This window comes from Acinetobacter sp. P1(2025), assembly GCF_051390655.1.
GTDB classification, from domain to species: Bacteria; Pseudomonadota; Gammaproteobacteria; order Pseudomonadales; family Moraxellaceae; genus Acinetobacter; species Acinetobacter junii.
In genome coordinates, this window is the sequence record NZ_JBPKBJ010000031.1 from 1 (window position 1) to 41,408 (window position 41,408).

41 protein-coding genes and 1 tRNA gene are annotated in these 41,408 nt (G+C 38.6%); 26 read left to right on the forward strand and 16 right to left on the reverse strand.

Going from position 1 to position 41,408, the window contains the following annotated elements:
- Positions 1-136 precede the first annotated feature (136 nt).
- The 7 genes from ACSC97_RS09415 to rplM form a co-directional block, all read right to left on the reverse strand.
- Entirely contained in the window at positions 137-1,105 is a 969-nt protein-coding gene (locus ACSC97_RS09415; protein WP_436660602.1) for a hypothetical protein, read from the reverse strand.
- Between the two features lie 150 nt (positions 1,106-1,255).
- Positions 1,256-1,615, reverse strand: a complete 360-nt coding sequence (locus tag ACSC97_RS09420; protein ID WP_436660604.1) for a roadblock/LC7 domain-containing protein — start codon at positions 1,613-1,615, stop codon at positions 1,256-1,258.
- Positions 1,616-1,999: 384 nt separating this feature from the next.
- Complete coding sequence (locus ACSC97_RS09425; RefSeq protein ID WP_436660605.1) at positions 2,000-2,662, reverse strand: hypothetical protein; 663 nt, start codon at positions 2,660-2,662, stop codon at positions 2,000-2,002.
- Positions 2,663-2,680: 18 nt separating this feature from the next.
- A complete protein-coding gene (locus ACSC97_RS09430; RefSeq protein ID WP_234856869.1) occupies positions 2,681-3,106 on the reverse strand; it encodes a ClpXP protease specificity-enhancing factor in 426 nt (141 codons plus the stop codon).
- A 14-nt stretch (positions 3,107-3,120) separates the two neighbouring features.
- Positions 3,121-3,777, reverse strand: a complete 657-nt coding sequence (locus ACSC97_RS09435) for a glutathione S-transferase N-terminal domain-containing protein (RefSeq protein WP_042891240.1) — start codon at positions 3,775-3,777, stop codon at positions 3,121-3,123.
- A 132-nt stretch (positions 3,778-3,909) separates the two neighbouring features.
- Complete coding sequence (gene rpsI, locus ACSC97_RS09440; RefSeq protein WP_004675485.1) at positions 3,910-4,296, reverse strand: 30S ribosomal protein S9; 387 nt, start codon at positions 4,294-4,296, stop codon at positions 3,910-3,912.
- Between the two features lie 12 nt (positions 4,297-4,308).
- Positions 4,309-4,737, reverse strand: a complete 429-nt coding sequence (rplM, locus tag ACSC97_RS09445) for a 50S ribosomal protein L13 (RefSeq protein ID WP_004950297.1) — start codon at positions 4,735-4,737, stop codon at positions 4,309-4,311.
- Positions 4,738-4,998: 261 nt separating this feature from the next.
- Between rplM and ACSC97_RS09450 the strand changes: the two genes are divergently transcribed.
- The 17 genes from ACSC97_RS09450 (at position 4,999) to ACSC97_RS09530 (ending at position 20,880) form a co-directional block, all read left to right on the forward strand.
- Complete coding sequence (locus ACSC97_RS09450; protein ID WP_436660608.1) at positions 4,999-5,667, forward strand: hypothetical protein; 669 nt, start codon at positions 4,999-5,001, stop codon at positions 5,665-5,667.
- Positions 5,668-5,819: 152 nt separating this feature from the next.
- Complete coding sequence (pdxA, locus tag ACSC97_RS09455; RefSeq protein ID WP_234856873.1) at positions 5,820-6,788, forward strand: 4-hydroxythreonine-4-phosphate dehydrogenase PdxA; 969 nt, start codon at positions 5,820-5,822, stop codon at positions 6,786-6,788.
- A gap of 32 nt (positions 6,789-6,820) precedes the next feature.
- Entirely contained in the window at positions 6,821-7,633 is an 813-nt protein-coding gene (rsmA, locus tag ACSC97_RS09460) for a 16S rRNA (adenine(1518)-N(6)/adenine(1519)-N(6))-dimethyltransferase RsmA (RefSeq protein ID WP_004950303.1), read from the forward strand.
- A complete protein-coding gene (locus ACSC97_RS09465; RefSeq protein ID WP_436660611.1) occupies positions 7,633-8,472 on the forward strand; it encodes a symmetrical bis(5'-nucleosyl)-tetraphosphatase in 840 nt (279 codons plus the stop codon). Before rsmA ends, ACSC97_RS09465 begins: the two co-directional genes overlap by 1 nt.
- Positions 8,473-8,596: 124 nt before the next feature.
- Positions 8,597-9,913: a glycosyltransferase family 4 protein gene (locus ACSC97_RS09470; protein ID WP_436660613.1), complete on the forward strand. Its 1,317-nt coding sequence runs from the start codon at positions 8,597-8,599 to the stop codon at positions 9,911-9,913.
- A 27-nt stretch (positions 9,914-9,940) separates the two neighbouring features.
- Positions 9,941-10,492, forward strand: a complete 552-nt coding sequence (locus ACSC97_RS09475; protein WP_039047057.1) for a phosphatase PAP2 family protein — start codon at positions 9,941-9,943, stop codon at positions 10,490-10,492.
- Positions 10,493-10,574: 82 nt separating this feature from the next.
- A complete protein-coding gene (gene iscX, locus ACSC97_RS09480; RefSeq protein WP_004652532.1) occupies positions 10,575-10,775 on the forward strand; it encodes a Fe-S cluster assembly protein IscX in 201 nt (66 codons plus the stop codon).
- Between the two features lie 107 nt (positions 10,776-10,882).
- On the forward strand, positions 10,883-11,314 hold the full coding sequence (gene ndk / locus ACSC97_RS09485; protein ID WP_003654870.1) for a nucleoside-diphosphate kinase: 432 nt from the start codon (positions 10,883-10,885) through the stop codon (positions 11,312-11,314).
- A 121-nt stretch (positions 11,315-11,435) separates the two neighbouring features.
- Positions 11,436-12,671, forward strand: coding sequence for a 23S rRNA (adenine(2503)-C(2))-methyltransferase RlmN (gene rlmN, locus ACSC97_RS09490; protein WP_436660616.1), 1,236 nt, complete (start codon positions 11,436-11,438; stop codon positions 12,669-12,671).
- 16 nt (positions 12,672-12,687) lie between these two features.
- Positions 12,688-13,488: a type IV pilus biogenesis/stability protein PilW gene (pilW, locus tag ACSC97_RS09495; protein WP_004908991.1), complete on the forward strand. Its 801-nt coding sequence runs from the start codon at positions 12,688-12,690 to the stop codon at positions 13,486-13,488.
- The gene (locus tag ACSC97_RS09500; protein ID WP_436660619.1) at positions 13,479-14,270 is read left to right on the forward strand and encodes a RodZ domain-containing protein; all 792 of its coding nucleotides are present in this window, start codon (positions 13,479-13,481) and stop codon (positions 14,268-14,270) included. Before pilW ends, ACSC97_RS09500 begins: the two co-directional genes overlap by 10 nt.
- 24 nt (positions 14,271-14,294) lie before the next feature.
- Complete coding sequence (ispG, locus tag ACSC97_RS09505; RefSeq protein ID WP_004908985.1) at positions 14,295-15,410, forward strand: flavodoxin-dependent (E)-4-hydroxy-3-methylbut-2-enyl-diphosphate synthase; 1,116 nt, start codon at positions 14,295-14,297, stop codon at positions 15,408-15,410.
- Positions 15,407-16,699: a histidine--tRNA ligase gene (gene hisS / locus ACSC97_RS09510; RefSeq protein WP_436660621.1), complete on the forward strand. Its 1,293-nt coding sequence runs from the start codon at positions 15,407-15,409 to the stop codon at positions 16,697-16,699. The genes ispG and hisS overlap by 4 nt, the downstream gene beginning before the upstream one ends.
- Positions 16,700-16,730: 31 nt before the next feature.
- On the forward strand, positions 16,731-17,429 hold the full coding sequence (locus tag ACSC97_RS09515; RefSeq protein ID WP_436660623.1) for a YfgM family protein: 699 nt from the start codon (positions 16,731-16,733) through the stop codon (positions 17,427-17,429).
- A complete protein-coding gene (gene bamB / locus ACSC97_RS09520; protein WP_436660625.1) occupies positions 17,429-18,571 on the forward strand; it encodes an outer membrane protein assembly factor BamB in 1,143 nt (380 codons plus the stop codon). The genes ACSC97_RS09515 and bamB overlap by 1 nt, the downstream gene beginning before the upstream one ends.
- Before the next feature lie 177 nt (positions 18,572-18,748).
- Positions 18,749-20,158, forward strand: a complete 1,410-nt coding sequence (gene der / locus ACSC97_RS09525; RefSeq protein ID WP_004908978.1) for a ribosome biogenesis GTPase Der — start codon at positions 18,749-18,751, stop codon at positions 20,156-20,158.
- Positions 20,159-20,223: 65 nt separating this feature from the next.
- Positions 20,224-20,880, forward strand: coding sequence for a 4'-phosphopantetheinyl transferase family protein (locus ACSC97_RS09530; protein ID WP_436660628.1), 657 nt, complete (start codon positions 20,224-20,226; stop codon positions 20,878-20,880).
- A 77-nt stretch (positions 20,881-20,957) separates the two neighbouring features.
- Here ACSC97_RS09530 and secF read toward each other — a convergent pair whose 3' ends face one another.
- The 7 genes from secF to queA form a co-directional block, all read right to left on the reverse strand.
- Complete coding sequence (gene secF, locus ACSC97_RS09535; RefSeq protein ID WP_004908975.1) at positions 20,958-21,926, reverse strand: protein translocase subunit SecF; 969 nt, start codon at positions 21,924-21,926, stop codon at positions 20,958-20,960.
- Positions 21,927-21,936: 10 nt separating this feature from the next.
- The gene (gene secD, locus ACSC97_RS09540; protein ID WP_151958805.1) at positions 21,937-23,838 is read right to left on the reverse strand and encodes a protein translocase subunit SecD; all 1,902 of its coding nucleotides are present in this window, start codon (positions 23,836-23,838) and stop codon (positions 21,937-21,939) included.
- A 51-nt stretch (positions 23,839-23,889) separates the two neighbouring features.
- Positions 23,890-24,219, reverse strand: coding sequence for a preprotein translocase subunit YajC (yajC, locus tag ACSC97_RS09545; protein WP_004908970.1), 330 nt, complete (start codon positions 24,217-24,219; stop codon positions 23,890-23,892).
- Between the two features lie 111 nt (positions 24,220-24,330).
- Positions 24,331-25,461: a tRNA guanosine(34) transglycosylase Tgt gene (gene tgt, locus ACSC97_RS09550; protein WP_004908968.1), complete on the reverse strand. Its 1,131-nt coding sequence runs from the start codon at positions 25,459-25,461 to the stop codon at positions 24,331-24,333.
- A gap of 162 nt (positions 25,462-25,623) precedes the next feature.
- Complete coding sequence (locus ACSC97_RS09555) at positions 25,624-26,193, reverse strand: LemA family protein (protein WP_099949192.1); 570 nt, start codon at positions 26,191-26,193, stop codon at positions 25,624-25,626.
- A gap of 77 nt (positions 26,194-26,270) precedes the next feature.
- On the reverse strand, positions 26,271-27,299 hold the full coding sequence (locus ACSC97_RS09560; RefSeq protein WP_436660632.1) for a hypothetical protein: 1,029 nt from the start codon (positions 27,297-27,299) through the stop codon (positions 26,271-26,273).
- A gap of 13 nt (positions 27,300-27,312) precedes the next feature.
- Positions 27,313-28,350 (reverse strand): tRNA preQ1(34) S-adenosylmethionine ribosyltransferase-isomerase QueA, encoded by a 1,038-nt coding sequence (gene queA, locus ACSC97_RS09565; protein ID WP_286686669.1) that lies wholly within the window; start codon positions 28,348-28,350, stop codon positions 27,313-27,315.
- A gap of 180 nt (positions 28,351-28,530) precedes the next feature.
- Here queA and ACSC97_RS09570 point away from each other — a divergent pair.
- The 9 genes from ACSC97_RS09570 to ACSC97_RS09610 all read left to right on the forward strand — a co-directional run bounded on the left by ACSC97_RS09570 (position 28,531) and on the right by ACSC97_RS09610 (position 39,279).
- Positions 28,531-28,617, forward strand: a tRNA-Leu gene (locus tag ACSC97_RS09570).
- Positions 28,618-29,226: 609 nt separating this feature from the next.
- A complete protein-coding gene (locus tag ACSC97_RS09575) occupies positions 29,227-30,498 on the forward strand; it encodes a sensor histidine kinase (protein ID WP_004908952.1) in 1,272 nt (423 codons plus the stop codon).
- Positions 30,499-30,570: 72 nt separating this feature from the next.
- Positions 30,571-33,318: a bifunctional [glutamate--ammonia ligase]-adenylyl-L-tyrosine phosphorylase/[glutamate--ammonia-ligase] adenylyltransferase gene (gene glnE, locus ACSC97_RS09580; RefSeq protein ID WP_004964099.1), complete on the forward strand. Its 2,748-nt coding sequence runs from the start codon at positions 30,571-30,573 to the stop codon at positions 33,316-33,318.
- A 26-nt stretch (positions 33,319-33,344) separates the two neighbouring features.
- On the forward strand, positions 33,345-34,271 hold the full coding sequence (locus ACSC97_RS09585; protein WP_004950342.1) for a branched-chain amino acid transaminase: 927 nt from the start codon (positions 33,345-33,347) through the stop codon (positions 34,269-34,271).
- A gap of 142 nt (positions 34,272-34,413) precedes the next feature.
- Entirely contained in the window at positions 34,414-35,574 is a 1,161-nt protein-coding gene (locus ACSC97_RS09590) for a nucleotide sugar dehydrogenase (RefSeq protein WP_436660635.1), read from the forward strand.
- Between the two features lie 166 nt (positions 35,575-35,740).
- Positions 35,741-36,496 (forward strand): hypothetical protein, encoded by a 756-nt coding sequence (locus ACSC97_RS09595; protein WP_004950347.1) that lies wholly within the window; start codon positions 35,741-35,743, stop codon positions 36,494-36,496.
- Positions 36,497-36,523: 27 nt separating this feature from the next.
- On the forward strand, positions 36,524-37,519 hold the full coding sequence (locus ACSC97_RS09600) for a capsular polysaccharide biosynthesis protein (RefSeq protein ID WP_436660638.1): 996 nt from the start codon (positions 36,524-36,526) through the stop codon (positions 37,517-37,519).
- A 14-nt stretch (positions 37,520-37,533) separates the two neighbouring features.
- A complete protein-coding gene (locus ACSC97_RS09605) occupies positions 37,534-38,292 on the forward strand; it encodes a glycosyltransferase family 25 protein (protein ID WP_280094927.1) in 759 nt (252 codons plus the stop codon).
- Positions 38,293-38,367: 75 nt separating this feature from the next.
- Positions 38,368-39,279, forward strand: coding sequence for a glycosyltransferase family 32 protein (locus ACSC97_RS09610; RefSeq protein WP_039047050.1), 912 nt, complete (start codon positions 38,368-38,370; stop codon positions 39,277-39,279).
- An 18-nt stretch (positions 39,280-39,297) separates the two neighbouring features.
- On the opposite strand, the gene ACSC97_RS09615 is transcribed toward ACSC97_RS09610, so the two are convergent.
- Positions 39,298-40,194, reverse strand: a complete 897-nt coding sequence (locus ACSC97_RS09615) for an LPS biosynthesis protein (RefSeq protein ID WP_016540680.1) — start codon at positions 40,192-40,194, stop codon at positions 39,298-39,300.
- Between the two features lie 78 nt (positions 40,195-40,272).
- The gene (locus ACSC97_RS09620; protein WP_016540679.1) at positions 40,273-41,175 is read right to left on the reverse strand and encodes a hypothetical protein; all 903 of its coding nucleotides are present in this window, start codon (positions 41,173-41,175) and stop codon (positions 40,273-40,275) included.
- Positions 41,176-41,408 lie beyond the last annotated feature (233 nt).

Sequence of the window (41,408 nt, forward strand, 5' to 3'; positions counted from 1 at the left end):
CATATAAATGGGTAGAGTACAGGTTGCTGTAGAAGCATGTTTAATTCGTCTAATCACAGATACTTTATAAAGCATTTTAATACTTTTTTGAATCTGTCAATGCGTAAGTCCTATTGTTGAAGAATCATAGAATTCCTTATAGCCCAAATCGGCGTCGGATTTTGCCGAAAAACTTATTTAAAAAGCCTTGTTCGTTAGGGGCTTTGGTTTCCTCTAATTTTAAATAATGACTTTCTGACGCTGGGATAACTCCGCCATTATTTGAAATAATGCATGCGGAAATAAATTGTTGAACCGTTTGAATAGGGAGTTTGAGTTGCGTAGCAACCTGTGAAAGTTGTGCTCCTTGTATAAAACATGCTGAAAGTAAAAGTGCAATTTTTCGATCTCTGCTTTGATGTGGTTGAGGCCAATACTCAATTTTGTAATATTCGTTTTCTTTAGGCGATAGCTTTTGAAATTCAGAAGAATGCCAAAAAAGATTCCATAACCAGTCTTGTAAGTCATATTCGACTTTACGAGAAACCTTAGTAAAATCAGATGTAGTAGCAAATTTATAGTTAAAACTAAGATTTGTTTGTGTATTTAGTCGAGTTGGCTCTAACCATGCAATTTGGCTACGTGTATCAATGATGGCTAAAGTGCCATGATCATCAAAGATGTGTAATCTTGCATTTTCTGGATTAAACATTTCAGCAAGAAATTTTTCATTTATTGCATCATGTTCTATCTTCAATTCATTTGTAGTTTGTTGTGGTTGGTGACTAGCCAAATAACTTAATAATCGATGTTGAATCCAGTTTTTTAATGCATCTCCTTGCTGAAATGGCAGATAAAGTGTGTTGTTTTCTTCTATCGTTGATGAATCGTGATGTCCTTTAGATACTTTTAAGCAGGGTAATTGTTTTTCTTTAATAATTCGTTGGATACCTTCAGTATCAAAAAAATTTTCATTTATTAGTAGCAAGTCTATATTTGGATCGGCGATGTTTATCCAATTAATGCCAAATTCATTCGGTATTGTTTTTCTAAGTTCTATTTTTAATTCGTCTGAAACTTTTAAACTTATACCTGAAATTGCGATATTAATGCAATGTCCATTCATAGTATCACTTTAATGTTTTATAAAAAATTGGACTGCACAAAATTAGTCATAATTAATGACTAATAATAGACCTCTCATATATTTTTATATTTTAATGGAATATAAAAATATACAAGAAGTCTAGTATATAATGTAACTAGATAATACTAATTAAGCAAAATCTAATTCTTTTTCAAACGTTTTAAGTTCGTGACGAGCCATAGCAAGGTTTGACTTGCTGCGGTCTAAAACAAGATAAACGAACAAATTGCCATTGCTTTCTAGAGGACGAATAAGGTGATAAGCCTTACCTAAAGTAATCAAAATATCTTCGATATCATCGTTAAGTTTCAATGAGTTAGCTACACGACGCTTTGCGCGGATTACTTCTGTATTACCAGCTGCTGCTAGTTCTAAATCAATTGATCCCCCACCTTGAGTTGCTAGTGCTAAACCGCTTTCTGTATCTACTAACGCTGCTGCAACGAACCCATCAATATTTGTTAAGCTTTCTAGTGAAATTTTAGCCATGATATTATCTCTACTAATACATCTTGTTTATGAATTTATATTCCCTACTTTTGTTTTAGATTATTCTTCAAAAGCAGTTAATATCATTATAGGAATCTATATAATTAAATCAATTGGGCTTTAAAATAATTTAATTCACAAGATGGCTGTAAATTGACAATTTTTGTCAAGCTATCAAAATAAAATAATAATTGAGGATTATATTTTAGTTTTATTGTGAGTTATTTCACATAAATAAATAGGTTTAAGTAGTTTTTTTGATTGTAAATAAATGTAAATAGAATGTTAATTAGACAAGCTTAAAGATTTTTTAAGAAAAATGAGTATGCTTATAAAGTATTGATTCGGCAGGTAATAAATACCTGCTGAATTTTTCTGACGTGTTTAGTTGATCATTAATTGACTGTATGAACAATACATAAATAGCAAAATGACCAATGCAACAAATGGTGAAACAATGTACGCCCATTTTGGCGAGTCAATCATGTTTGTTTCATTTTCTTCAGTAATGTCATTATGATGCGGTTGTGCTTGATTTACCATTTGATTGAACTCCTGCATGGTTGCTTCTAATGAAATATCTATTTGCTCAACTGGTTTTGAGCCAATTAACTCATTTAATTGAGCACTTGACCAAACCCAATCATCTGCCTGGCCAGAAAGATGTTCGATTTGTCCTAATAACAATTCTGACATCCCAATTTGACCAAAATGACCTGTTTGATCGAGTTGATTTAATTCATTGAGTTGAAGAACAAGAATCTCTGAAATACTTGTTTCTAAGTCATTAGGAGCTAGTGCTGACTGATTATGCTGTGAGGTCGTAAGGTGTCTAGCTATTTCTTGTATATACAAAGGATCTGATGTTTTGATTTCTTGATATAATTTCTTAGCGTTTTGCTTCCACAGACTAACTAGGCGAGCAAGTGCAAGAGCATTGATCTCCTGAATGAATACAGCCTTTTCTTTTACCGAATACTGATTTAAGAGTTGAGGTTTTTGAAATTTTATTTGTTCAGCAAAATATTGGACTAGGTCAAACGCCATATTCGATTTCCTTTTATTTTAATCTAAAATTCTAAGGGACGGTTTTTTCTTACTTGGTTCAGCAACTTCTGTTGATGGAGCTGCTTCAGCAATATTGTTTGTTTCTACAGCATCATATTCGCTTGGGTCAAAAAATAACCCCTGACCATTTTCTCTCGCATAAATGCCCAAGACAGCTTGAATGGGAACGTAAATGTCTTTTGCTACACCACCAAAACGCGCTGAGAAAGTAATGGCCTCATTACTCATATGTAATTGATGAATAGCATGTGGCGCCAAATTCAAAACAATTTGACCATCTTTCACAAATTGTAAGGGCACTTCGGTATGAGGTTGGGTTGCGTCTACGAGTAGATATGGTGTGAGTTGGTTATCACAGATCCATTCATAAATTGCGCGTGCAAGATATGGGCGTGTAGGGCTGAAATTCAATTGCTCTGACATAACTTATAAGCTTATTAAATCGTTGAAATTAACTCATTGTAGCTGTTTTTTTCTTGTGCTGTCATTGATTTGATAAATGCTGGTCTGTTGAAGACGCGGTGACAGTAAAGAAAAATAGGTCGGCAGTGCTGTTGGGGTAATTCAACCCCCATGTTTTTAAGTCGTAAAAAAATAGGGGCTAAGATACAGTCCAAAATCGAAAATGTTTCAGACATAAAAAAAGGGAAATGTTGAAATAAAGGCGTTAGCGAAATAAGCGTATCTCTTAGCTCTTTTTGTGCTTTTTGCTTAAGTTCTAAATTTAATGTGTCTGCGTGCTTTAGCATGTGATCAGCAAGTTTGAACCAGTCTTGTTCGAAACGCCATATATATTGACGTTGTTCGGCTCTTGCCATCGGTGCGTCAGCATACAGCTTATTTTGACGATATCGATCATCTAGATATTCTGAAATTACGGTAGCTGAAAATAGTTTTAGATTTTGTTCAATCAGCATTGGTAATTGATTGTAGGGGTTAAGATCAGCGAGATCTTCATCTTCATGATCAGTGATAATTAGATGATATTTGATTTGCTTTTCAGCTAATAAGAAACGAATCCAATGTGAGCGGAAATCATCTGCATGACTATACAACGTAATGCCTTGAACAGGCGTATTTTCAACCGATGACATATCACAAAACTAATTATATAAACGTTTTAGCATACTAAAAAAATCATACAAAAGCATCTTTGAATTCTTTTGTTTAATCTAAAATAAAAAACCTCGGAAAAATCCGAGGTTTTTGTCCAATTCGTAAAACGATTAACGTTTAGAGAATTGAGGACGTTTACGAGCTTTACGTAAACCAAGTTTCTTACGTTCAACTTCACGAGCATCACGAGTAACGAAACCAGCTTGACGAAGAGCAGGTTTTAAAGTTTCGTCAGCAGCGATCAATGCACGAGTAATACCGTGACGGATAGCGCCAGCTTGACCACCAATACCACCACCTTTAACAGTGATGTAAAGGTCATATTTTTCAGTTGCTTCTAAAAGCTCTAAAGGCTGACGCACAACCATACGAGCAGTTTCACGACCGAAATATTGCTCTAAAGTACGATTGTTGATTACGAGTTTACCTGTACCAGCTGATAAGAAAACACGTGCAGTTGCGGTCTTACGGCGACCTGTACCATAGTTAGTAGCCATGTGCTGTATCCCTTAGATGTCCAAAACTTGTGGCTGTTGAGCTGTGTGAGGATGCTCAGCACCAGCATACACTTTCATTTTCTTGATCATAGCATAACCAAGAGGACCTTTTGGCAACATACCTTTTACAGCGCGTTGGAAAATTTCTTCTGGTTTGTGAGCAACTAACTTTTCAAAGTTAGTTTCACGGATACCACCAGGGAAACCAGTGTGGCGATAATATTTCTTATCTAGAGGCTTGTTACCAGTTACTTGAACTTGTTCAGCATTGATAACAACGATGTAATCACCAGTGTCAACGTGAGGAGTATAAGAAGTTTTGTGCTTACCGCGTAAACGACGAGCGATTTCAGTCGCAAGGCGACCTAAAGTTTTGCCAGAAGCATCAACAACGTACCAGTCGTGTTGAACTTCAGCTGGCTTAGCGCTGAGAGTTTTCATTAACCACTACCTATTATAGTTGGTTTGAGCAAGGAATCGCCCAAACAAAAGGAGACCGAATTCTACATGAATAAATTGATCACCACAACAATAATCCTTTGGAAATGTCATATTTTGTGAATATTCGACCAGTTTTGTAATGTTCTTAAAATTAAGTGTCAGAAACGAATTTTAGCTTGTTAGGTACTCAAAACTGCCCTATTATTTTTATACCAAATATTTAAAAAATAGAAGTACTTATATGTTTTTTGGGGGAATTTGATGGACTCGTCGTTTTTTTTAAAAATTGCCATAGCTGTCTTGCTTTTACAGTTAAGCATAACCCAAACACATGCTCGGAAGCTCTATAAATGGGTGGATAGAAATAGTATTACAAATTATTCAGAATTTCAGCCGAAGGAAGGATCGACACGCAAACTTGAGGTTTTGGAAAGCCGTGGTAACGAACATGTTGATCCGATGATGGCTGTCACAGCTGAAATGAAACCTATCGAAATTCCAGTTGATCCGATGAATCTTCAGGGAACATCGAGTTCAGCTGCTGCAACTCAAACAGTGAAACCTTCGACTCAAACTGTTGTGAAACAAGGAGTGCTTGCTGCTCAGCCTTATACAACTCCAATGAGCAGCACAGTTGTATCAAATGTAATTGAGAAGAAAGAATTACAGACTGAGCTTGTTCAACAAACTAGCGATAAAAAAGAAACTACGATTAATCCTGTGGCTGATAAAGCTGCAAGCACTGTAGTTGTGACTGAGAAAACTGCGAATACAACGATCACTATTGAGAAAAAGGAAAAGCCGCAAGCAATCGTGGTTGCTCAACCTGAGAAAAAAGATAAGCCTAAAATTAATCCATGGACGAGAACACCAACTTTCTCACCTTCTAACTTAGTGCCATCTAATTTGCCAAAAGTAAAAGTGCCTTGAGCAAGATAAATTCAATTTGTGAATACTTTTTAAAATTTTGCTCAAATTATTTTTGATATTTCACTGAGTACCAAAAATAAAGCAAATGCACTCAATCAAAATTTAATAGCGGTATATAATAGTTAGAATTGAAATCAAGTTAGGTCTGTAAGATGCTGCCGTTATATGTCACGTCAGGTGAGCCAGCTGGCATCGGTCCTGATATTTGTCTTAATTTGGCAAATAGAGAAGATCTGCGTCCCGTTGTCGTTTTAGCTGATATAGATATGTTGAAACAGCGGATAGAACAACTCGGGCTTGAGGTTGAATTAGTTCTATACTCAGGCCAGACTGAACCGAGTTTGAATGGTCAATTATACGTCGAGCATATTGCTCTTGCTAAACCTGTTATTTTAGGCTGTTTAGATGCCGAGAATGCTTCTTATGTATTAGAACAACTTCATCGTTCAGCTGATTATGCCTTGTCTGGAAAAAGCGTAGGTGTTGCGACAGCTCCTGTACAAAAGTCGATTATCAATGATGCAGGCATTGTCTTTAGTGGACATACTGAATATTACCAAGAGTTTGCTCACGTTGATCGTGTTGTGATGATGCTAGCAACTAAAACTTTACGTGTAGCATTGGCGACAACGCATTTACCATTACGTAATGTTCCAGACGCCATTACTCAAGAGCGATTACATCAAGTCATTGATATCTTGATTCATGATTTAAAAACAAAATTTAAAATTAACCAACCACGTATTTTGGTATGTGGGTTGAATCCGCATGCAGGTGAAGATGGTTATTTAGGACGTGAAGAGATTGATGTGATCAATCCTGTTTTGGAAGAGTATCGTGCTCAAGGTGTCCAAATGAGTCTGAGCTTACCAGCAGATACTTTATTTACCTCTGAAAATTTAAAAGATGCGGATGCAGTTTTAGCCATGTATCACGATCAAGGTTTACCTGTGCTAAAATCACAGGGCTTTGGTGAAGCAGTCAATATTACTTTAGGCTTGCCATTTATTCGAACTTCGGTTGATCATGGTACAGCACTTTCTCTTGCTGGTACTGGGCAAGCAAAAGCGTCTAGCTTGCATGTCGCAGTTGATTTAGCACTTGATCTCGCTCGTGATTGATTAACGAGCCAATTATTCGCATTGGAATTATTATGTATCAAATTAATGCCCTAAACCCTAAAGATGAAGGGCATCAGGCTCGAAAACGTTTTGGTCAAAACTTTTTACATGATCAACGTGTGATTGCCAAAATTGTACGCTCAGTGAATCCTCGTGCGGGCGATAATATAGTTGAAATTGGTCCAGGTTTAGCGGCTTTGACTTCACCCTTGATCGGTGAGTGCGATGCTTTAACCGTAGTCGAACTTGACCGAGATTTGGCAGCAGGTTTGCCTGGTCGAGTACCACATCCAGAGCGACTCACTATTGTTGAAGCAGATGCTTTGAAATATGACTTTACCCAATTATTCCAAGAAGGGCGTCCGCTCCGCGTAGTAGGGAATTTACCGTACAATATTTCAACGCCATTGCTTTTTCATCTCTTAGAGTTTGGCGATAAAGTCAAAGACATGCATTTCATGCTGCAGAAAGAAGTAGTGGATCGTATTACTGCCGAGCCAAACACCAAAGAATATGGACGTTTATCTGTAATGATTCAGTATTACTGTAAACCAACGTTCTTATTTGAAGTGCCACCAGGTTCCTTTAACCCACCACCTAAAGTGACTTCAGCCGTGTTTCGTTTGGAGCCTTATGAGACGAAGCCAATTATTGCAAAAAATGAAAAAGCTTTGGCTCGCTTAGTTGGGCACGTCTTTACACAACGTCGTAAAACATTGCGTAATAGTTTGAAAGGTATGTTGGCTGAAGACGGCTTTGAAAAAGCTGGTGTAGATCCGATGGCTCGTCCTGAAACATTAAGTTTGGCTGACTTTGTGGCTTTATCTGACCAAATGGTGTCTTGATGTCTAAACGCTATAACTATGTGATTGGTGATGTGCAGGGTTGCTTTGAAGCATTAAAAGCACTTTTAAAAGAGATCCGTTTCGATCCTGATCAGGATTTTCTTTGGTTTGCTGGTGATTTGGTCGCGCGTGGTGAAAACTCGGTCGGTGTATTGCGTTTCGTCAAAAAACTTGCTGATCGTGGTGCTGCTGCTACTGTATTAGGTAATCATGATCTGACCTTGATCGCCTGTGCACGTGGGTTTAAGAAAATCAAAGACAAAGATCGGACTCAAGATGTAATTGATGCGATTGATGGTGATGAACTCATCGATTGGTTGCGTAAACAGCCATTAAGTGTGTCGCCTAATTCCACTACGCTTATTACCCATGCTGGGATTCCCCATATTTGGTCAGCTGAAAAAACCGTGGAGCTTGCTCAAGAGGTGCAACACGCTGTCGGACATGAAGATCTGGGCGTTTTGGATGCTTTTCTGCGAGAAATGTATGGAGAGCAACCTGATTTGTGGACTGATGAATTATCGGGTGCTGAGCGTTTACGATGTATTACCAATTATCTGACTCGTATGCGTTTAACGGATATTGATGGACGTTTAGAGTTTAAATTTAAAGATGCTTTAGATGTTCCAATGCCTGAAGGGTTTAAGCCTTGGTTTGAATATGAGAGTTTGGCTGCGAAAACACACCATATTATTTTTGGGCATTGGGCAGCTTTACAGGGAAAAACAATTAACGCCAACATTCAGAATGTAGATGGTGGTTGTGTTTGGGGGCAGCAGTTGCTTGCATATCGTTTAGAAGATCAGCAGATCTTTGCGATAGATAATCCAATACAATAGTTTTTCTATATTTTATAAAATGCCCAGTATTTATCCGATATTGGGCATTTGTTGTTATAGCTTGTCAAAAAACTGTCATATCCTGATCATTAAAGTGTCAAAAAATATTTATAAGCTTTAAAACATGAAAATAACGACACAAATGGATGGCGATATGCAAAGTACATACGCGACATCTCTTTTAGAGCAAGAACAGTTTCCTGAAAGCTTTAAGTTTTACTTTAAAAGGAAGCAACTTAAAAACAAACAAGATGAATTGTCTGAACTTCGAGATTTAGTTCGCCCACGTTTAAGAATCGCAATCGTTACTGAAACTTGGCCACCAGAAATTAATGGTGTCGCGATGTCGATGATGCAATTGTGTCAAGGATTACAAAGATTAGGGCATAAAATTTTATTGGTACGCCCGATCCAAAAAGAAGTATGTACAGAATTTCACCCTGATCAAGAGTGCTTAGTGCTGTCACAACCTGTACCCAAATACCCAAGTGTTCAGTTCGGTTGGCCACAATATCTTAAAGTTTCCAAAGCTTTTGAAAATTTCGCGCCAGATGTTGTGCATATCGTGACAGAGGGGCCATTAGGTTTAACAGCCTTACAAGCTGCGAAAAGTAAAAAAATTGCAGTCTCAAGTGGATTTCATTCAGCTTTCCATGATTTTAGTCGTTTTTTTGATTTGGCTTTTTTAGTCAAACCCATCCAGCGATATCTAACATGGTTTCATAACAGTACTGACGTAACCTGTGTCCCTAGCCAATTTACTGAACAAGCATTACGCAGTTTTGGTGTGACATGTCCGTTGGTCGTGGTTGGTCGTGGAGTGGATGTAGAAAAATTTTCGCCCAAGCATCGCTCTCAAAAACTACGTCAAAGTTGGGGGGCTGATACAGATACTCGCGTGATGCTATATGTGGGTCGTTTATCTCCTGAAAAAGAAGTAGATGTTCTCATTAAGAGCTTTCATGCATTACAAGCTCAGCAAGGTTGCAATATTAAGTTTGTGATCGTTGGCGATGGTCCTGATCGTTTCCGTCTAACAAAATTAGCAAACTCAAAAAATATTATTTTTACTGGTAATTTGAGTGGACAAGATCTTGCCGCTGCTTACGCGAGTGCGGACGTTTTTACCTTCGCTAGTCAGGCAGATACGTTTGGGAATGTAGTTTTAGAAGCGATAGCAAGTGGTCTAGCCGTTGTTGCTTATGATTATGTTTGTGCTCATCAGCACGTCAAACATGGTCAGACCGGGTGGCTAACACCTTTGGGTAACACAACTGAATTTGTTGAATTAATCTGTAATTTACCTGCGATAACGCAATTGAGAGCAATGGGACAACTGGCAAGTGAAAGTGTTCAGTCGAATAGTTGGCAGTATCCCGTACAACAATTAGAACAAGCACTGTATCAGGTCGCAAAGGAGTCTCCCATGACCGTGACTTAAGCAATTCTCATTAAGAGGAGAAAAAATATGAAATTTGAAAATGCAAAAATAAAAATGCTCGATCTCGATTTAAAAGGCTGTGTTTACCTTAACCATCTATCACAGTCACAACGTATTGCACTATTTTTTAAAACGATTAGTCGTTTGGGAGATGGACCATTTTGGTATATCATGTTGTTGTCTGTTTGGACAATGCAGGGTGTGGCATACGGTCTGAATATACTCTATCTCGTTGTGATGGGTTCTATAGGGACACTCATTTATAAATTCTTGAAAAATAAAACGACCCGTCCTCGACCTTATCAAGTGCATCAGGTGATTGTACTAGGTGAGCGACCTTTAGATCATTTTAGCTTTCCTTCGGGGCACACTTTGCACGCAGTGATGGTGACAATCACATTAGGTTATATACAACCACTTTTACTCATTCTGATGTTGCCGTTTACCATACTGGTCGCTTTATCTCGTATGGTGCTTGGTCTGCATTATCCGAGTGATGTGATTGTTGGTGCGATCATTGGTGCATCGGTAGCTAGCACCATTATCTTACTCGCGCCAAGTTTTAACGTGATTTTGTGATGTTTTTGATGGTCATCACTATCTCTTAAAACACATCATTTGTTAAAGTACGTTCAATAATCACATTCTATTAGGTTAACTCATGGGTTTACGTTGGACAGATACGATTGATATTGCGATTGAACTCACTGAAGCACATCCAGATGTGGATCCACAATGGATTCGTTTTACTGATTTACATGCATGGGTTTGCGCATTACCAGACTTTAGCGATGATCCAAATAAGTCGACAGAGGGTTTGCTTGAAGCCATTCAAATGGCTTGGTTAGACGAAGTTCGTTAAAAATTTATCAGAAATCTCAGAACTTTTAGATATTCAAGCTGATTATTAACGATTACATCGGTATAATGCGGCAAATTTTTTTAGTTTACACATAATAGGAGTCAATCATGGCGATTGAACGTACTTTATCTATCGTAAAACCAGATGCAGTTTCTAAAAACCACATCGGTGACATTTTTGCTCGTTTCGAAAAAGCGGGTTTGAAAATCGTTGCGACTAAAATGAAACACCTTTCTCAAGCTGATGCTGAAGGTTTTTATGCAGAGCACAAAGAACGTGGTTTCTTTGGTGATTTAGTTGCTTTCATGACTTCTGGTCCAGTTGTTGTATCAGTTCTTGAAGGTGAAAATGCAGTTCTTGCTCACCGCGAAATCTTAGGTGCTACAAACCCTAAAGAAGCTGCTCCAGGTACGATTCGTGCTGACTTCGCTGTAAGCATTGATGAAAATGCTGCTCACGGTTCTGACTCAGTAGCTTCTGCTGAGCGTGAAATCGCTTACTTCTTTGCTGATAACGAGATTTGCCCACGCACTCGTTAATCCAAAGTATTCAAGCCAGATAAGTGGTATACTACTTATCTGGTTTTTTGTTTTTTATAGATTGAATTGTGTGGATAATGCACAATATTTTCTAGTGCTGATATCGTTTAGGTAAATATACATGAGTTCTGCAGTGGTCGTTTCATCAGAAAATTTGGATGAAAAACAACAGTCTGTTTCTACATCTGTCGTCCAAGCTGCCGATAAAAAAGTAAACTTACTTGGCATGTCACGTACAGAATTAGAGACCTTTTTTGAAGAATTAGGTGAAAAGAAGTTTCGCGCTGGTCAAGTGATGAAATGGATTCATCAATATTTTGTTACTGATTTTGCTGAGATGACCAATATCTCCGGCAAACTTCGCGAAAAATTAGAAAAAATTTGTGAAATCAAAGCTCCTGAAGTTGTACACCGTAATTATTCTAAAGACGGCACTCGTAAATGGGTTTTCCGTGTAGGAGATGGTGCGGGGTCTTTAGTTGAGACTGTACTCATTCCAGCAGAAGATAAAACGGGTGCGCGTAAAACACTTTGTATTTCATCTCAGGTTGGATGTGCGCTTGATTGTTCATTCTGTTCAACGGGTAAACAAGGTTTCCAACGTGACTTAACACCTGCTGAAATTATTGGTCAGCTTTGGATGGCAAATTATTCTTATATGGAAGATGTGCCTGTAGCTGAGCGCGAAAGAACTGTAACTAATGTCGTAATGATGGGTATGGGTGAGCCATTACTGAATTATGATGCGGTGTTGAGTTCTATGCAGTTGATGCTAGATGATTTCGCATATGGGATGTCTAAACGTCGTGTAACTTTATCGACCTCGGGTGTAGTACCGAAGATTGACCAACTCGCACAAGATATTGATGTTGCTTTGGCAATTTCTTTACATGCGCCAAATGATGAGTTGCGTAACGAGTTAGTACCAATTAATAAAAAATACCCATTGGCACAGTTAATCGCTGCTTGTCAGCGCTATTTAGCCAAAGATGGTAATGAAAGCGCACGTCGTCATGTCACGATTGAATATGTCATGCTTGAAGGTGTCAATGATCAGCCTGAGCATGCTCAACAATTATTAAAATTATTAAAAAATCTACCAAGTAAAATCAACCTGATTCCATTTAATCCATTTCCGCATGCGCCATACGGCCGTTCAAGCAGAAATCGTATTATTGCATTCCAAAAAACTTTGTCTGATGCAGGATTTGTGTGTACGATTCGTCAGACACGTGGTGATGATATTGATGCAGCATGTGGTCAATTGGTTGGGCAAGTTGCAGACCGAACTCGCCGTGCAGAACAATGGAAAAAGAAAGTGGCGCAACGACAAGAAATATTGCGTACACAAGGATAATCTTAGGGGAAAAGCGTTGAATACAACTCGACTAAAAACGATTTTAGCTACTACTGTTGTGTTTACTGTATTAGGTTTGACTGCCTGCCAATCAACAACGTTAAGAAAAGATCCAGAAAAGGCAGTACAAGTCCGAACTCAACTCGCTGCTGAATATATTCGAACACGTGATTTAGATTCAGCGAAACGTTCCCTTGATCAAGCTTTAAAAATTGATCCACGTGATGCTACTGCCAATATGATGATGGGTGTTTTGTTGCAACAAGAAGGCAGCAAACCAAACATGGAGAAAGCAGAAGCTTATTTTAAGCGAGCAATCTCTTCAGAACCCGATAATGCCCAAGCTCGTAATAATTACGGTACATATTTGTATCAAATGCAACGTTATAATGAGGCGATTGAGCAATTTACCGTTGCAGGTGCGACGTTAGGTTACGAACAGCGTTACCAATCGTTGGAAAACTTGGGTCGAATCTATTTAAAACTGGGTGATGTTGCGAATGCTGAAAAATCATTCAAGCAAGCCTTACAAGCAAATCGAAATTCGACAATTTCAATGTTAGAGTTGTCCGAAATTTTCTATTTGCAACAAAATAATAGAGATGCATCGCAACTTTATGAACAATACGTTCGTAATGTCGGGCAGAAAAATCAAGGTGCTCGTGCACTTTGGATCGGTATACGCATTGCTCGAGCGAATGCGGATCAATTAGGAATGCAAGTATTAGTGAATCAAATGCGTGCTTTATTTCCTGATAGTCCAGAATATCAACGTTATTTGCAATTACAGTACAGTACTGAGGCCGTATGGAAATAAATCCAAATTCACATCAGCCAACTGGCTCAACCTCACCTTCGTCTACGTTAGGAAATATTCAACGACCAGGTGAGTATTTGCGTCAAATTCGTATTGCACAAAAGAAAGAACTTGAAGAGATTGCAAACGTTTTGAATATGCCTGTTAAAACGTTAACGGCATTAGAGCAAGATGATTATAAATCATTGCCAGAAGCAACTTTCATCAAAGGTTACTATCGTGCGTATGCCAAATGCTTAAATGCAGATGCCAGTGTGATCATTCAACGCTTTGATGAAATCTACGCAAACGATACAGGCTTAAAAGCAAATCATGCTTTGAATAACTCTCCAATTAAAATTATGGGGAAACTTTCAGGCTCTAAAAGTGTACGTAATCGTAAATGGCTAAAACGTTTATCGATTTTAGTTGCTGTACTTGTTTTGGGGTGGTTGGCTGTAATGGCTGTACAGAACTGGACCTCAAGTCAAAAAGATGAAGTTGATGTACCAAAAGTGACGAATTCAGATGTCGAAATTCTTCCAATGGGCAATACCGTAACTACTTCAGGTGATCAGTTGGTGCTTAGTTTTAGTCGTCCAACATCAGTTCATATTGTTGATGCGACTGGTAAAGTGTTGGCAACAGGTCGTCAATCATCTACATTGACACTCAGTGGTGAGTCACCATTCCAAATACGTTTGGATGATGCAACTGCTGTGTCATTGAGTTTAAACCAAGAGCAAATCTCCTTATCTCCATACACCGTTAATGGAAAAGCAGAATTCCGTTTGTCTCGTTAATGCCAAATAGAGTAGAGCTATACGATGATTGTGAACCCAATTAAGCGCCGCCCGACACGAAAAATTCGTGTTGGTTCGGTGTATGTCGGTGGTGATGCGCCGATTAGTGTTCAAAGTATGACAAATACAGAAACTTGTGATGTCGATGCCACAGTTGCACAAATTCAGCGTTGTGTAGATGCAGGTGCCGATATCATGCGTGTTTCAGTGCCATCTATGGAGGCTGCTGAAGCTTTCGGTGCGATTAGAAAACGCGTTTCGGTTCCTTTGGTTGCTGATATTCATTTTGACCATCGTATTGCTTTGGCTGTCGCGGATTACGGGGCAGATTGTCTTCGTATCAACCCAGGTAATATTGGCTCAGATCAAAAAGTGCGTGAAGTCGTTGCTGCTGCAAAACATCATGGCATTTCAATTCGTATCGGGGTGAATGCAGGTTCTTTAGAGAAAGATCTGCAAGTCAAATATGGCGAACCAACGGGTCAGGCATTGCTTGAGTCAGCGATGCGTCATATTGATATCTTAGATCGTTTAGACTTTCATGAATTTAAGGTTAGTGTAAAAGCATCGAATGTATTTTTAACTATGGATGCATACCGTTTATTATCACAACAGATTGATAATCCTCTGCATCTCGGTGTGACTGAGGCAGGCATCTATCGTACTGGAACGGTGAAATCAGCAATTGCACTTGGTGGGTTACTGATGGAAGGCATCGGCGATACCATGCGTATCTCGCTAGCTGCAGAACCAGAAGATGAAATTAAAATTGGTTTTGATATTTTAAAATCATTAGGTTTACGTTCGAATGGCATTAATTTCATTGCATGTCCAAGTTGTTCACGTCAAGAATTTAATGTTATTCAAGTGATGCAAGCATTGGAAGAACGTTTGGAAGATATCCGCACACCAATGGACGTATCTGTGATTGGCTGTAAAGTCAACGGACCAGGGGAAGCTAAAGAAGCTGATATTGGTGTCGTTGGTGCGTCGCCGCGTTCACTAGTTTATCGCAATGGTGAAAAAAGCCATTTGATTGATACAAATCAGTTGGTTGATGAAATCGAGTCGATGGTTCGTCAACGTGTTCAAGAGCTTGAAGAAGCAAAATCTAAAGAAATTATTCGTAGTTCATCATGAGTTCAATTGTCGCTATTAAAGGTTTTAATGACACCCTTCCATCGCAAACTGCGGCATGGAGAAGTCTGGAACAACAACTTGCATCTTTGATGGATGCATACGGTTATCAGCAAATTCGTTTACCTATTGTCGAGCAAACTGGTTTATTTAAGCGCGCGATTGGCGATGCAACGGATATCGTTGAAAAAGAAATGTATACCTTTTTTGATAAAGGTAATCCACCTGAATCATTAACCTTACGTCCTGAAGGTACTGCAGGTTGTGTGCGTGCAATGTTGGAACATAACTTACTTCGTGGGGCAACTCCACGTGTATGGTATGTCGGTCCAATGTTCCGCTATGAAAAACCACAAAAAGGTCGCTACCGTCAGTTCCACCAATTTGGTGTCGAAACTTTTGGTGTAGCAACACCAGATATTGATGCTGAAATCATCCTTATGACGGCGCGTTTGTGGAAGCGTATGGGTGTCGCGGATAAAGTTCAACTTGAGTTAAACACTTTAGGCGAAACTGATGAGCGTACAGAATATCGTAATGCATTGGTTGCCTTTCTCAACGAGCATAAAGATGCATTAGATGAGGATTCACAGCGTCGTTTGACTACGAATCCGCTTCGTATCCTAGATTCTAAAATTGAGTCGACACAAAAAATTCTAGAAAATGCACCGAAGCTACATGATTTCTTGAAAGAAGACTCATTAAACCATTTCAACCAATTACAGCAATATTTAACAGATGCTGGCATTCAGTTTGTTATTAATCAAAAGTTAGTACGTGGTTTAGACTACTACAACAAAACTGTATTTGAATGGACAACAACCATGTTGGGTTCACAAGGTACAGTATGTGCTGGTGGTCGTTATGATGGTTTAGTTGGACAACTCAAAGGTAAAGCAGATCAATCGGTTCCTGCAGTCGGCTTTGCGATGGGGATGGAGCGTTTGCTACTTTTACTTGAGCAAGTTGAGCAAGCTAAACCAGTTCGTGATTGTGAAGTGTTCTTGTTGGCTGAGCCTGCTTACCAAGCGAAAGCATTGGTACTGGCTGAACAAGTCCGTGATCAGTTAGAAGCAGTCAACAGTTCGATTCGTTTCAAAACGGGTTCTCAGGGCAGCATGAAGAGCCAAATGAAAAAAGCGGATCAATCTGGCGCGATCTATGCGGTGATTTTAGGTGAGCGTGAGTGGGAATCACGACAACTTCTGGTTAAAGAGCTTGCGACAGGGGAACAATCTCAGGTTGCGGTTACTGAATTGACAGCATTTTTGCTCGAAAAATTTAAACAATAAATTGCACAATATTTAGGAAAAGGACAATCACATGAGCTTAAGTGATGAAGAACAACTCGACAGTTTAAAGTCGTTTGCCAAAAAATATGGTTCTGCCATGATTAGCGGAATTCTCATTGCCTTGATTGCCTTTTTTGGTTGGGAATATTGGCAAAAAAAGAATTTGGCTGAATCACAGAATCAAACAGCTAAAGTCCAAAAGCTCATGGACGAAGCTAAAGCGGTTGCGGGTCAACCCAATGCTTTTGCGACGGTATCAGAAGCTGCTGATAAGATTGTGAAAGATGATGCTGATTCAGTGCAAGCAATTCAGACGCAATTCATTTTGGCTAAGCTAGCATATGAAAAACAAGATTATGCTGCAGCTGAAAAAGCATTAAAGAAAGTCGAAAACTCAAAAGTTAAAGATGCAGGTTTAATGCAAATTGTGAAAATACGTTTAGCTGATTCTCAATTGGCTCAGAAAAAATATGATGAGGCTCTAAAAACCTTATCTAATGTTTCTGAACCTGCTTTTAAAGCAACAGTAGATGAGTTGCGTGGCGATATTTATGTTGCTAAAAAAGATGTTGAATCTGCACGTAAGGCGTATCAAAGTGCATGGAATAATGTACTTAAACGTAAGCAAGAACGTCAGCTTTTACAAATTAAACTCGAAAGTGTTGGCGTTTTAGTAGATGATCCTGATTTTGAACGCCCAATCTTAGATACTAAAGTGGATGAGTCTTAATGCAGAATATACTAAAACTCCCTTTGGCAATTGCAGTTGCTTCAGCCTTATTGGTTGGATGTTCGAGCAACAAAGTTAAAGAAGCAAAACCGAACCCTTTGCCAAAAATACAGCAACAACAAAGTCTTAACCTTGTATTTTCGCAAAGTGTTTCTTCAACGAATGCTGCTGAAGCATTACGTTTGCAATTGGACACAGATAACGGTGTGATTTTTGCGATTGATCCGGACGGTCAGGTTTCTGCTTACAAAGGTAAAGATCGACTTTGGAAAAGTAAAATTACCAAACAAGAGCTAACTGCTGGCGTGGAAGCTGCTGAAGGCATCGTGATTATCGGCAACCGAAAAGGTCAATTATTTGCTCTTGATCAAATGACTGGCGAACAAAAGTGGACAGCACAATTGTCTGGTGCCATTTTATCTCCATCATTAATCCAATCAGGGCGTGTGATTACGATTGCAAATGACGGTACTGTTTTTGCTCATGATGCAGCTACAGGGCAGCAAGTTTGGGCTTATAAATTACCAAATGTTCAATTCAGTCTACGTGGTCAACCAGCACCAGTGGCATTAGATGAGCGAACAGTTTTAGTGGCTTCTGCAAATGCTTATGTTTATGGCTTGGATGTAATTAGTGGAGTCCCACGTTTCCAACGCCGTGTTGCAATCAGTGAAGGGCGTTCAGACATCCAGCGTTTAATCGACATTGTTGGTGATCCTGTTGTTGCTGGTCAATATTTGGTTACAACAAGCTTCCAAGGTCAAGTCACTGTCACTGACTTAGCGACACAACGTGTGGTGTGGAGCGAGGATGCAAGTAGTACTAATCGTCCTGAAGTCGCAGAAGATAAAGTTTTCATCTCAACTGTTGATGGCAAATTAAATGCTTACAATTTAGCGACAGGTGAGTTGGTTTGGCAAAATGAAGAATTACTGAATCGCCAACTGAGTAACCCAGTTGTACTTGGTCAAAACCTTGTGGTTGGTGATCTAGATGGTGTTTTGCATTTGATTGATCCAGCGTCGGGTAAACTAGTTGGGCGTGCAAAAACCAGCGGTGAAGTGCAGTCCTTACGTGTCATCAATGACCAACTTTATGTGGCAACACGAAAAGGTGCATTAAGCATTTGGCAGAATCGTTAATTTTTCCTACGCTTGTGTTAAAATGTTTAATTAGCAGTTGCTAATAAAAGAATGATCGGGGTATTTGTGTATACAAAACCCCGAATTTTTATTGTGATTTTTTAAATCACCAAAATCTTCCATACTGTTTCTAGAATGCTGTCATCAACGATGGCTCGTCTGAATTAAGGTTAATTTATGAAACCCGTTATTGCGCTCATTGGTCGTCCAAACGTCGGAAAATCAACGCTATTTAACCAAATCACAAAAAGCCGTGATGCTTTGGTTGCTGACTTCGCTGGTTTAACTCGTGACCGCAAATATGGTGACGCGGTTTATCAAAACAAATCCTTTATTGTGGTTGATACAGGTGGTATCGGTGAAAATGAGGGTGGTATTGACTCTTACATGGCGGAGCAGTCAAAAACTGCGATCCATGAAGCTGATATTATTATCTTTGTAGTTGATGCACGTGCTGGACTTTTAGCATCAGATGAGCAAATTGCCCGTGAACTACGTACATTGGGTAAAAAAGTTTACTTAGTTGCTAACAAAGTTGATGGTGTACATGCTGAAGCAGCTCTTGTTGAGTTTTATAAGCTCGGTATGGGTGAACCGATGCAAGTTGCTGCGAGTCATGGTCGTGGTGTTCAGCAAATGCTTGAAGAGGTATTAGCTGAAGTACCTGAAGATGAGAATCCAGAAGAGCATAATAAAAACACGGGTTTACGATTAGCCATTATTGGTCGTCCTAACGTTGGTAAATCAACATTGGTCAACCGCTTACTTGGTGAAGAACGTGTAGTTGCATTTGACCAACCAGGTACGACACGTGACTCGATTTATATCCCATTTGAACGAGATGGTCGTCAATATACGTTGATTGATACTGCAGGGGTGCGTCGTAAAGGTAAGGTTGATGAAATGATTGAGAAATTCTCAATCGTAAAAACTTTGCAAGCAATGAAAGATGCACATGTAGTTGTCGTTGTAGTTGATGCTCGTGAAGGGATTGTTGAACAAGATTTACATTTGATCGGTTATGCGCTTGAAGCGGGTCGTGCGATGGTGATTGCCATCAATAAATGGGACAACATGACCGAGTACGATCGTAAGCAATGTAAACTCGATGTTGAACGTCGTTTCGATTTCATTCCTTGGGCAAAGATTCATTTGATCTCAGCTTTACACGGTACAGGTGTAGGCGAATTATACCCATCTATTCATCGTGCCTATGAATCTTCAAATCTGAAAGTATCACCAGCTAAATTAACGCAAATTCTAAATGATGCGACTGAAGCACATCAGCCGCCTTCAATTGGTGGTCGTCGTATCAAAATGCGTTATGCGCATATGGGTGGACAAAATCCACCAACGATTGTGATTCACGGGAATAAAGTGGATAAGACACCTGCGGATTACCGTCGCTATTTAGAAAACGTGTTTCGTAAGGTTTATAAACTGGAAGGCACCCCTGTAAAAATCGATTTTAAAACTTCTGAAAATCCATTCGAAGGGCGTAAGTCTCAAGTGGATGAGCGCGTTGCAGCACGTAAGCGTCGTTATATTCAGAAATTCAAAAAGGCTGAAAAGAAATTTAAGCGATAATTTTTTGAGTGTCATCAAAACCCAAATTTTAATTTGGGTTTTTTTTATCAATAAGGACATGATTGATGAGTCAGCGTAAGATTGAATTACATGTTCAAACGTTAGATAACATTTTAGATTTACAGCAAAGCGATTTTTCTGATTTTCGCTCATTTAATGACTATAAAAAACAACAGATCAAGCAGTTTCGTAATCAATTACTATCACAACATCTCGGATGTGATGTTGCTGATTTAGATTTTGCCAAACATGAGCATGGTAAACCTTATTTAACTTCTCATATGCTCAACTTTAACCATTCACATAGCAAAGAAAGTTATGTGTTAGGACTAAGTGATCAAATTGGGGATATTGGTGTTGATCTCGAGGAATTGGAACGCAAAGTGCGTTTTGATGCTTTTGCTAAACATGCTTTTCATCCCAAAGAATATGAAATTTGGCAACAGTTGGATGAAGATAGGGAGTACTGGTTTAAAGTTTGGACGACCAAAGAAGCTGTTTTAAAAGCTTCAGGTCTGGGTATCCGTTTGGATCTGAATACTCTGAATACAAATGTACATCCAGAACAGCAGGGAGGGGTGTGTTCACATCCTTTAATTGGAACATTTGGTTATCAGAACTTTTCGTTGAATCAAAAAATTATATTGACTATAGCTTGGCGAGCAGAACTGTCTTGTAGAGGTTTCCAGTTTCCTGATATTCAGGTAATTCAACATGACTAAATACTAATTTAAAATGATCACCCACAAAAAATGCCAGTGATAACACTGGCATTTTTAATCTGTATTTGTGGAAAACCTTAAGGAATATGATCTTCTTCAAATTCAGGTTTAACTTGAACAATAAAATCTTGACGGTTAAGACCACGCCATAATGCAAATGCTGTTCCGATATAAATCGATGAATAGGTACCAACGAATACACCGACAAACATTGCAACAGAGAATAAATGCAGACCATCACCACCAACAAACATCATTGCTAGAACTACAAGTAACAATGTCATTGAGGTGTGAATGGTACGACGTAAAGTTTCTGTTAATGCAATATCGACAATTTCACGTGGTGTCGCACCGCGAATCTTACGGAAATTTTCACGAATACGGTCTGAGACAACGATGTTATCGTTAAGTGAGAAACCCATTACCGCAAGAATCGCTGCAAGTACACTTAGATCAAATTGCCATTGGAATAATGCAAATGTACCGATAATAATGATGATATCGTGGAATAACGATAACACAGCACCCATCGCAAGTTTGAACTCAAAGCGAATAGTCACGTAAATTAACATCAGAATCATCGCAAGCGCTAATGCACCAGCAGAGCGAATGTATAGCTCATTACCGACTTGACCACCTACAGCATCAACTTTATGCACTTCAGCAGCATTGTTTGGTAACTGTACTGCTTTAGTGATCGTTTCACTTAGGTCTGCTACGTTTAAATCTTCTTGTACTGGCATACGTACAATTAGGTCAGTATTACTTCCTAACGTTTGTACAACAGCGTCTTTAAATCCAGCACGATCTAATGCTTGTGAAACTTGAGCAGGTTGAACTGCCTGGGCATAATTCAACTCAGCTGATACACCGCCTGTAAAGTCTAAACCGAGGTTTAGACCTTTCGTCGCAATAAAAAAGATACTTACGATGGTCAGCAAGATTGAGAAGATTGCAGCAGGTTTTGCTATCTTCATAAATGGGATGATTTTTGCATCATCAGGACGACCGTATTGTTTTGAGTCTTGTTGAGTCAGATCAGTCATATGAATCTCCTTAAATGCTCAACTTAGTCAAATTACGGCGTTTGCCATAAATGAGTTGTACGATCGCACGTGTTACTGTAATCGCAGTAAACATCGAACATACGATACCAATCATAAGCGTCACAGCGAAGCCTTTGATCGGGCCTGTACCGATAGCGAATAAGATAAATGCAACAATAAACGTCGTTAAGTTCGAGTCAAAAATAGTGTTATAGGCTCGATCATAACCCGCAACAATGGCTTGTTTTGGAGAGGCACCCCACAGCATTTCTTCTCGTATTCGTTCACAGATCAGAACGTTTGCATCGACAGCCATACCGATGCCAATCACGATACCTGCAATACCAGGAAGGGTAAGGGAAGCACCTAACCAAGACATAACAGTAAGAATCATCGCAAGGTTAAATACCAGAGCGAAATTCGCAATTACACCAAACAAGCGGAAGAATACCACCATCCAGATTGCAACAAGAATGAAACCAATCTGAGTAGATAACACACCTGCATCAATATTTTCTTGACCAAGGCTTGGACCGACAACACGTTCTTCAACAAAGTACATTGGCGCTGCAAGCGCACCCGCACGTAACATTAAAGCAAGTTCGGCTGCTTCTTGAGGAGAATCAAGACCTGTAATACGGAATTGAGATCCTAAAACGGCTTGAATTGTTGCAGCGTTGATTACAACAGATTCAGTATACGGTGTGCGGACTTCAGTCTGAGTACCTGTATCTGGATCAGTGACATAGCTAATTTTTTGTTTATTTTCAATAAACAATACAGCCATACGTTTGCCAACAGCATTACGTGTTGCATCTGCCATTAACTTACCGCCAGCAGTGTCTAACGTAATATTAACTTCTGCACCACCAGAGTCTTGGCTAAAGCCAGAGCTTGCATTTTGAACGCGTTCACCTGTCAAAATACGATTGCGTTGAAGTAGAAGCTGACGACCGCTGTCCAGTGATTCAAAAGCAAAAACTTCAGTACCTGGAGGAAGAGGTTGATCGTTATATTTTCCAGTGTATGGATCAATATATTGATCATTGCTATCTGAAACCAAACGGAATTCTAAGTTTGCTGTACGACCTAAGACACGTTTTGCTTCAGCAGTATCTTGAACGCCAGGTAACTCAACCACGATACGGTTGCTACCCTGAGTTTGTACCAATGCTTCAGCAACACCTAACTCGTTAATACGATTACGTAGGGTCGTTAAGTTTTGATTCACCGCGTAAGATTGAATTTCTTGACGACGAACATCCGTATAGTTGAGTTTTAATAAAGCACCATCTGTACTTGCAAGTGCTTGTTGTGTGAACTCATTGCCATTTCGACGTAAGAAATCTGCTGCTGCATCACGGTCAGTTGTATTAGCAAACTGAACAGTAATGGTATTGTTATTCAGTGCTAAATTATTAAATTTGATTTTGTTGTCACGAAATTGACGACGCAGATCAGTTGCCGATGTTTCCATACGTTGGCTAATCGCTTTATCCATGTCGACTTCGAGCAAGAAGTGTACACCACCACGTAAGTCCAAACCGAGTTTCATCGGTTTTGCACCAATCTTTTGCAACCATTCAGGTGTGGTTGGCGCAAGGTTAAGTGCAACCACGTAGTCTTCACCTAAATCACGACGTAGCACTTCTTTCGCTTTTAATTGAGCTTCTGAAGTATCTAAACGTAATAATGCCGCATTGTTGGTGAAACTATTATCATGGCTACTGATGTTGGCAGCTTTCAGAATCTGCTCAGCTTTTTGCACAACCGTTTGATCAATTTGTGTACCTGCTTTTGCACCAGAAATTTGGACAGCAGGTTCATCAGGATACAGACTTGGAAGTGCATATAACGTACTGATCACGAGAACGACGAGAATCAGTAAATATTTCCATGCAGGGTAACGCATTCGTTTTCTTCTTAAATGAAAAAGTCGTGCTGAGGCACGACTATTTTATGATTAAAGGTTATTTAGTGTGCCTTCAGGTAATACTGAAATGACACTTGCACGTTGGATTTTTACTTCTACGCCACGGCTTAACTCAACAACAGCGAAGTCACCATCAAGCTTCGTGATTTTCCCCATTAAACCACCAGCAAAAACGATTTCACTTCCTACACCTAAGCTTTCGATCAAAGAACGGTGTTCTTTCGCACGTTTAGCTTGAGGTCTCCAGATCAAGAAATAGAAGATTGCAATAAAAACAGCAATCATCAATAAGTTTGCCATTAAGCTTGGGCCTTGAGCTGCTGCAGGAGCAGCGTGAGCGGTAGAAATGAAAAAGCTCATTTTAATTTCCTAATAAAAGATAAAGCGAAAAATTACGATTAAATTCCAATTCGTTTTGCAATGTACCTTGTCTTGCGTTTAGGCGCAAATCTTGATGCATTTACTTATACATTAATCTTCAGGGCAGGGTGGAACCTCTAAACCACGACGGGCATAAAAGTCCTGAACATACTCGTCAAACGTACCATTATCTAGAGCATCACGCATGCCTTGAGTAAGGCGTTGGTAATAACGTAAGTTATGAATCGTACCGAGCATCGATGCCAACATCTCACCGCACTTCTCTAAATGATATAAATAGGCACGAGTAAAGTTTTTACAAGTGTAACAGTCGCAATGAGGGTCTAAAGGTCCTTTATCATGACGATATTTGCTATTACGAATTCTTACCAGACCATCAGTGACAAAATAATGACCGTTACGTGCATTACGTGTAGGCATTACGCAGTCAAACATATCAACACCGCGACGAACCGCTTCAACGATATCTTCTGGCTTACCTACACCCATCAAATAGCGAGGTTTATCCTGAGGCATTTTGTTTGGTAAATAATCAAGAACTTTGATCATTTCCTCTTTAGGTTCACCTACAGAGAGACCTCCAATCGCATAACCATCGAAACCTACTTCGAGTAAGCCTGCAAGAGATTCATCACGCAAATCCTCGTACATACCACCTTGAATGATGCCGAATAATGCATTTTTATTCTTAAGTTCATCGTGGTGGTGGGTTTTACAACGTTTTGCCCAACGTAAAGAAAGCTGTAATGATTTCTGAGCTTCTTCATGTGTTGCTGGATAAGGTGTGCATTCGTCAAAAATCATCACGATGTCTGAATTTAAGACGTGCTGAATTTCCATCGAAATTTCAGGAGATAAGAAAACTTTTGAACCGTCAATTGGAGAGCGGAAAGTCACGCCTTCCTCTTTGATTTTACGCATTGCACCCAAGCTAAATACTTGGAAACCACCTGAGTCAGTCAAAATTGGTTTATCCCATTGAATAAACTCGTGCAGACCGCCGTGCTCTTTAATCACTTCTAAGCCAGGGCGTAAATATAAATGGAAGGTGTTACCCAAAATAATTTGTGCTTGAATCTCTTCAATATCACGAGGCAACATGCCTTTTACAGTACCGTAAGTACCAACGGGCATAAATACAGGTGTCTCAACAACACCATGTTCTAAAGTGAGTCGACCACGACGGGCGCGCCCCGACTGACCTAATTTTTCAAATTGCATGACACCAATCCATCAAGGCGAAAAAACAGTTCGCTGATCAAAAACGGCTATTTTCCTTGATTATGGTGTGTAGTTCTACTACTAAATGTAGCTATAGAGAAAAAATAAAAAAGCCATTTCAAGATAAAGCTGAAATTGGCTTTTAAATGTATAAGTTTGCTTTTAAAAATTTGGTTTATAGTCAAAATTTTCAGTCGCTAAATTATCTTTGAAAGGACGAATTTCTTTCTTGGATAATGTCATTGTATTAATCAAATTATTTGGGAAAATCTGGATATGATTGTTGAATAACTCAACATTACGGTTAAAGATCGTAATAGCAGCACCGACATTTTCATTTTGCTCCTGAATATCATCCATCATTTTGCTGTACAGCGTATCTGCTTTCAGCTCAGGATAATTTTCAACAACAACGTTGAGACTGCGAATGAGTTCTTTGCTCATTTTTTCGATGCTTTGTAGTTGAGAAATATCAGTATCATTAACATTTAAATTAAGGATTTGCTGACGAAGCTCAGTTACTTTTTCTAAGGTTGATTTTTCAAACTCAGTGTAACGGCTCAAGGTCGTTTCTAAAGATTCAAGCGTTTTAACTTTTTGACGTTCAAAATTAGCCACTTCTGACCACGCACGTTTGGTCGCATTAAAGTAGCGTACAATCGTATTGCGAATATGAATGCCCCATACAATCAAAAGAACAAAAATCCCCAAGAAAATAATTAAACCAGTCATGATTACCTCGTTATTGTTGCCTTAATGGAACTGAGCAAATTCCACTTATCTTTGTTCTAAAAAGATTTATAGACTATTTATTGAATTAAATTAAGCATCAATTGTTGAAAACGCTGATATTCAGGCATCGTCATGGTTCGTAAATGACCTCTCAATGCTGGTATATCGTTGATTGCATCATGTTTACTCGTGATTCGGAAAAGATCTTGTTCACCGAGATAACATAAAATCTGTTCTTCATGATGATAAATTAAATCACCTGAAAAATGTTCAAAAAAATCATGTAACTTGAGTGTCAAACTTGGGCTAATACTTTTTGCAAGTTGATGCTGATCTAGACCAAAAATATTGAGTTTCTGATTAATTAAAATATCACTGCTTTGCCATGAGCGAGTATACGGTTCAAAAAAACGAGAGCGCTGATCACTAATAGCAATGCCCAAATTCGGCATTTGAAAAACAAAAGCACCCCATAAATCTTTATGGATTTCTTTAACGATTTTTTTATCGCTATTGCCATCTTGCAAAATTGGCATTTCAGTTACGTAATGGTATTTAAAAATCAGGACTTGATGTTTAGTCGTTCCATCGTCCCAAACGGTAGAAGCATAATGTGTAATTTCATTTGATTCAGTTCCACGATTAAACAGTGGGAAAGATTGCTTCAATTTACTTATTACAAGTAATGGTTGCGCCTGAATCGGAAGATAAGCAGGGAGTTGTTGGAAGTTTAAACCATAACGAAGTTGAATCATTCTTTGTTCTAAATATTCAATCACTTGTTCAAGTGGTTGTTTTGACTCATAAAGTAGATAAGCAAGAAAACCTGTCAAAAAAGCACCTAAGAAACTCCAAATAAATTGTAGATGGGGATGTAGAAAATATCCAAAGATTAGAGTACTTAGACTAATTGTTGCCAATAAATAAGGCAAAATATTAAAAAAATGCAGGCTGTGATCTTCACGCCACGGATGCAAGGCATCTAGTAATGCTTGATCCGTGTGTGATGATTGTCCCGCTTCCCACAGCCGAGCGATATTGCGAAAAACTTGAGCATTTTTTTTACGTCTTATATGTAATGCTTGTTGTACTGTATCGATCGGCATAAGCGTATTTAAATCAAACGATTAATTTGTCTATTAGCATAGCATCACCGTAGCTAAAGAAACGATAACGTTCTTTAACTGCATGCTCATAAGCCGATAAAATGTTATCTCGATTTGATAACGCAGAAACAAGCATTAAAAGTGTTGATTCGGGCAAATGGAAGTTGGTAATCAAACGATCGACGATACAGAATTGGTAGCCTGGATAAATGAAAATCTGGGTATCACCTGTCCATGCAGCAATTTTGCCATCATTTGCTTGAGCCGCGCTTTCCAATGCACGAGTTGCTGTCGTACCGACTGCAATCACTTTATTACCACGTGCTTTGGTTTCTAAAATAAGATCAATCGTGGATTGTGGAACATCACACCATTCACTGTGCATAATGTGATTGGTAATGTCTGTTGTACGAACTGGCATAAATGTGCCTGCACCGACATGCAAAGTCACAAATGTCTTTTGCACACCTTTTGCAGCTAATTTTTCTAATAAATCTTGGTCAAAGTGCAAACTTGCTGTTGGAGCAGCAACGCTAGCAATTTTTTCAGGATCGTGGAAAACCGTTTGATATCGTTCTGTATCAATTTCTTCTGCTTCACGATTGAAATAAGGAGGAATAGGAAGCTGACCGTATTGATCAAGTACCGATAAAATCGGTTGTGAAAACTCAACCACAAACAGGTTTTCATGGCGACCTTGTACCGTAACTGGAACTGAATCTTCACCGATATAAAGTTCTGCACCAGCTTTAGGTGAATTACTTGATTTAATATGACAGTGAGCTGTGTGTGTGTCCAGCATACGTTCAACAAGAACTTCAATTGCCCCACCAGTTGCACGTTTACCTTTCAAGCGAGCCTTCATGACTTTGGTATCATTTAATACGAGCAAATCACCCTCGTTTAATAAATCCAAAATATCAGTAAAGCTATGATCATGGTAATGACCTTGATCATCGATATGAAGTAAACGCGAAGCGCTACGGCTTTCTAGAGGATAGCGAGCTATAAGTTCATCAGGGAGATCAAATGAAAAGTCTGAAAGTTGCATACATCTAAAACATTGCAGAAATTGTGCGTAGTATAGTCTTTTTTGTATTTTTGCGCTGAGCTGCTGATAACTTCCTAAGAAAAATAACTGAATGATTTAAAAGTGAACAATAAGTTAAAGATGGGGTTTGACAATAAAATCAAACAGGTTATCATACGCAACACAAAGCATCGCACTCTTCCCGAGGTGGTGAAATTGGTAGACGCGGCGGACTCAAAATCCGCTGTCAGAGATGACGTGTCGGTTCGAGTCCGACCCTCGGGACCAAGATTCAAAGACCCCAAGCTGGTATTAAAGGCTTGGGGTTTTTTAATGCCAAATCATTTTTAATTTAAAATTTTATTCCGACAATAAATATAAAAGAGTATTGAGTGTTAGATTTAATTATAAAAGTATGACAAATTTTTTTTAATGATCTTGCAGCTCTTTGTTCGGTTAGATAAAGCAAAAAGATTTACTCATAGATGGAAATTCTATTGAGAGCAGTGATAACTGAATATATCGACAATTATTATGAACAAGACAAATAGAAGACTGTAAAGGATTGTACTGCTCAGGCTTTAGTGTGTTCTGAAAAGGTAAGCTATCTTGAAGTTGATTATGTCATTAAAGAATACCCACTAAGTCTTTTTAGTATGATCAGAAGCGATGATAAAAATTTATGATGATTTAAACATTCAACATGTAGCTAAAAAAATAAATCTTCGATACATAATTCAATACGTTTAAATTTAATGAAATTTCACGTTTTGTTGCGAATTGATCTAATCAAGAATTGCCTTTTATGTTAAAGTTTGTTAATAGTAGTGATAGTTTTCACATTTTTTCTTATTAAAACGTAAATAACCGAATAACGATAATATCCGAGAGGCAAGCATGGCTATTCAATTACTAGAATTACAGCAAGCCGACAAGTTAAGTGCTTGTAAAATTTCTCTTTCTTTGGGTCTCACTTCAGAGCAAAATTTGCTTGAACAGTTCTTACAATTCAATAAAACATTAATGCAAGTCGGTAAAGCTTTACTTATTTTTCATCAAGAGCCTTATTTTTGGCATCACTGTTCAGAAAAGTTGACTGCAATTGACGCTACAAAAGTCACGAAAAGTTTGAATACTCTATTTGTAAATAATGATTTTATTGATGAAGCTCATCCACATTATTCAAATTTACTTTCGTTTGTACATGCGTTGAAATCTAAAGCACAATCCCTTGTCGCTGTTCATCTGAGGCATCCAGATCAGACCTCTTTAGGTTATCTAATTTTGTTTGATGAAGCTGTCCGAGATTTTAGTGCAGTTCAAAAACAACTTTTACAAGACCATTGTAAAAGCTTTATGCAAAAACTTGAATTGAAACTCAATCACGATGAACTCAAAGAATTATACGAACAAGAGTCCGCATTAAATTTTAGCAAGACAAAATTCTTTTCTATTATTTCCCATGATTTACGCGCTCCCTTCCATGGTTTATTGGGTTTTTCAGAGATTTTGGCTAAAGAGCGCGATACATTGGATGAATCTAGTATCCAAAACATCGCTGACTATCTCTATGAGACGTTACAGTCGACTTACAACCTGTTGGAAAGTTTGTTGAATTGGGCAATGGCTGAAGGTGGGCGTTTTGTATATCACCCAATAAATTTTAAATTAAGACAAATTACCGATATCGTGACAGATATTTTAAAAACCTTAGCGTTGAAGAAAAATATCCAATTGATCAATGAAGTAGATGAGAGTCTTAAAATCTATGCAGATATGAATATGGTGACTTCTTTGATCCAAAACCTTGTTTCAAATGCATTGAAATTTACGGATACGGATGGCGCAGGAAAAGTTTATATTCAAGCCCAACCTCAGGGCGAATTCGTGGAAATACGAGTCAAAGATTCTGGTTTGGGAATGACAGAAGAACAGATACAGAATTTATTTCAACCACGTATGACGGTGAGTTTAAAGGGCACAGCTGGTGAAAAAGGTGCGGGTTTAGGGCTTTCTTTGTGTAAGCGTTTTGTTGAGCTGAACCATGGTGAAATCAGTGTGACATCTCAAGAAGGTGAGGGCACCGTCTTTAAAGTTCGCTTACCTGCTGAACGCCAAAATGCTGAATTATCTACCGAACAACATAAATCGAAAGCGAAATTAGTCTAAAGTGATTTTAAAGATAACGATGTAACTGATATAACTACTAGAGATGACCTGACATCAGTTGAGCTTTTTTATATGAATGCGGAACAGCTACATAAAACCTTAGTTGCAAGCCAATATGCAGAACAAGTTTTAAATTTATACCAATCAGAATTAGAACAAGCCTATAGCAAAGATCAATTTTCAACCTCTTTATCTACCGAAACGATTCACCAAACCGTCCAAGAAACGGTTGCAGTTCAGACTGATGAGCAAGCATGGATGAAGGCATTGCGTATTTTGCGTGCTAAATTAATGTTTCGTTGGATTTGGCAAGATGCAAACCAATTAACCGATGTAGTGACACTGACTCGAGAGCTTTCTGATTTTGCTGATGCTTGTATCTGCGTTGCGAAAGATTTTGCGCGAAAGCCATTGATTGCTAAACACGGTGAGCCAATCGGTTATTCAGGTCAGGTTCAGGATTTGATTGTCATTGGAATGGGGAAACTTGGTGCAAAAGAGCTGAATTTATCCAGTGATATTGATCTGATTTTTGCTTTTGATGAGCAAGGTGAGACTAATGGTCGTAAATGTATTGATGTTCAGCAATTCTGTATTTTGTGGGGACAGAAGTTAATTTATCTGTTGGACCATATCACTGCGGATGGTTTTGTCTTCCGTGTGGATATGCGTTTACGTCCGTGGGGTGACGGTTCAGCTTTAGCGATCAGTCATACAGGTTTGGAAAAATATCTGAGCCAGCATGGGCGTGAATGGGAACGTTATGCATGGATTAAAGCCCGTGTGATTACAGGTGGAAAAGAAGGCGAAGATTTGATGGATATGGCTCGTCCATTCGTCTTCCGGCGTTATGTTGATTATTCTGCATTCGCTGCGATGCGTGAAATGAAAGCCATGATTGAGCGAGAGGTTCTACGCCGTAATATCGAAGATGATATTAAATTAGGCGCTGGCGGAATACGTGAGATCGAGTTTATCGTGCAAGTTTTTCAGTTGATCTATGGTGGTTCCCGACGTGAGCTGCAAGATCGACAATGTTTAGTTAACTTGCATCATTTGGGTGATGCTGAATTATTAGATCAGCAAGCTGTTTTTGATCTTGAAGATGCTTATTTGTTTTTAAGACGAGTTGAACATGCAATTCAGGCATTAAATGATCAACAAACTCAATCTCTACCGTCTGAACCTGAATTGCGCCAACGTATGATAGATACCTTGGGTTTTAGTGATTGGAATTCTTTCTTAAATGTTCTGAATCAAAAAAGAGATAAAGTCAAAGTTCAGTTTAAACAACTCATTCAAGAGAAAGAGTTCTCTGCTCCCATAGATGATTCTGTAGAACTAGAACAACGTCTGAATGCAGTTCTGGATGATGATGCTAAAAACTTGATCCAAAATTTTTGGCATGGGCAAGCACTACGTAAAATTCCTGCGAGTGCTTTAGAACGGCTTAAGAAATTTTGGCCTCATCTAGTCGAAGCCATTTTACAATCAGATCAACCTCAAATGGCTTTATTACGATTAATGCCCTTGGTTGAGTCTGTATTACGACGAACTGTCTATTTAGTCATGTTGATGGAAAGTCGTGGTGCTTTGCAGCGTTTAGTAAAAATGGCGACAGTAAGCCCGTGGATCTGTGAAGAGTTAACACAATACCCCGTCTTGTTGGATGAGTTCCTTTCAATGGACTTTGGGTTGCCTCAACGCAAAGATTTAGAAGATTCCTTACGCCAACAATTAATGCGCATTGAAATTGATCAGGTTGAAGATCAAATGCGAGTATTGAGGTTGTTTAAAAAGAGCAACGTACTCGCTGTAGCTGCCAGTGATGTTTTGGCTGAAAGTCATTTAATGAAAGTCTCAGATGCATTAACAGATATTGCTGAAGTATGTGTCCAAGCGACTTTAAATTTAGCTTATCAAGCGATTGCGCAACGTCATGGTTACCCTGTCAACAGTCAGGGTCAACGATGTAGTTTGGATGCGCAAGCTTTTGCCGTCATTGGTTATGGCAAGCTAGGTGGTATCGAGTTAGGCTATGGTTCTGATTTGGATTTAGTATTTATTCATGACTTTCAAGAGCAAACAGAGACTGACGGACGTAAAGGGATCAGTGGTGCAGAGTTTGCGATCCGTGTTGCTCAGAAATTTATGTCCTTGATGACTACTCAAACACTTGATGGTCGGGTCTATGAAATTGATACCCGATTAAGACCGTCTGGTGAAGCAGGGATGTTGGTGACGAGTCTGAAAGCTTATGAGCAGTATCAACAAAAAAGTGCTTGGCTTTGGGAACATCAAGCGCTCGTTCGTGCACGTTCAATTGCAGGTGAGAAAAGTTTATGTGAGCAATTTGAACGGGTACGCTGTCAAATCTTAACTCAGGTTCGTGATGAAAATCAGGTACGTCAAGAAGTGTTAAAAATGCGTCAGAAAATGAAAGATCATTTGGGTTCATCTTCTGAGCAAAAAAAACATGGGATTTTTCATTTAAAACAGGACTCAGGTGGTATCGTTGACATCGAATTTATGGCACAGTATGCAGTGCTTGCATGGAGTGGGACGAATACAGATCTCGCCCATTTTTCCGATAATGTAAGAATTCTAGAAGATGCTGCTAAAGCAGGCTGCTTATCCAGTGAAGATGCCACAGCATTAATACACGCTTATCTCCGTGAACGAGCTGAGAGCCACCGTTTAGCACTTGCAAATCAATCTATGCAAGTTAATGCTGCGGATTGGCACGATACCCGCGAGATCGTTTGCAAGTTATGGCAAAGGTTAATTGATCCAAGTGCAATAGCATTGGAAAGTGAATGATTGTGTAAAAAAATGGAGTATGTGCGATGAGTTTGGCTGATCGTGATGGTTTTATTTGGCAAGATGGAAAATTAGTGGATTGGCGTGATGCAAAAATTCATGTCTTAACTCACACACTACACTACAGTATGGGCGTCTTTGAAGGTGTCCGCGCCTATGAAACCCCAAATGGTACAGCAATCTTCCGTTTGCAAGATCACACTAAGCGCTTATTAAATTCAGCAAAAATTTATCAAATGAATGTTCCATTTGATCAAGCGACATTAGAACAAGCACAAATTGACGTTGTTCGTGAAAATAAATTAGCGTCTTGCTACCTTCGTCCATTAATTTGGATTGGCTCTGAGAAACTTGGTATTGCTGCAACAGATAACACGATTCATGCTGCTGTAGCTGCATGGGGTTGGGGCGCATATCTTGGTGAAGAAGCGATGGCACGTGGTATTCGTGTAAAAACTTCTTCATTCACTCACCATCATCCAAACGTGACGATGTGTAAAGCGAAAGCATGTGGTAACTACACAGTTTCTATCTTGGCACACCAAGAAGTCGCACGTTCAGGTTATGACGAAGCAATGTTGCTTGACCCTCAAGGTTTCGTCTGCCAAGGCGCTGGTGAGAATGTATTCTTGATCAAAGATGGCGTATTACATACACCTGATTTGGCTGGTGGTGCATTAGAAGGAATTACACGTCAAACGGTGATCACGATTGCTAAAGATTTAGGTTATGAAGTGATCGAACGCCGTATCACACGTGATGAATTCTATATCGCTGATGAAGCATTCTTCACAGGTACAGCTGCTGAAGTAACACCAATCCGTGAGTATGATGACCGACAAATTGGTTGTGGTTCACGTGGTCCGATTACTACAGAAATTCAAAAGACTTTCTTTGATGCAGTCCAAGGTCGTAATGATAAATATGCAGATTGGTTAACTTACGTTAAATAAGTAAAACTCTGCGAAGAAAGCGAAGCTCATGCTTCGCTTTTTTATTGAAACAATGTCAATAGATTGCAATTAAATCATCATTAATCTTTCATCTAACTTCTTTAGCTTGGTCACTAAGATCAAGAATAAAATCAGAGAACGAATGAAGATTACTGTAGTGGGTGCTGGCTATGTGGGTTTATCAAATGCCTTATTGTTTGCTAAGCAGCATGATGTGGTTTTACTAGATATTGATAAAAGTCGCGTAAAGTTATTAAATCAAAAAGTTTCACCGATTAGTGATACTTGCATACAACACTATTTAACTGAGTCGCATCTTGAGGCAACGACTGAAAAAGAGCGTGCTTATCAGGATGCTAAGCTGATTATTATTGCAACCCCAACAAACTATAATCCTGAAACCAACTATTTTGATACTTCTAGTATTGAATCTGTCATCGATGATATTCAAAAAATAAACCCAAAAGCGCTGATGATTATTAAATCTACAGTGCCTGTGGGCTATACCAAAGAAATTTCGAATAAGCTGAAACTTAAGAACTTAATATTTGCTCCAGAGTTCTTGAGAGAGGGGCAGGCCTTACAAGATAATCTCTACCCATCTAGAATTATCGTAGGTGAAAGATCTAAACGCGCAGAAAAGATTGCGAAATTGTATTTAAAAGCTACGGTCAGAAAGGATGCAGTTTTACTCTGTGTTGACTCAACTGAAGCTGAGGCCATTAAACTATTTTCAAATACATATTTGGCAATGCGAGTAGCATTTTTTAATGAGCTGGACACGTATTGTATAAAAAATAAACTAAGTGCTTTGGATATTATTAATGGTGTGGGTTTGGATCAACGCATCGGTGATCACTACAATAATCCTTCTTTTGGTTATGGAGGTTATTGCTTGCCTAAAGATACCAAACAGCTTTTAGCTAATTATGATGATACTCCTCAAGAGCTGATTTCAGCGATCATTCGCTCTAACCAAACTCGCAAACAGGCGATCATTGAAGATATTAAGAGTCATAATGTTTCATGTGTGGGTATATTTCGCCTAACGATGAAAGCAGATTCAGATAATTTCAGAGAATCCGCGGTTCATGATGTATTACAAGGACTTGCTCAAGAGGGTATAAAGATTGTGATTTATGAGCCTACTTTGGATGTTAAAGAGTATTTGGGACATCCGGTGATGAGTAGTTTACAAAAATTTAAATCGGCTTCTGATCTGATTATTGTCAATCGTATGGTGCCGATGTTCAGTGATGTCATGGAAAAAATCTACACTCGAGATTTATTTGGTATCAATTGATAAGGTGAAAAAAACATAAATGGCTTGAAGGGTTTGACGAATTAATAATAAAAAAAGTTACAAGGTCTATGCTAAGATAGCTCAACATTCAGTGCATATTGTTTTGACGATTTGGGATGATTTCCCGCGCATTTAAAATAATATCTAAGGCATTTAAGGTTAGCAGATGGCAGACATTCAACAAGATTCGGCAGCTCATGAAGACAATATTATTTTGTGCATGAAATGGGGAACCAAGTACGGTGCCGAGTATGTCAATCGTTTATATAATATGGTGCAACGCCATCTTACTTTACCTTTTAAAATGGTGTGCTTAACGGATCGTACAGAAGGTATTGATCCGAATGTACAATGCTTCCCGATTCCTCCATTAGATTTGCCTGCAGGAAGTCCAGAGCGTGGGTGGAATAAACTCTCAACTTTTGAACCTGATCTGTATGGTTTAAAAGGCAATGCACTGTTTTTAGATCTCGATGTTGTCATCGTAGATAATATAGATTGCTTCTTCCAAGAACCAGGTGAGTTTCTGATTATTCATGACTGGAAGCGACCTTGGCGCATTACGGGGAATAGTTCGGTTTATCGTTTTAAGTTAGGAGCTTTTCCTGATATTTTGCCGTATTTTCGTGAAAATTTTGATGAAATCCGTCAGAAATTCCGTAATGAGCAAGCTTATCTATCTTGGTTTGTTCACAAAGAAGGAAAATTGAGTTATTGGAATGATCAGTGGTGTAAAAGCTATAAATATCATTGTCTAAGAAAAATACCATTTGCTTATTTCCAAGCACCAGTAAAACCAGAAGGCGTTAAGATTATTATTTTCCACGGTGAAATTAATCCACCTGATGCAATCAATGGTGGTGGTGGTAAATGGTATCGTTATGTATTGCCATCAGATTGGATCAAGGATGCTTGGCAGTAAATCTGTATTTATGGAAGGTTTTGATTTATGAATCAAGGTTTGCATCCGCTTGATATCGTCATCGCATGGGTCGATGGGAATGATATCTCTCTGAAAAATAAACGCCGTCAATTTATGAATCAAAACGAACCACCAAATGCTTTGGATGATACTCGTTTTGCAAGTAACGATGAAATCTATTTCTGCATCGCCTCAATTCTTAAGTATGTTCCATATGCAGGCACGATTTATGTCGTGACGGATCAGCAAACACCTTTGTGGTTAGACCAATTTTCCCAGCAAGGTTTATGTCCTGCTGAAAAAATAAAAATCGTTGATCATCAAGAATTATTCCGTGGTTATGAGTTTGCTTTACCGACATTCAATTCATTAAGTATTGAAAGTATGTTGTGGAATATTAAAGGGATTTCAAATCATTTTATTTATCTGAATGATGATTTCTTTTTCAATCAACAGTCTGATTTAAGTGATTTTCTTATTGATGGTCAGATGGTGATATATGGACATTGGCAAGCAACACTCATCAAGAAAATGAAATATATTTTCCGAAAATTCTTACAGCAGAATTTTGGAAAGGTAGCTGAAGCGAAATATTCAACGGCTCAAATGTTGAGTGCAGATCGTGTGGGAATGACCAGATATTACGAAATTCATCATCGCCCTCATATTCTCAGTCGTGATTTGCTCAGTACTTTCTTTAAGAATAATAAAGAGCTTTTAGACCAGCAAATTCAGTTCAAATTTAGGAACATTGATCAATTGTTACCAGTGGGATTGTCTAATCATTTAGCAATTCAATCTGATCAAGCCGTTTTAAAAGATGATATTGATATTGCTTATTTAAAAGATGGTCGTGATTTGGAAAAATTTATATTAGCTTTATCTAATTCTGAGATTAAATTTGGCTGTATACAAAGTCTAGATCAATTGGAATCATTAGCAGAAGGACGCATCCGAGCCGCACTGATTCAAAAATTTACAGGGTTTTTACCCAGCCAAATTCAACCGACTACTGCGGTTTAAATGAAGGAAAGCAAATGAAAGTTGTGACTTATCTTATTAATTTAGACGGCAGTGATCAACGTTTAGCAAGTGCGACAGCTCAGCTCAATCAAGCGGGATGGGATTTTAGCCGATTCTCTGCTTATGATGGGCGAGGTAAAGCCTTATCTGAATTTGAAAACTACGATGATCTTGCTGCTCAGAAAATATTAGGGCGTAGTTTAATGAATTCTGAGTTGGGTTGTTATCTAAGTCACTACGGTTGTGCTGAAAAATTTCTAGAAACGGATGCCGATTATTTAGTTGTCTTAGAAGATGACATTGAAGTGTTGCCTAACTTTAAACAAAATCTTAATTCATTAATCAGCTATCTTGATCAGCATAAAGAACTCGAATGGTATGTGGTGAATCTTGCTGCAAAAAAGAAGAAATTGGCAAAAGACATTGTTCAGATTGATGGTTATACAATCTGGCATGCTTATTACTTTCCCATCCGTGGTGTAGGTTTAGTATGGTCAAGAGCAGGTGCTGAGGCATTTGTTGAGCTTGGTAAAACCATGCAAGTTCCTGTCGATATCTTTTTTCAAAGCTGGTTAAGTAAAAATGGCAAAGGATTGGGGGTGTGGCAGCCTTTTGTCCAACCTGCAGGGATTGATAGTGATATTCTAGGCACTGTGGCAACACAGGGTATTCAACGTAAAGCACTGGAAAATAGAAGTGCTTCACATGGGTTCAAAAAACAGAAAAGAATGTGGCGTGATCGTTTTTATGCGATTAGGCATCTTTATTTTTAATTAAAATTGTTTGGGTAAATCACTTTGGAACAAAGATGGGCTGAAGTAATATAAAGATATGGCTGAGTGACCTGTATGAAAATATTTAAAAAAATATTCTATCTCTTAAAGTTCTATACGATGTATTCGAACAAAAAGAGAGGGGTTAATGCAGCCATAGACAATGAAGCAGATTTGATTGTGCTTAATCCGACTATTACTGATGCGGCCATTCCAAAGAAAATCTGGATGTATTGGGAAGGTCCGCTGGCTGGATTTGTGAAAGAATGTGTGGAACAAGTTAAAAAGACCAATCCAGATTATGATGTTCATTTTCTCACACCAGATACAGTGAAAAGCTTTTGTGATATTGATTTTGGTCGCTTCCCCAAGGCAACACCACAACAAAAGGCCGATCTGCTCCGTTTTGAATTGATCTATCAATATGGTGGTATTTGGTTAGATGCCAGTACGATTGTATATGAGTCTTTAGACTGGATTCAGGATCTGGTTAAAAAGACCAAGACCAATAGTTTTGCTTATTATCGTGCCAAGAACACGACCATCAAAACTTCTCCTGTTTTAGAAAACTGGTTGTTGGCAAGTGCTGCAAAAAATCCATTTTTTAAGTACTGGTTTGATGAACTGGTTACGGCGATTGAATTAACGCCCAAAGCTTATCTGCAAAAACTCAAAGAAACCGAACCTGATTATCAGGACTTGATTCAGCACATTGGCCGGCTGGAATATCTGGTGGCGTATGTGGCTTGTCAGAAAGTGATGCGTAATCATTTACCAAGTATGTGCTTAATTAACTGCGATAAGAATGCGCTGTATTTTCAGGTCAAGCACCAATGGGTCAAAGAAAAAGTACTTATTGATATGGCAATTCACTATCCACCTGCTGAAATGCCAAAACTGATCAAGCTTGCAGGTAAGGAAAGAAAAACCCTGAGTCATTATTATGAAAAAGGGATGTATCTAGAAGGTTCATTACTCGATATCTAAAACAAGAGCTTTCAGGGTTTAAAGCAAGGTGCTCGGGTCAATCTTCTCAAATGCTTGTACAGCACTGCTTGGAGACAGGTTAAAAACTTTAATCTCTTTTTCTTTAAATAGCGTTGCCGCGACATCAAAGGCTTGAAATACGTCATCGACATGATGATTTAAGGTGGTCGGTTGCTGTCCGCCAATACTTTCATAAAAACGTGGTTGAGAAAAATTATTCATGTCTAAACCCGCGATATAAATTTCTTTATACCCCAGTGTATAGAGAATCTGAAGGGCTACATAAGCCACGGTAAAGTAGTCAAAAGTCCCTTTATAGATATCAAGTGAAAAACCCATGCCTTTGTGAATAAAGAAGTCAGTTTCATTTTGATCAAAGTGTCTAGCATGGTCTAAAAAGGTTTCGACTTGACCGTCAGTAATCGTTTCAATAGTTTTGATTTGGCAATGAAGATCTTCAATCCGAACATGTCTTAAAATCAGGTCTAGGCAACGAGGTGTGGTGTAAAACGTGCAATCGCTATTCAAGACTTTTTGAACTAGGTCGAAACGATTATTCACAAAGTTATGGTCAATAATGACATAACTGGAAAATGGAATTGAATCAAATGCGATAGCACCATTTACACCGATATAATCTTGATCGCTTTGATGCAGAATTTCAGGATTTAGTTGTTGAATCGAAGGGCCTGTTGCGACCAGCGTGCATTTTTTATGCGAAACTTGTGGGGGAATGAGATTATTAGAAACCAGTTTTTTCTTAAAATAAATTTTCTCAATACGATTCTGTGAGTCGCGTTCAACACTATAAAGTGGCCAATAGCGACGGTTGTGTTTTGCTACTTTAGGGAAGAAAAGTTTATAAATCAATTTATAAATACTTCTAGAAATACGACCTGAAAAGAAGTGAACCATTTAAAAACTCATTTATAAAATCATCAAGAGTAATGAAACTAGATAGCGGATTAGAGCTGATCTAGTTTCAATTATATTTTAGTCATCTAAAGAAAAACTTTTCTTTTTCAACTTGGTTTTTAGGTTGTGAAGGGAGCGTGCAAACCAATTTTTATCTTCTGGGCGTGTCACTTTATTGCCACGATAATGTATTTGGGATGCTTTAGAGAAATCACCAAATGGCTCAATACGATAGTTCTCTGGATGATAACCGGCGGCAATCGCCTCTTGATAATATTGATCAAATAGTTCCGTCAAATCCTCACGTGGATGCGGCATAATTTTACCATCAAACCAATGTTTCTGACCTGCAGCCTCTAGGCGTGGTAATGAATACTTGTGGCTAAACTGGGTACCCATATCTGAATAATGCAGGATTTTGATTTGATCAACAGCTAAATCTTCACCATCAATATTATTGTAGGAGTCTTGATAAGATTGAACTAATTTGGGTTTGTCTTTTAAAAGCCGCATCAGCTTTTTATGGCTTTCAGGATCAGCTTGAATCTCTTTTAATGGGGGAAGATATGCTTTGGCTTTCTCACAATCCCAAACACAAGTACAGAGTCTGGCTGAGTTCTTTCCGCCTTTGGCAATCACCATTGCATCATCTTTTTTAGGGTGCGCCCACAATTCTGCAATATCGCAGAGTACGACGACATCAGCATCCATATAAATGGCACGACCTTCAAAATTACATGATTCTGGAATTGCCCATCTAAAACCTGAAAAAGGGGTTGCCCAGTGTGCTGTATGCCAACCTTCACCAGTTTGCTGATTGGTATACCATGGACTATTCGGATCGTGACTAAGCTGCATCCATATAATTTCAACTGGATGATTGGTATGCTTGCGGACACTATAGTCCAGAACCATCATTTGTTCTAAGTCACAGTTGTTCGGATCGCAACCAACAAAAATTTTAATTGTGGAGTTAGACATTCCTAGCTTCCATTTTTTAAGGCTTTGCCTTCGATTATAACTAAAAAGCGCGGTTATTTTTGAAATATTTCTCTAATTTTTGATTGTGTTATAAAGTTTTTGTGTGAGCTAATGTAATGATATAGGACTTACGCATTGACAGATTCAAAAAAGTATTAAAATGCTTTATAAAGTATCTGTGATTAGACGAATTAAACATGCTTCTACAGCAACCTGTACTCTACCCATTTATA

Coding starts and splice junctions, on each gene's coding strand:
- ACSC97_RS09415 (WP_436660602.1), bottom strand. CDS start 1,105: ATGAATGGACATTGCATTAATATCGCAATTTCAGGTATAAGTTTAAAA.
- ACSC97_RS09420 (WP_436660604.1), bottom strand. CDS start 1,615: ATGGCTAAAATTTCACTAGAAAGCTTAACAAATATTGATGGGTTCGTT.
- ACSC97_RS09425 (WP_436660605.1), bottom strand. CDS start 2,662: ATGGCGTTTGACCTAGTCCAATATTTTGCTGAACAAATAAAATTTCAA.
- ACSC97_RS09430 (WP_234856869.1), bottom strand. CDS start 3,106: ATGTCAGAGCAATTGAATTTCAGCCCTACACGCCCATATCTTGCACGC.
- ACSC97_RS09435 (WP_042891240.1), bottom strand. CDS start 3,777: ATGTCATCGGTTGAAAATACGCCTGTTCAAGGCATTACGTTGTATAGT.
- rpsI (WP_004675485.1), bottom strand. CDS start 4,296: ATGGCTACTAACTATGGTACAGGTCGCCGTAAGACCGCAACTGCACGT.
- rplM (WP_004950297.1), bottom strand. CDS start 4,737: ATGAAAACTCTCAGCGCTAAGCCAGCTGAAGTTCAACACGACTGGTAC.
- ACSC97_RS09450 (WP_436660608.1), top strand. CDS start 4,999: ATGGACTCGTCGTTTTTTTTAAAAATTGCCATAGCTGTCTTGCTTTTA.
- pdxA (WP_234856873.1), top strand. CDS start 5,820: ATGCTGCCGTTATATGTCACGTCAGGTGAGCCAGCTGGCATCGGTCCT.
- rsmA (WP_004950303.1), top strand. CDS start 6,821: ATGTATCAAATTAATGCCCTAAACCCTAAAGATGAAGGGCATCAGGCT.
- ACSC97_RS09465 (WP_436660611.1), top strand. CDS start 7,633: ATGTCTAAACGCTATAACTATGTGATTGGTGATGTGCAGGGTTGCTTT.
- ACSC97_RS09470 (WP_436660613.1), top strand. CDS start 8,597: ATGAAAATAACGACACAAATGGATGGCGATATGCAAAGTACATACGCG.
- ACSC97_RS09475 (WP_039047057.1), top strand. CDS start 9,941: ATGAAATTTGAAAATGCAAAAATAAAAATGCTCGATCTCGATTTAAAA.
- iscX (WP_004652532.1), top strand. CDS start 10,575: ATGGGTTTACGTTGGACAGATACGATTGATATTGCGATTGAACTCACT.
- ndk (WP_003654870.1), top strand. CDS start 10,883: ATGGCGATTGAACGTACTTTATCTATCGTAAAACCAGATGCAGTTTCT.
- rlmN (WP_436660616.1), top strand. CDS start 11,436: ATGAGTTCTGCAGTGGTCGTTTCATCAGAAAATTTGGATGAAAAACAA.
- ACSC97_RS09500 (WP_436660619.1), top strand. CDS start 13,479: ATGGAAATAAATCCAAATTCACATCAGCCAACTGGCTCAACCTCACCT.
- ispG (WP_004908985.1), top strand. CDS start 14,295: ATGATTGTGAACCCAATTAAGCGCCGCCCGACACGAAAAATTCGTGTT.
- hisS (WP_436660621.1), top strand. CDS start 15,407: ATGAGTTCAATTGTCGCTATTAAAGGTTTTAATGACACCCTTCCATCG.
- ACSC97_RS09515 (WP_436660623.1), top strand. CDS start 16,731: ATGAGCTTAAGTGATGAAGAACAACTCGACAGTTTAAAGTCGTTTGCC.
- bamB (WP_436660625.1), top strand. CDS start 17,429: ATGCAGAATATACTAAAACTCCCTTTGGCAATTGCAGTTGCTTCAGCC.
- der (WP_004908978.1), top strand. CDS start 18,749: ATGAAACCCGTTATTGCGCTCATTGGTCGTCCAAACGTCGGAAAATCA.
- ACSC97_RS09530 (WP_436660628.1), top strand. CDS start 20,224: ATGAGTCAGCGTAAGATTGAATTACATGTTCAAACGTTAGATAACATT.
- secF (WP_004908975.1), bottom strand. CDS start 21,926: ATGACTGATCTGACTCAACAAGACTCAAAACAATACGGTCGTCCTGAT.
- secD (WP_151958805.1), bottom strand. CDS start 23,838: ATGCGTTACCCTGCATGGAAATATTTACTGATTCTCGTCGTTCTCGTG.
- yajC (WP_004908970.1), bottom strand. CDS start 24,219: ATGAGCTTTTTCATTTCTACCGCTCACGCTGCTCCTGCAGCAGCTCAA.
- tgt (WP_004908968.1), bottom strand. CDS start 25,461: ATGCAATTTGAAAAATTAGGTCAGTCGGGGCGCGCCCGTCGTGGTCGA.
- ACSC97_RS09555 (WP_099949192.1), bottom strand. CDS start 26,193: ATGACTGGTTTAATTATTTTCTTGGGGATTTTTGTTCTTTTGATTGTA.
- ACSC97_RS09560 (WP_436660632.1), bottom strand. CDS start 27,299: ATGCCGATCGATACAGTACAACAAGCATTACATATAAGACGTAAAAAA.
- queA (WP_286686669.1), bottom strand. CDS start 28,350: ATGCAACTTTCAGACTTTTCATTTGATCTCCCTGATGAACTTATAGCT.
- ACSC97_RS09575 (WP_004908952.1), top strand. CDS start 29,227: ATGGCTATTCAATTACTAGAATTACAGCAAGCCGACAAGTTAAGTGCT.
- glnE (WP_004964099.1), top strand. CDS start 30,571: ATGAATGCGGAACAGCTACATAAAACCTTAGTTGCAAGCCAATATGCA.
- ACSC97_RS09585 (WP_004950342.1), top strand. CDS start 33,345: ATGAGTTTGGCTGATCGTGATGGTTTTATTTGGCAAGATGGAAAATTA.
- ACSC97_RS09590 (WP_436660635.1), top strand. CDS start 34,414: ATGAAGATTACTGTAGTGGGTGCTGGCTATGTGGGTTTATCAAATGCC.
- ACSC97_RS09595 (WP_004950347.1), top strand. CDS start 35,741: ATGGCAGACATTCAACAAGATTCGGCAGCTCATGAAGACAATATTATT.
- ACSC97_RS09600 (WP_436660638.1), top strand. CDS start 36,524: ATGAATCAAGGTTTGCATCCGCTTGATATCGTCATCGCATGGGTCGAT.
- ACSC97_RS09605 (WP_280094927.1), top strand. CDS start 37,534: ATGAAAGTTGTGACTTATCTTATTAATTTAGACGGCAGTGATCAACGT.
- ACSC97_RS09610 (WP_039047050.1), top strand. CDS start 38,368: ATGAAAATATTTAAAAAAATATTCTATCTCTTAAAGTTCTATACGATG.
- ACSC97_RS09615 (WP_016540680.1), bottom strand. CDS start 40,194: ATGGTTCACTTCTTTTCAGGTCGTATTTCTAGAAGTATTTATAAATTG.
- ACSC97_RS09620 (WP_016540679.1), bottom strand. CDS start 41,175: ATGTCTAACTCCACAATTAAAATTTTTGTTGGTTGCGATCCGAACAAC.